Origin of the sequence: Rothia nasimurium (assembly GCF_049068285.1) — a bacterium.
In the GTDB taxonomy this organism is placed as follows: domain Bacteria; phylum Actinomycetota; class Actinomycetes; order Actinomycetales; family Micrococcaceae; genus Rothia; species Rothia nasimurium_I.
Genome location: NZ_JBLKPV010000014.1, coordinates 1 through 57,671, shown reverse-complemented (window position 1 = coordinate 57,671; position 57,671 = coordinate 1). Strand labels below are relative to the sequence as shown.

The 57,671-nt window shown below is 59.3% G+C and carries 45 protein-coding genes and 1 tRNA gene (1 of these 46 running past the window's edge); 15 read left to right on the top strand and 31 right to left on the bottom strand.

The window, feature by feature from the left end:
* Both ACMXX3_RS10975 and ACMXX3_RS10970 read right to left on the bottom strand, forming a co-directional pair.
* Positions 1 to 4,002, bottom strand: part of the annotated coding region (locus tag ACMXX3_RS10975) for a DNA methyltransferase (RefSeq protein WP_421084748.1) (this coding region is incomplete at its 3' end). 36 nt of the annotated region lie to the left of the window's left edge; 4,002 of its 4,038 annotated nt are in view.
* Positions 4,003 to 4,031: 29 nt separating this feature from the next.
* Complete coding sequence (locus ACMXX3_RS10970) at positions 4,032 to 6,956, bottom strand: helicase-related protein (protein ID WP_421084747.1); 2,925 nt, start codon at positions 6,954 to 6,956, stop codon at positions 4,032 to 4,034.
* Between the two features lie 203 nt (positions 6,957 to 7,159).
* Between ACMXX3_RS10970 and ACMXX3_RS10965 the strand changes: the two genes are divergently transcribed.
* The gene (locus tag ACMXX3_RS10965; protein ID WP_421084746.1) at positions 7,160 to 7,801 is read left to right on the top strand and encodes a hypothetical protein; all 642 of its coding nucleotides are present in this window, start codon (positions 7,160 to 7,162) and stop codon (positions 7,799 to 7,801) included.
* Positions 7,802 to 7,858: 57 nt separating this feature from the next.
* Positions 7,859 to 8,989, top strand: a complete 1,131-nt coding sequence (locus tag ACMXX3_RS10960) for a helix-turn-helix transcriptional regulator (protein ID WP_421084745.1) — start codon at positions 7,859 to 7,861, stop codon at positions 8,987 to 8,989.
* A 36-nt stretch (positions 8,990 to 9,025) separates the two neighbouring features.
* On the opposite strand, the gene ACMXX3_RS10955 is transcribed toward ACMXX3_RS10960, so the two are convergent.
* Positions 9,026 to 9,946 carry a sugar-binding transcriptional regulator gene (locus tag ACMXX3_RS10955; protein WP_421084744.1) on the bottom strand — a complete coding sequence of 307 codons (921 nt, stop codon included), beginning with the start codon at positions 9,944 to 9,946 and terminating at the stop codon, positions 9,026 to 9,028.
* A 132-nt stretch (positions 9,947 to 10,078) separates the two neighbouring features.
* On the opposite strand from ACMXX3_RS10955, the gene ACMXX3_RS10950 reads away from it, so the two are divergent.
* The 4 genes from ACMXX3_RS10950 to ACMXX3_RS10935 all read left to right on the top strand — a co-directional run bounded on the left by ACMXX3_RS10950 (position 10,079) and on the right by ACMXX3_RS10935 (position 15,036).
* Complete coding sequence (locus tag ACMXX3_RS10950) at positions 10,079 to 11,845, top strand: FAD-dependent oxidoreductase (RefSeq protein ID WP_421084743.1); 1,767 nt, start codon at positions 10,079 to 10,081, stop codon at positions 11,843 to 11,845.
* Between the two features lie 132 nt (positions 11,846 to 11,977).
* Positions 11,978 to 12,775: an MIP/aquaporin family protein gene (locus ACMXX3_RS10945; RefSeq protein WP_421084749.1), complete on the top strand. Its 798-nt coding sequence runs from the start codon at positions 11,978 to 11,980 to the stop codon at positions 12,773 to 12,775.
* 83 nt (positions 12,776 to 12,858) lie between these two features.
* Positions 12,859 to 14,412 carry a glycerol kinase GlpK gene (gene glpK, locus ACMXX3_RS10940; protein ID WP_421084742.1) on the top strand — a complete coding sequence of 518 codons (1,554 nt, stop codon included), beginning with the start codon at positions 12,859 to 12,861 and terminating at the stop codon, positions 14,410 to 14,412.
* Positions 14,413 to 14,526: 114 nt separating this feature from the next.
* Positions 14,527 to 15,036 (top strand): methylated-DNA--[protein]-cysteine S-methyltransferase, encoded by a 510-nt coding sequence (locus ACMXX3_RS10935; RefSeq protein WP_421084741.1) that lies wholly within the window; start codon positions 14,527 to 14,529, stop codon positions 15,034 to 15,036.
* 87 nt (positions 15,037 to 15,123) lie between these two features.
* Here the strand turns inward: ACMXX3_RS10935 and ACMXX3_RS10930 are convergent, their stop codons facing one another.
* Positions 15,124 to 17,469: an HtaA domain-containing protein gene (locus tag ACMXX3_RS10930; RefSeq protein WP_421084740.1), complete on the bottom strand. Its 2,346-nt coding sequence runs from the start codon at positions 17,467 to 17,469 to the stop codon at positions 15,124 to 15,126.
* 274 nt (positions 17,470 to 17,743) lie between these two features.
* Here ACMXX3_RS10930 and ACMXX3_RS10925 point away from each other — a divergent pair, with 274 nt between their 5' ends.
* The 3 genes from ACMXX3_RS10925 to ACMXX3_RS10915 all read left to right on the top strand — a co-directional run bounded on the left by ACMXX3_RS10925 (position 17,744) and on the right by ACMXX3_RS10915 (position 20,110).
* Positions 17,744 to 18,598, top strand: a complete 855-nt coding sequence (locus ACMXX3_RS10925; protein ID WP_421084739.1) for a VOC family protein — start codon at positions 17,744 to 17,746, stop codon at positions 18,596 to 18,598.
* A gap of 3 nt (positions 18,599 to 18,601) precedes the next feature.
* Positions 18,602 to 19,831, top strand: a complete 1,230-nt coding sequence (locus tag ACMXX3_RS10920) for an Mbeg1-like protein (RefSeq protein ID WP_421084738.1) — start codon at positions 18,602 to 18,604, stop codon at positions 19,829 to 19,831.
* A 135-nt stretch (positions 19,832 to 19,966) separates the two neighbouring features.
* The gene (locus ACMXX3_RS10915; protein ID WP_421084737.1) at positions 19,967 to 20,110 is read left to right on the top strand and encodes a hypothetical protein; all 144 of its coding nucleotides are present in this window, start codon (positions 19,967 to 19,969) and stop codon (positions 20,108 to 20,110) included.
* Between the two features lie 132 nt (positions 20,111 to 20,242).
* Here the strand turns inward: ACMXX3_RS10915 and ACMXX3_RS10910 are convergent, their stop codons facing one another.
* Positions 20,243 to 21,898 (bottom strand): L-lactate permease, encoded by a 1,656-nt coding sequence (locus ACMXX3_RS10910; RefSeq protein WP_421084736.1) that lies wholly within the window; start codon positions 21,896 to 21,898, stop codon positions 20,243 to 20,245.
* Between the two features lie 520 nt (positions 21,899 to 22,418).
* On the opposite strand from ACMXX3_RS10910, the gene ACMXX3_RS10905 reads away from it, so the two are divergent.
* Positions 22,419 to 24,875: an ExeM/NucH family extracellular endonuclease gene (locus tag ACMXX3_RS10905; RefSeq protein ID WP_421084735.1), complete on the top strand. Its 2,457-nt coding sequence runs from the start codon at positions 22,419 to 22,421 to the stop codon at positions 24,873 to 24,875.
* A 76-nt stretch (positions 24,876 to 24,951) separates the two neighbouring features.
* Here ACMXX3_RS10905 and ACMXX3_RS10900 read toward each other — a convergent pair whose 3' ends face one another.
* From ACMXX3_RS10900 to ACMXX3_RS10855, 10 genes are all read right to left on the bottom strand, one after another.
* The gene (locus tag ACMXX3_RS10900) at positions 24,952 to 25,278 is read right to left on the bottom strand and encodes a hypothetical protein (RefSeq protein WP_421084734.1); all 327 of its coding nucleotides are present in this window, start codon (positions 25,276 to 25,278) and stop codon (positions 24,952 to 24,954) included.
* A gap of 357 nt (positions 25,279 to 25,635) precedes the next feature.
* Positions 25,636 to 25,709, bottom strand: a tRNA-Pro gene (locus ACMXX3_RS10895).
* A gap of 247 nt (positions 25,710 to 25,956) precedes the next feature.
* A complete protein-coding gene (der, locus tag ACMXX3_RS10890) occupies positions 25,957 to 27,534 on the bottom strand; it encodes a ribosome biogenesis GTPase Der (RefSeq protein WP_421084733.1) in 1,578 nt (525 codons plus the stop codon).
* A gap of 89 nt (positions 27,535 to 27,623) precedes the next feature.
* Positions 27,624 to 28,295, bottom strand: coding sequence for a (d)CMP kinase (gene cmk / locus ACMXX3_RS10885; RefSeq protein ID WP_421084732.1), 672 nt, complete (start codon positions 28,293 to 28,295; stop codon positions 27,624 to 27,626).
* Between the two features lie 11 nt (positions 28,296 to 28,306).
* A complete protein-coding gene (locus ACMXX3_RS10880) occupies positions 28,307 to 29,455 on the bottom strand; it encodes a prephenate dehydrogenase (RefSeq protein WP_421084731.1) in 1,149 nt (382 codons plus the stop codon).
* Positions 29,455 to 30,519 (bottom strand): pseudouridine synthase, encoded by a 1,065-nt coding sequence (locus ACMXX3_RS10875; protein ID WP_421084730.1) that lies wholly within the window; start codon positions 30,517 to 30,519, stop codon positions 29,455 to 29,457. The genes ACMXX3_RS10880 and ACMXX3_RS10875 overlap by 1 nt, the downstream gene beginning before the upstream one ends.
* A 58-nt stretch (positions 30,520 to 30,577) precedes the next feature.
* On the bottom strand, positions 30,578 to 31,471 hold the full coding sequence (scpB, locus tag ACMXX3_RS10870) for an SMC-Scp complex subunit ScpB (protein ID WP_421084729.1): 894 nt from the start codon (positions 31,469 to 31,471) through the stop codon (positions 30,578 to 30,580).
* The gene (locus tag ACMXX3_RS10865) at positions 31,464 to 32,303 is read right to left on the bottom strand and encodes a segregation and condensation protein A (protein WP_421084728.1); all 840 of its coding nucleotides are present in this window, start codon (positions 32,301 to 32,303) and stop codon (positions 31,464 to 31,466) included. The genes scpB and ACMXX3_RS10865 overlap by 8 nt, the downstream gene beginning before the upstream one ends.
* 153 nt (positions 32,304 to 32,456) lie before the next feature.
* The gene (locus ACMXX3_RS10860; RefSeq protein ID WP_421084727.1) at positions 32,457 to 33,317 is read right to left on the bottom strand and encodes a ParA family protein; all 861 of its coding nucleotides are present in this window, start codon (positions 33,315 to 33,317) and stop codon (positions 32,457 to 32,459) included.
* 118 nt (positions 33,318 to 33,435) lie between these two features.
* Positions 33,436 to 34,464, bottom strand: coding sequence for an alpha/beta hydrolase (locus ACMXX3_RS10855; protein WP_421084726.1), 1,029 nt, complete (start codon positions 34,462 to 34,464; stop codon positions 33,436 to 33,438).
* A 118-nt stretch (positions 34,465 to 34,582) separates the two neighbouring features.
* On the opposite strand from ACMXX3_RS10855, the gene ACMXX3_RS10850 reads away from it, so the two are divergent.
* Positions 34,583 to 35,137 (top strand): TetR/AcrR family transcriptional regulator, encoded by a 555-nt coding sequence (locus ACMXX3_RS10850; RefSeq protein ID WP_421084725.1) that lies wholly within the window; start codon positions 34,583 to 34,585, stop codon positions 35,135 to 35,137.
* Here the strand turns inward: ACMXX3_RS10850 and ACMXX3_RS10845 are convergent.
* The 7 genes from ACMXX3_RS10845 to ACMXX3_RS10815 form a co-directional block, all read right to left on the bottom strand.
* On the bottom strand, positions 35,134 to 35,913 hold the full coding sequence (locus ACMXX3_RS10845) for a strictosidine synthase (protein WP_421084724.1): 780 nt from the start codon (positions 35,911 to 35,913) through the stop codon (positions 35,134 to 35,136). The two genes, ACMXX3_RS10850 and ACMXX3_RS10845, sit on opposite strands and share 4 nt — an antisense overlap.
* A 28-nt stretch (positions 35,914 to 35,941) precedes the next feature.
* Positions 35,942 to 36,796, bottom strand: a complete 855-nt coding sequence (locus ACMXX3_RS10840) for an alpha/beta fold hydrolase (RefSeq protein WP_421084723.1) — start codon at positions 36,794 to 36,796, stop codon at positions 35,942 to 35,944.
* A gap of 183 nt (positions 36,797 to 36,979) precedes the next feature.
* Positions 36,980 to 37,978 carry an NADP-dependent oxidoreductase gene (locus ACMXX3_RS10835; protein WP_421084722.1) on the bottom strand — a complete coding sequence of 333 codons (999 nt, stop codon included), beginning with the start codon at positions 37,976 to 37,978 and terminating at the stop codon, positions 36,980 to 36,982.
* A gap of 40 nt (positions 37,979 to 38,018) precedes the next feature.
* Positions 38,019 to 38,447, bottom strand: a complete 429-nt coding sequence (locus ACMXX3_RS10830; RefSeq protein WP_421084721.1) for an Rrf2 family transcriptional regulator — start codon at positions 38,445 to 38,447, stop codon at positions 38,019 to 38,021.
* A 38-nt stretch (positions 38,448 to 38,485) separates the two neighbouring features.
* Entirely contained in the window at positions 38,486 to 39,691 is a 1,206-nt protein-coding gene (locus ACMXX3_RS10825; protein ID WP_421084720.1) for an NADH:flavin oxidoreductase/NADH oxidase family protein, read from the bottom strand.
* Positions 39,691 to 40,572: an SDR family NAD(P)-dependent oxidoreductase gene (locus ACMXX3_RS10820; protein ID WP_421084719.1), complete on the bottom strand. Its 882-nt coding sequence runs from the start codon at positions 40,570 to 40,572 to the stop codon at positions 39,691 to 39,693. Before ACMXX3_RS10820 ends, ACMXX3_RS10825 begins: the two co-directional genes overlap by 1 nt.
* A gap of 159 nt (positions 40,573 to 40,731) precedes the next feature.
* On the bottom strand, positions 40,732 to 42,642 hold the full coding sequence (locus ACMXX3_RS10815; protein WP_421084718.1) for a propionyl-CoA synthetase: 1,911 nt from the start codon (positions 42,640 to 42,642) through the stop codon (positions 40,732 to 40,734).
* Between the two features lie 252 nt (positions 42,643 to 42,894).
* On the opposite strand from ACMXX3_RS10815, the gene ACMXX3_RS10810 reads away from it, so the two are divergent.
* The 4 genes from ACMXX3_RS10810 (at position 42,895) to ACMXX3_RS10795 (ending at position 47,357) form a co-directional block, all read left to right on the top strand.
* Positions 42,895 to 43,614 carry a GntR family transcriptional regulator gene (locus ACMXX3_RS10810; protein WP_421084717.1) on the top strand — a complete coding sequence of 240 codons (720 nt, stop codon included), beginning with the start codon at positions 42,895 to 42,897 and terminating at the stop codon, positions 43,612 to 43,614.
* A gap of 23 nt (positions 43,615 to 43,637) precedes the next feature.
* Positions 43,638 to 45,155, top strand: coding sequence for an MmgE/PrpD family protein (locus ACMXX3_RS10805; protein ID WP_421084716.1), 1,518 nt, complete (start codon positions 43,638 to 43,640; stop codon positions 45,153 to 45,155).
* Positions 45,155 to 46,066 carry a methylisocitrate lyase gene (gene prpB / locus ACMXX3_RS10800; RefSeq protein WP_421084715.1) on the top strand — a complete coding sequence of 304 codons (912 nt, stop codon included), beginning with the start codon at positions 45,155 to 45,157 and terminating at the stop codon, positions 46,064 to 46,066. The genes ACMXX3_RS10805 and prpB overlap by 1 nt, the downstream gene beginning before the upstream one ends.
* 157 nt (positions 46,067 to 46,223) lie before the next feature.
* Complete coding sequence (locus ACMXX3_RS10795; RefSeq protein WP_421084714.1) at positions 46,224 to 47,357, top strand: bifunctional 2-methylcitrate synthase/citrate synthase; 1,134 nt, start codon at positions 46,224 to 46,226, stop codon at positions 47,355 to 47,357.
* A gap of 217 nt (positions 47,358 to 47,574) precedes the next feature.
* Here the strand turns inward: ACMXX3_RS10795 and ACMXX3_RS10790 are convergent, their stop codons facing one another.
* The 9 genes from ACMXX3_RS10790 to ACMXX3_RS10750 form a co-directional block, all read right to left on the bottom strand.
* Entirely contained in the window at positions 47,575 to 48,537 is a 963-nt protein-coding gene (locus ACMXX3_RS10790) for a site-specific tyrosine recombinase XerD (RefSeq protein ID WP_421084713.1), read from the bottom strand.
* Positions 48,538 to 48,558: 21 nt separating this feature from the next.
* Entirely contained in the window at positions 48,559 to 49,302 is a 744-nt protein-coding gene (locus ACMXX3_RS10785; protein ID WP_421084712.1) for an NUDIX domain-containing protein, read from the bottom strand.
* 124 nt (positions 49,303 to 49,426) lie between these two features.
* The gene (locus ACMXX3_RS10780; protein ID WP_421084711.1) at positions 49,427 to 51,106 is read right to left on the bottom strand and encodes a CTP synthase; all 1,680 of its coding nucleotides are present in this window, start codon (positions 51,104 to 51,106) and stop codon (positions 49,427 to 49,429) included.
* Between the two features lie 184 nt (positions 51,107 to 51,290).
* Positions 51,291 to 52,997 carry a DNA repair protein RecN gene (recN, locus tag ACMXX3_RS10775; RefSeq protein ID WP_421084710.1) on the bottom strand — a complete coding sequence of 569 codons (1,707 nt, stop codon included), beginning with the start codon at positions 52,995 to 52,997 and terminating at the stop codon, positions 51,291 to 51,293.
* A 3-nt stretch (positions 52,998 to 53,000) separates the two neighbouring features.
* Positions 53,001 to 53,999 (bottom strand): NAD kinase, encoded by a 999-nt coding sequence (locus ACMXX3_RS10770; RefSeq protein ID WP_421084709.1) that lies wholly within the window; start codon positions 53,997 to 53,999, stop codon positions 53,001 to 53,003.
* 171 nt (positions 54,000 to 54,170) lie between these two features.
* Entirely contained in the window at positions 54,171 to 54,944 is a 774-nt protein-coding gene (locus tag ACMXX3_RS10765) for a TlyA family RNA methyltransferase (protein WP_421084708.1), read from the bottom strand.
* A gap of 31 nt (positions 54,945 to 54,975) precedes the next feature.
* Positions 54,976 to 55,128 carry a GTPase gene (locus ACMXX3_RS10760; protein ID WP_421084707.1) on the bottom strand — a complete coding sequence of 51 codons (153 nt, stop codon included), beginning with the start codon at positions 55,126 to 55,128 and terminating at the stop codon, positions 54,976 to 54,978.
* Positions 55,121 to 56,110: an HAD-IIA family hydrolase gene (locus ACMXX3_RS10755; protein ID WP_421084706.1), complete on the bottom strand. Its 990-nt coding sequence runs from the start codon at positions 56,108 to 56,110 to the stop codon at positions 55,121 to 55,123. Before ACMXX3_RS10755 ends, ACMXX3_RS10760 begins: the two co-directional genes overlap by 8 nt.
* 5 nt (positions 56,111 to 56,115) lie before the next feature.
* On the bottom strand, positions 56,116 to 57,423 hold the full coding sequence (locus ACMXX3_RS10750; protein WP_421084705.1) for a hypothetical protein: 1,308 nt from the start codon (positions 57,421 to 57,423) through the stop codon (positions 56,116 to 56,118).
* Positions 57,424 to 57,671: the final 248 nt, after the last annotated feature.

Genomic DNA, 57,671 nt, shown 5'->3' with positions numbered 1-57,671 from the left:
GAAGTCTGCGGGGAGGGCTTCAAGGTCAATCTCGGTGTAATCCAAGTTATTCTTCATCGAAGCATTAGGCTGCTTGGCAAAAGGATTGGCCACAGAGAAGAAGGGGCCCTGCAAGATGACATCCGCCCAGGACTCATTGACCTTGGAGCCAGGTTGGAAGAGGTTCCGTTTTCTGTCTGCTGTTTCGTGCCAGCCAGCAGAATACTGCACACCAAGTTCACGCACACGAGGGGCCACCGAAAGTTTCTTCAACACCTCAGAAGATCCCTTGTTAACCGCATAGACCATTCGGGCCTGATCAGCCGGGGTACCCGGCTCATCCAGGATAGAAGCCCAGGTAGCCAGTAGGTTCAGGTCTACGGTGACAATGCGTTCTGGGTGGGGGCGGGTATCCCAATTGTTCTTGTCGTCTTTGAGGGCTGGGACGAAGTCGTAGGTTCCGTGGGCGGTGAGTTTGGTGACGGTGTCGGGGTGGTAGAGGGAAGCTGCCATATCAAACCGGATATCAGTTTGAACTCCGGAGTAGATATGGATTCCAAATGGGTTATGGTGATCAATTTCAAAGAGCTGGAGCTCATTAACGAAGTGCCAGTGTCTTCTTAGCCTGTGATAGGCAGCTGATCGGAGCTGGGCGGCCTTCTTCTCGGTGAAGTGGGATTCGGGGTGGATCAGGGATACCACTCCTCTACCGGAGTTGTTTTGCCAGGTTTTGACCATGAAGGCCCGGTAGAGGTCAGGTTGCAGTCCGTTTAGTAGGGGGTAGGTTGCCTTGTGGGAGAGGAACTCTGAGGTGGCTGCTATACCCGTGGCTGAGTCTGTGAAGAAGCGGGTGTGGGTGGGGTCTTGGCGGGCTTGGTTGACATAAGAGCTCTTATCGGCATTTGTCGCCTTATTGGCCAGCTGCCACCAGGGGTGGTGCTCCGCCATTATAGCGTTCTCATCCCACCGGGGGCGCACCCAGGGCGGGTTACCCACCTGCAAATCAAAACCGCCACGGGCAAATACCGCCGCAAAATCAAGCTCCCAGTGGAAGAAGCCCTGATCCTGAGCGATCTGCTCGCACACTTGCAGCCAGGGGTACCTCTCAAGCACAGCCTCAACTGGCTGGGCCCCGCTCAGCAACAACACCTCGTCCTCGTAGGCATCAAGCTCAGCCCAGTCAGACGGAATCGTCGCAGTAAACCGCTCAGTCTGCCTAGCCTTCTTGCTCAGGGTCGACCCCATCAGCTCACGCAACGCAGCCATCCATTCATCAAAACTCGGGGGCAAAACCTTCACAGTCTTCAGATAACTACCGTCGGCCTGCTGCACCACGTTCAACAAACCGGCGGCGTCATAACCACCCATATCAGGCTTAAGACCAGCCTCAACCTCCACCTTCCGGCGGTAGGCATCAAACTCCTGCTGACTGGCCCTTAGAGTGGTCTCACCGGCGTCCACAGGCCAGAACCACAGGGCACACCAGGCGTCCATGACCCGGCGCAAACGACGGTAGGCCGAACCTGTCTCACCCAGCTTAGCCTCAATAGCCTGACGATGAACCCGGCTCTCATGTGCAACCTCCGGCGCCCCAAAATAATCAATCCGGCGGGAGCTCTCACGCTCAGCAACCCGCATCCGCTGCAGGGTAATACCCCACAGCTCTTCAGCCCGCTCCGACAAATCAACCAGCTGATTATACTCATCCTGCTTGAACAGCTTAGGAAGCTTAGCCACCCAGGACTTCAGAGCCTTCTGCTCATCCAAGGCAAGCTTCGAATCCTTCAGGGCCTTAGACTCCCCCACTGCCGCCCAGCCATTAGAGGGCAACACAAACTGGAAAACCTTACCGGCCGTTGCAGGGTCAGTCACGCTCAAGCCCTGATGCTCATCAATAGCAGCAGCTAAACCGGTGGCCGGAACAGCAGTCGGCTCATGCTCATTCCAGTAGGCTACCTTCGGCAGCTTCTGCTTATTCCTGCGCACCAGCTCCGCCTCAGAATACACAGCCCGACGGGCCCCAATCAGGGAGTTGCCCCGTCGCAGATGCAGGCCAAACCAGGGGGCGTGAAGCCCCGGGTTCATGGTATCCAGCCAAAGAGAAATCTCAGCTAACTCAACGGCTGTTGCGTTAAGGTCAACCCCATACACCTGGTGCAAGGCAATCTGAGCCTTAACCTTCTGGTATTCCTCAGCATACCGGTCAGGTTCAATCGTCTGCCCGGTCTCCTTCTGCTTCCGCTTCAGGTACTCGGTAGCCAGCTGTCGGGTAGCCTCCACGACGAAGGCGCCCGACCCCAGGGCAGGCTCGCACACACTCAACTTCAGCAAGTCGTCCGCCGGAGTCTCATCATCAATCAACTCTTCAAGCGCCTGCGACACCACAAATTTGGTCAGAACTTCAGGGGTGTAGTAGGAGGCACTCTGTTGCCGTTCACGGCCCGCAAGCCGGAAGACAAAAGTACCTGGCTCGTACACCACCCTTTCGGGGAGGCCGGTATCCTCGTTATCCCTCGTCACAAACGACTTCTCAAAACCTGCTTGAATCAGGTCGTCGGCCTTCTCCTGGTTAACCACCCAGGACCCGCCCTCAGCCTTGCCGTCCTTCGCCACCTCATACAGGCGCTCAGTGGCAATAAAACCGGTGTAAGACATCAGGCCCTCATACACCGCACCCAGCTGGTTGATACCCAGGTCAGCATAGGAAATAAAACCACGTTCTTTATTCTTCCCCGCCTTGGTCATCAGCAGGTTAGCAAGAACCTTTTGCAACTCCTCGTTGGACAGCTTAGTCTCATCAATCAGGGCCGTAGCTGCAGGGCTAAACAGGTCAGCCTCAAGCGGCTCAAACCGCAGAAGCGGCTCCTCATTTTCATTCGCAAAGGTATGGTTATAGCCGCGATTGACCTTCGAAAACAGCAAATCCAGCGACTGGTAAAGGTGGGTCCCCTGCTTAGCCTCCGGAGAATGCAGATCAACCAAAATCAGCTCCCGCAAACGGTCCAGGCCATAGCCCTCCTCATAAATCGGATCATGGGCAGGGACCACCTGCATCTCGGGAGAAGCCTCAGCATAAAGCAAGAAGAGAATCCGGTACAGGTAACGCAAGCTCTGACGAGCTAGATCCTGAGCATCCAGGTGCTCAATCTCTGCCCCCCGCCCCTGAGCCCGAAGCCGGGCCACCACGTCGTTGGCCAAAATTTCAATCGACAGACGAATACCCTCACGCAGCTCAGACGAAACACCAACAGTGTGCTTTACAGAGGCCTCCAGGACCCCGTCCCACCAAATATTATGCTGGGCATCAAACGTCAGCTGAGGACGTCCCAAACAGGCAAGCACATGCGCCAACTCGCCCTTAGACTTCTGATCATTTCGCTGCAGGGCAAGGTACAGGTTCACCGCCAGATAACGTCCCTCAGCCCAGCGCTCCTGCTCAGCCAGAAGAACCCAATGGCCAGCCAGCACCAGCACGTACCGTGGCGCATCCTCTGCCCGGAATATAAAAGACAGAGCCGACTGGACGCTCCAGCTCTGGGTCACGTCCCCCGAAGCCTTATGAATAATAACCTCATGGGCCAGCCTAGAAACCTCAGAATCAAGCAGCTGATCCACACCAGTGACAGGGTGGGCCTCCAGCACCAGGGTTTCCCCTTCAGGAGCCACCCAAGCATGCTCAAAACTCACCTTCTGGGCAACTGATTCCACAGTTGCTCTATCCAGCAAAGCCCCACCAAACCCAAGGGCCGAACGAATGTCGGCATACACAGCCGCCATCTCGCTCGGAAGTTGACCTGCACCCACCTGAGTCTCATCAAACTCAACCGCAGACAGCAACCTCTCCAACCTGCCACGGGCAGCTTTAAAACGCGACCAGGAAGACTCACCCCCCTCGTCGTCCTGCTTCCACTGCTTTTCAAGATCGATCACTTGCTTCACAAAGGACTCCTGTTTGGCGTCCGTCCTGAAAAAGTGCTCAGAAATCCAGTCTTCTCCAACCACCAGAGAATCAAAAATAGCCATAACCCTTAACCTTCACCTAACTAGAAAAACTACTCGCCCTGCGGGAAAACCAACAGCAAGGGCCGAATCAAATGCTGCGACGGCTCCAGCTTCTCAGCCAGCTGCCGCTCCTCATCAACCCGGACGCCCTGCAACTTCAAGGCAGCTGACCGGGCAACCCCAGGCAACATCCCCTGGCGATCAGCCCACTGATCAATCCGGCTCTTCCATAAATCCTTCAACCTAGTAGCAGCCTGATCAGCTGAAAGCTTTTGCATCGACTCAAACGTCTCCTGGGCCACGTCAACCGCAACGCCCATCATGCGGGCCAGCTCGTCCTCACCCGGTAGCTCCACCGGGCCGGGATTCATTGACTCAGCAGTCAGACCGATGCCGTCCAGGTAAGCCCGGATATCAAGCACCGGCGAACACATGGCTGAGGAGCCCATAAAGGTAGCCTCATAAAAAGACCGTTGCATAATCTGGCCGTTCTTATTCATATAGGTACCCAGCAGCAACATGGTCGGGGCATCCACATCCGCCCGGACGGCAAGAATCTGCTGGCGGGCCACAGTACTCAGGACGCGGTCGCTCGCCCAATCAAGAACCGGGTGCAGGGGCGACAGGTAATGGGCCTCAGGCCAGGTGCCCGCCACTCCGCTGAACTTAGACTGGGACTTCTCCCCCTCCCGAGCCGCAATCAAAGACTGCTGGCCCCGCTCAGGGGTTGTAGCCAAAACCAGTTTCTCCATCACCTGACGGGCCTGCAGGTAGGTCTGAGGCAGGACTCGCAACCTCTTCCGTAAATCAGCAGGTGGAACCATCTCCAGCTGGGCAGCTGAGGGGAACTCTTCCCATTCAAAACCACCGCGTTCCACAGCATCAGACGGCACAGGAACCATCTCTTCAACCGCATCCCGCAAGAAATCCAGAGACGACTCGTACAGGGAAGCATCAACATAATCCTCAGCCTGTCCTGGTTCGCTCCCACCCGGTTGGGGGGCTTCTTCAGCGTCATCGAGATCGAAACTTGCGAAGAAATCATCGAAGTCGCTACCGCCAGTCAGCCAGGCAGTATTAGCGTCTAGCTCTTGCACCTCAGCAAAAGTTTCAGCCTCAGTCTGCTGATCCTCCAGCACCTTGATAATTTCCTGCTCCTCCCGGTGGGCGCTCCACTGCCCCATCAGAGACGCTGCCGATCCCAAGGCCTCGTGCGCCTCATGTTCACGCTCCATAAGACGCCCCAACACCCGGATATCGCCGCGGAATTTCTCATGGGTCGGGTTCAGCAGAAGGGTCACAATTTCAGGGTGCTCCTTCTGGCCATAACGGTCAATACGGCCGTTCCGCTGCTCAATACGAATCAACGACCACGGAATATCGAAATGAACAAGGTGATGACACTGGGCATGGAGGTTCACGCCCTCAGAAGCGACATCGCCGGTCACTAACACCCGAACAGGAGAGTTCTTCATCTTAAAACTCTCAATCACATTCTGCTGGGTCTGGTCATCCAAACCGCCATGCAGAACGTCCACCTGCTCAGGCTTCAATTTCAGGGCCTTTTGGAGCTCCGACTTAAGCCAGCCTAAGGTGGCAACACGCTCAGAGAAGATAACAACCCGAGTAGCGGACTTAGAACTGATTCCAATCTCTTTCAGGTACCCAACCAGAGCCTCAAGCTTTGACGACCCCTCGTCCTCAGCTCGTTCAGCCAGTCCCTGCAAACGACGAATAGCGGCCAGTTCCCGGCCCTTCTGGCTATCCTCAGGTACGACATCAACCCCAGCAGCGAGGGTATTTGCCCGGTTCCTCAAACTCTCCTTAAAAGCCGCATTCGACGACAAAAACGCCTTTGCCAAAGTCCAGGCAGATAAGCGGTCTTTTGCCACAGGTTCCCGGCCGTCGCCCGGATGCAACCACACCTCAGCTAGCTCCTCAGCAATCGCGTTCTCAGCCGCAGATGCCTGCACCAGCCGATTCACCGGCTCCTTTCGGGTCTTCCAGTCATTACCTACATACTGGGCAACCTCCGGTGAATTACGGTGCCGCCTAATCACCAAACGATCCAAGGCCTCCGGCTGCACCTTCCCCTGAGCGTCAACTGCTGTCGGATCCAACAGACGAATCAGCTCAGCAAACGACTCCGCCCTACCGTTATGCGGCGTAGCCGAGGCCAAAATCAAAGCGTCAGTGTTAGGGGCCAGGACACGAGCCAATTGATTGTTTTGCGTACCAGCGTTCGTCAGATTGTGGGATTCGTCAATCACTACCGCATCCCACTGGACCTTTCGCAGATGATTCAGGTACTTCTGGCTCTTTAAGGTATCCAGAGAAACAATAGCCCGCTTAATCACCGAGAAGGGGTTCTTTGTTGAAGGAACTTCCTGCCGTATGCGCTGAATACCAACTGAATCAAGCCGTACTAGGGGCAGGGCAAATCTGGTCCAAAGCTCATGCTGGAACTGTTCCAATACGTGAGCAGGGGCAACGACCAAAATCCGTTCACCCCGCCCACGCCTGATGAGCTCACTCAAAATCATGCCGATTTCCAGCGTCTTACCCAGCCCAACCGCATCCGCCAGCAGAATTCGGGGACGGATATTGTGGGGGTCAAGTGCCTTACGTACCGCAGCCTTCTGATAGGGCAAAGCATCCAGCATCATCTGGTCGGCCATAACCGGTTCCCCACAGGGCAAGGGCACCTGGGTTTTTCTCAGGGTCGCTTCCAGCCAGAGACGTGACCTCTTATAACGGGAGGAATCGTCAGCCACCACCTTGGTCAGGCGGGGATCCTCAACCTCAATTGTGTCAATCTCAGGATCATCAATGAAGGTTGCTTCTGTATCCCGCACCAGCTCAGACAAACCAATAACATGCACAAGCCGCTGGTCTCCTCGTGATGAAACCTGGGTAACAAGCCAGCTTTCGTCACGGACACGAACCAGGGAACCAGGAGCAATCTGCTGAACCATGAACAACTCTCTTACATAGTGACTTACCAAACTTAATTCTAGAGGTAGCCCCCAACAGAACCGACCAGGCCAGGGCAGGCGCGTCCTCCCTACATCGGAGTTACCTGCCCTAAACTACACGTGCTCAGTAGTTGCCAGGTTTTCATAACAATAAGCACAATCTGCCAGGTTGTATGATAAATCTAGACGAAAGGAGCATTCACGTGACCACACCAAAACCTGGCCCGTTTATTGGAGCTTCTGGGGCTGTGTATCACTATTCCAAAACTGCAGATTATAAAAAGGCAGCACAATCACGTTGCTGCAGACCACTTTCTGATGCTTTTTTAGAATGGCACACCTATTGGCACCTTGCACATGAAGGGGTTACAGAATTAGTTTTGTGGCTTAAGGCCCTTCCAACCATCGCGCAAGAAAGGGTACTTGGGCAGCTTGAAGCTTTATACGACGACGCAGCGGCTGGCCGCCTTGATCCAAAAGACCCAGGAGAGCCTATCAAAGCAATAGACCAGGGGCATGATTTCTACGAGTTACGACAAGTATTCAACGATTTTGGTACAGCCACAAAGTTATTCCGGCAATATCATGCTGAACCATCAATAGGCGATGTGGATAACTTACTTGTTACCAGCCACGTACATTTCAAACAGATAGATAACCTAACAGCCAAAGAGATTGCCCGCCTGCAGACTCAGCATATTCAACAGGCAGTAACACGGTTTTCATTGGGACAGTCTTCCCACTGGGGCCTCAAAATAGTTGAAAAGAAACCTCTTAATTCTCTTCACCCTCTTGATCTCATAGAACAACTCGTCTTTGACTCAGATTCACCAGGCGTCAAATAAATATGAAACCAACCACTTAATACAACCAATTGGTTGTATGACTGTTAGGATACCTATATGGCACGTATGACTACTCAGCGTAGGAAGCGCCAGCTTACTCCCTCTCGTCAACGGGCGAACTATCTTGCTCGACAAGAACGAGATTTCGTTGCTAGCCTCATCAGCCTCCGCAAAGAAGCTGGGCTGACGCAACAGGATGTTGCAGATAAGCTGGGCGTATCCCAACAAGCGATTTCCAAATTTGAGTCTATGGACTCAAGCCCGACACTCTCCACCGCTCTGTCATACGCCCACGCGGTACAGGCTCTCGTCCACTTCGAAGTCACTCTCGATGAAGGACGTTTCCAAGAATATGGTGAAGACTGGATTACGGTTGAAGTAAAAAGCGCCCCTTCTTCAGAACCAGAAGCTGAAGCAGGCAAAGAATTCGTGGATGTAACACCGGAGCACTTCATCACTCCCCAAGAAGCTGAAGCTTTTGCGGGCATTCTGAAAAGTGACGTAGCTCTTGCGGCACGCAAGCAATCCCCTACTGACGGATTTACCGAACAACAACAGCGGTGGATTCATAGCGTTATGGATAAGGCACTGAGCCAGGTCGATACCTTACCCACTTTCAATGCAGACTCTTTGCGCACTATTGCAGCTGAGATTCCTGCATATACAGCTAACCCCCAGGGATTTGTGGATCTACCAGATTTATTACGCCAGGCCGGGGTCTGCCTTATCTACTCCGATTTCTTACCAGGCACAAAAATGAGCGGGGTAAGCTTCCAGATCAGTGAAACCCCCGTCATTGGGCTTTCAGGGCATGGCCAGAGGCTCGATAAAGTTCTCTTCACGCTCATGCACGAGATTAGCCATATCCTCAATGGCGATATCTCTGCTGAAGCGCCAGCTATCTTGCACGGTGAAGAATCATCGGCTGAACTTATTGAGCATCTAGAACAAGCAGCGGACAAGCTTGCTGTAGAACTAATCTTCGGCAATTGCACGATACCTACGCCGGCAAACCCTCGTAAGGCAAACTACGCTTGGGCTAAAAAAGAAGCTGAAGCACTCAATGTGAATTACATTGTCCTTGTAGGCTATTTGCAAAAGCAAGGGATACTTAACTGGAGTCAGCTCTCCAGCAATCCTCCGAAAGTAATTGATTATATGGAGCAGTGGGGCGAGAAATTCTCCTAGCCGCTAGCCATTATCTACCAGGTGCTGAATCGATCCTTACAAAAGCCTCTCCGCCAGGTCTGCCTCTACCACCAGGTCGGTGATTGCGCCGGTGGCTAGGGCGGCCCGCAGGGCAACTGCGCGGTGGCGGCCAGCAGCCGCGCACACCCGTCGTCCTATCTTCACCAGCTCAGCCGGGGTGGGACCGGTGGCCCGCTGGTTGACCGCCAAATCAGCCCAGGTGCCGTCCTCCCGAATCATGACGGTACACAAATCCCCCACAATCCCCTCAGTCTGTAGCTGCCGCATCTGCTCACCATCAAAATAGCCACCGCTATAGACATGAGATTTCAGCTCACCACCAAAAGCACCCACACCAAAGAGGGCGACATCAACCTGCCGCTGCACCGCCAGCACACCGCGGACAGCCCGCTCCCGCCACATAGCAGCCTTAGTATCGGCAAAATCAAAAAAGGCAGGCACCGGAAAATGAACCATCTGAGCCCCGTAGGCAGCTGACACCTGCCCCAAAATCGCACCCGAATAGGGAATGCCCGTATGCACCGCATTGCCCGCCCCGTTGAGCTGAACCACCGTGACACCGGTCAAAGGACGTTTGGGGAGGAACTGGGCAACCTCGGTGACCGTAGAACCCCAGGCAACCCCCAGAGTAGTGCCGGGCACCATCAGAGAATCCACCAGGTTCGCTGTAGCTATTGCCACCCGGCGCATCCGGGCCTGCTCAGTTGCATGACCGGGGGCCCTCACGACCGTAGCCCTCACCCGGTACATGTCAGAAAGACGTTTTTCAAGGGGGTCGGAGCGGTAGGCGCGTTCATGAATTTGAATAGTTACAACCCCGGTTTCACGAGCCGTTTTGAGCAGGCGGGATACCGTTGGCCGAGACACCCCCAAGCGGCTGGCAATGGCAGCCATGGTTTGATGCTCCCCGTAGTAAAGGTGGGCTGCTTCAACCACCTGATTCTGACTTTTGTTCACCATTTCTCCATCATAGATGAAAGTTCGTTCACCCAGCTGGCCTAACCTACACCCAGTGGTTGAAATAGTGTCAAAGACAATAACAGGCACCCCGTCGCAAGGAAGATCCCCATGACTGCCACCTTCACCACCCAGTCCCACCTCTCAGCAGAAACCCGCACCCAGGCCCTAGCCGCCATGACCGACGAAGCGGGCGTAGACGTCCTCATCATCGGCGGCGGCGTAACCGGCGCAGGTATTGCCCTGGACGCCGCCACCCGCGGCCTGCGCACCGCCATCGTTGAGGCAGGCGACTGGGCAGCGGGCACCAGCGCCTGGTCCTCCAAGCTCGTCCACGGCGGCCTGCGCTACCTCTACAACCTCGACTTCAAGCTGGTAGCCGAAGCCCTCAAGGAACGCGGCCTGCTCCTTGAGCGCACCGCCCCCCACCTGGTCAAGGCCCAGCCCTTCCTCTGGCCCCTCAAGATGCCCGTTATCGAACGCGCCTACTCAGCTGTGGGTATCGGTATGTACGACACCATGGCCTTCGCCGGGGCAGGCGGCCACCGCACCGTCCCCGCCCAGCGCCACTTCACCAAGGAAGGCACCAAAAAGGTCTTCCCCGGTATCAAGGACTCCGCCTTCACCGGCGCTATCCAGTTCTACGATGCCCGCGTAGATGACGCCCGCCTGGTCATTGACATCGTTCGCACCGCCGCAGGCTACGGGGCCCTGGCAGCTTCTCGCACCCAGGTCACCGCCATTAACAAGGACGCCGCCGGGCGGGTTACCGGCGCCCAGATTGTCGACCTGGAGACCGGCGACGAGAAGACCGTCAAGGCCACCCACATCATCAACGCCACCGGCGTGTGGACCGAAGAATCAGAGTCCATGGCAACCTCAGACCACGGCCTCAAAGTCTTGGCCTCCAAGGGCGTGCACATCACCGTGCCCCGCGACCGTATCAAGGCCACCAGCGGTATCTTTACCAAGACCGAAAAGTCCGTCCTCTTCATCATCCCCTGGCAGCGCTACTGGATTATCGGCACCACCGACACCCCCTACACCGAGGACCGCGAGCGCCCCGTCGCCACCAAGGCAGATATCCGCTATGTGCTCGACCAGGCTAATAAGTTGATTGCCGATGAGCTGACCGAGGCCGATATTATTAGCTCCTACGCTGGTCTGCGTCCCCTGCTGCAGCCGGTCGCTAAGAAGGGCGAGAACGCCGCCTCCACCAAGGTCTCCCGTGAGCACACCGTCATGGAGATCGCCCCGGGCATGAGCGCTATTGCCGGTGGTAAGCTGACCACCTACCGGGTTATGGCCGAGGACGCCGTGGACTTCGCCTTAGGTGCCCGCGCCAAGAATCTGCCTTCTGTTACCGAGAACATCAAGCTGGTCGGGGCCGAAGGTTTTGAGGCTTTAGCTGCCCGGGCCGATGCGCTGGCTGCTGAGAACGGTTGGGATACTGCCCGCGTGGAGCACCTGCTGGAGCGCTACGGCGCTGAGCTGGCCGATGTGATCTCCCTGATTCAGGAAGACCCCGCCCTGGGTACCCCCCTGACCCAGGCCCCCCAGTTCCTGCGGGCCGATGTGGTCATGGCGGTGCGGGCCGAAGGTGCCCTGCACCTGGAGGACGTACTGGTGCGCCGCGTCCGCCTGGACCTTGAGGCTACCGACCGCGGCCTGTCAGCTGCCGACGAAATCCTTGAGATTATGGCCGCTGAACTTGGCTGGGACGAAGCCACCGTAGCCCGCGAAAAGGCGATTTACGCCGAGCGGGTTGAGGCTATCGCCGCAGCACAGACCCATACCGAGGACGCGGACGCCGCCGCTGAGGTTCTGGGGGCAACCCACGTCGCCCCCCGCCGTCCTGTCATCACCGCTAACCACTAAATTTCCGGCCCGGGCTTAGCCCGGTACCGTGGGGGCAGGTATCGACTGCCCCCACCCCACACATTTTTGTCACCCACCCCTATAGTCACACCTCTGATTTATCAGTGGTATTTATAAGAAAAGAGGTCAATGATGAGCTCACTCCTGGTAGCTAGCACTGACGTTGTGCTTCAGGCCAGTGCCCTCACCACTGCCGAAGGAAACGCCACCGTTCTGGGGGCCTTCGTATCCGAGGTCATCGGCACAGCCATTCTGATCCTGCTCGGCGCAGGTGTCTGCGCCGCAGTGACCCTGCCCAAGTCAGCGGCAAAAAACACCGACTGGCTCACCATCGCCTTCGGCTGGGGCTTCGCGGTTTTCGCAGCTGTCTACATGTCTGCCCCCTCTGGCGCCCACCTCAACCCCGCCGTCACCCTGGGTCTGCTGGTGGCCGGTAACGATTTTGCCCCCGGAATTGCACCCGGTATCGGTAACTTCTTCGTCTACGTCGCAGCCCAGATGATCGGTGCCTTCCTCGGCGCCTGGGGTGCCTACCTGGTCTACAAGAAGCACTTTGACGAGGCAGAGCCCGGAACCACCAAGGGTATCTTCTCCACCGGCCCCGCTATTCGCTCCTACGGTTGGAACACCCTAACCGAGGCCTTCGGCGCTTTCGTTCTGGTGGGCTTCGTCCTGGCCTCCGGCAGCACCCCCTCGGGTCTTGGCCCCCTGGCTGTTGCCTTCATCGTGGTAGCTATCGGCCTCTCCCTGGGTACCCCCACCGGCTACGCTATCAACCCCGCCCGCGATCTGGCTCCCCGTATCGCCCACGCCCTCATGCCCATCAAGGGCAAGGGTTCTTCCGACTGGGCCTACGCCTGGGTTCCCGTTGTCGGCCCCCTCATCGGTGCAGCAGCAGCTGCCCTCCTCGTCCCGGCCCTGCTGGGCTAAGCCGAACACCGGCGTCCGCCCCCCTACACTAAAAACAACCCTCCCCGCACCGACGACGGTGCATACCCGAAAAGAGAAAAACCATGTCACAGCTCCCCGAGCGCAAGAAGTACGTCCTGTCCATCGACCAGGGCACCACCAGCTCCCGCGCCATCCTCTTCACCAAGACCGGTGAAATCAAGAGCGTCGGCCAGCACGAACACGAGCAGATTTTCCCCAAGGCCGGCTGGGTTGAGCACGACCCCATGGAAATCTGGGAGAACGTGCGTAAGTCCGTGGGTGAAGCCCTCACCAAGGCCGAGGTCAACCACCACGAAATCGCTGCCGTTGGCATTACCAACCAGCGTGAAACCGCCGTTGTCTGGGATAAGAACACCGGTAAGCCCGTCTACAACGCGATCGTCTGGCAGGACACCCGCACCCAGAAAATCTGTGATGAACTAGCTGGCGAGGACGGCCCCGGTAAGTACCACGACATCGTCGGCCTCAACCTGGCCACCTACTTCTCAGGCCCCAAGGTCAAGTGGATTCTGGACAACGTCGAAGGTGCCCGCGAAAAGGCAGAAGCAGGCGATTTGCTCTTCGGCAACACCGACACCTGGGTGCTCTGGAACCTGACCGGCGGCGTTGAAGGCGGCGTCCACGTCACCGACGTCACCAACGCTTCTCGCACCCTGCTGATGAACATCAAGACCCTGCAGTGGGACGAATCAATTGCCGCTGACATGGGGATCCCCATGAGCATGCTGCCCGAAATCAAGTCCTCCTCCGAAATCTACGGTTACGGCCGCTCCAAGGGCCTGCTCAACGGCACCCCCATTGCCGGTATCCTGGGCGACCAGCAGGCAGCCACCTTCGGCCAGGCCTGCTTCGAAAAGGGCATGGCCAAGAACACCTACGGCACCGGTAACTTCATGCTCATGAACACCGGTAACGAGCCCGTCATTTCAGAAAACGGTCTGCTCACCACCGTGGCCTACAAGCTGGGCGACGCCGATCCCGTCTATGCCCTCGAAGGCTCTGTCGCCGTCTCCGGCTCCCTGATCCAGTGGCTGCGCGACAACCTCAAGATGATTGACAACGCCGCCGAATCAGAAGAACTGGCCACCAGCGTTGAAAACTCCGGCGGCTGCTACGTCGTCCCGGCCTTCTCCGGCCTCTTCGCCCCCCACTGGCGCTCAGACGCCCGCGGCGTCATCGTTGGTCTGACCCGCTACGTCAACCGCGCCCACATCGTCCGCGCAGCCCTTGAAGCAACCGCCTTCCAGACCCGCGAAGTTCTAGACGCCATGAATGCCGACGCCGAAGCAGCAGGCACCAAGGTCTCCCTGGAAGAACTGCGCGTCGATGGCGGTATGACCGCCAACGAGTTCCTCATGCAGTTCCAGGCCGACCTGCTGGGTGTACCCGTCATCCGCCCCAAGGTCATTGAAACCACTGCCCTGGGTGCCGCCTACGCCGCCGGTATCGCCGTCGGCTTCTGGGAGGGCGAGCAGGACGTCATCGACAACTGGGCCGAGGACAAGCGCTGGGAGCCTGCCATGGACAAGGACGAAGTCGAGCGCCAGTACCGTCTGTGGAAGAAGGCCGTCTCTAAGACCCTGGACTGGGTCGATGAAGACGTCGAGCAGGACTAACCCCTAGCCTCCTTCTATTACTGGCTACTGAACCGCTTGATTGGCCCTCTCTTCACTTTGGGGTGAAGGGAGGGCCTTTCTTGTCACCAACTGCCGATGAGATAGGCTTGTGACATGACCTACCACGCCCACACCACAACCCCTTTGGGGGAGATGATTTTAGCTTCGGACGGCACCTCCCTCACCGGCGCCTGGTTTCTCGGCCAGGCCCACGCCCCGAAGACTGAAGTGCTGGGCCACCGGGTTGAGATCAGCGACTGCGATGTTCTGACGGACGCAGCAGCCCAACTCCTTGAATATTTTGAGGGGAGCCGCCAGGAATTTGAGGTGCCACTCAAGCCTGACGGCACTGATTTTCAGCTGGCCGTGTGGGAAGCCCTCCTGGATATTCCCTACGGATACACCACCACCTACGGGGCGATCTCAAAGATTGTGGGCCCAGGTGCCCCCGCCCAGGCTGTTGGCCAGGCCGTAGGCCACAATAAACTGTCAATTTTCATTCCCTGTCACAGGGTTCTTTCTGCAGATGGGAAACTTACTGGTTACGCCGGTGGGCTGGAGCGCAAGCAATTCCTGCTCACCCTTGAAGCCCCCAGTGCTGCCGAGGAAGGCCGCCTCTTCTAACGGTCTTGAATAGGCCAGGACGACCCCGCCCCGCTTACCAATCTCACGGTTGGTTAGCGGGGCGGGGCCGTTCTTGGGAGTTAGAGTTTACTTGCGGTTCAGACCGATGCGCTGGGCTGCAACCATTGCAAGTCCAGAAGCCAGCAGGCCAAAAGCTGCGAAGCTATTGACGACGATGTCTTTAGCAAGACCAGTTGCGGCAAGATTTTGGGAAGGGCCGCCATAGGTTTTATGTGTATTCATAGTTGAAACTGTATCGGTTGAAGGTGAAGGCTTGATGAAAGGCGTCTGAAGATTTCCGGTGTTTTCTTCATTCTTCGGAGCCGTTAGATCAGGGGCTGCCCCCTCAGGGCTGACTACATCGGCCTTGATGAGGGTATCAGTCTTGTGGACGTCGGTGGCAGCTTGATCGGTTGGTTCAGCGGTTGGTTCGGGTGCGGTCTCTGGTGTTACCTCCTGGGTAGGTTCGGGAGTGGGCTCGGGAGTGGGCTCCGGTGTCGGCTCAGGAGTAGGTTCCGGAGTAGGTTCCGGAGTGGGCTCGGGAGTCGGCTCGGGAGTGGGCTCAGGTGTCGGCTCAGGCGTGGGCTCAGGCGTGGGCTCAGGTGTCGGCTCAGGTGTCGGCTCAGGCGTGGGCTCAGGTGTCGGCTCAGGCGTGGGCTCAGGTGTCGGCTCAGGCGTGGGCTCAGGTGTCGGCTCAGGCGTGGGCTCAGGGGTCGGCTCAGGCGTGGGCTCAGGGGTCGGCTCGGGGGTAGGAGCCGGAGTCGGCTCAGGAGTAGGTTCAGGCGTGGGCTCAGGAGTCGGCTCAGGAGTCGGCTCAGGAGTCGGCTCAGGAGTAGGTTCAGGGGTCGGCTCGGGAGTAGGTTCAGGAGTAGGCTCAAGTGCTGCTTCAGCGGCGTCCTCTTCGGCATCCCGGGCCAGCAGGTCTTCTAGTTTCTCAGGGTTTGTCTCGTTGACTTCACCCCAGGCGGGGTCAGCAACGTCAGTCCGGCTGATACCAGAGAGGCAGCTCCAATCCTCAAAGGAGTTGTACTGCAATTTCAAGCTCAGCAAATCTGAGTTATCCGCCCACACCGCAAGAGCACAGGGGTCAGAGATAAAGTTATTGCGCAAATCAACCCGCTGAATCTTTTCAATTTCAGGGAGAGTCTGGACCCCGGTCAGCCGGTTATGGCGGAGGGAGATGTCAATGAGGTAGGGGGTATTTTTGAAGCTCACCCAGCTCAGGTCAGCCACCCTATTGTTATCGGCCTGGACAGTCTTGACCCGATAAGGCAGGCCGGTGAGGTGGGTGAGGCGATTGTTGTTGACCTTGACGACGGTAAGTTCTTCGAGGCCAGCTAAGGGTTCAAGGCTGCGAATCTTGTTGTTTTCAGCAGTAAGGCTACCTAGGGAAGGAACCTGGGCCAGGGGGGTGAGGTCTTTTACCTGGTTGTGGGAGACGTCGATACTATGCAGCTTGGTCAGGCCAGCCAAGGGGCTGAGGTCGCTGACCGCCTGGTAAGGAATACGCAGCCAGCTGAGGTTGCGGGCGTGCTCAAGGCCGGTGAGGTCAGTAATTTTTTCGTCAGCTGGAGTGCTGTATCCAATGCAGGGCAGGGTCTGGATCTGCTGCAGAACCTTATTGACAATTGCGGTATCTTCGGGAATTCCCAAGGTGGTGAAGATGCACTTGCGCAGGGCCGGATCAGGCACGTTGACTTCGAAGACCGCTTCGTCAGGATCAGTGAGGGGCGGGCGGAAGAAGGGGTCCTCATAGAGGTCGGGGAAAATCTTCCAGAAGATAGGCAGGGGACGGTCAGCTGCGGTTGGATCACCCCCGGCTAGCTCGAAGGTAGCAAGGATAGGCGCTCCCTTATCCCCCTTATAGAAACCGACGATTCGTTCTGACAGCTCGGCAATCACGGGTGCGTGCGAGTAGACCAGCAGGGTGTTACCGCGGATTTCCCAGGTGAGGTCGGGCAGGTCGGCAATGGCTTCCTGGGTTGCCTGGGCCGGCCCGGTGCCTGCCATAGTGTTGGCGGTGGTTGCATCGACAAGCAGCTGCTTGTTGGCGAAGTCAATGGTGGGGTTTTTGAAGTGGACGTCAAGGTAGCCGTTGTATTTGCTCCAGTGGACGTGGCCGGTGAAGTGCAGTTTGCCGGGGTTGGCCGGGTCGAAGGTTTGGCCGGGGGCCGCCTGCCATTCGAGGTCCTTGGTACCGGGAAGTATGCGGTTTCCTTCGAGGTGGGTTTCAGCGCCTGGCCCGAGATAGCTGCGCCAGCTGTTGACGTAGTTCCAGTTAGCTGAGCCTTCGACGAGGCTAACGGGCTGGTTTGCTTCTGCAGGTGAGGACGCAGCCGGTGCGGCTTCAAGGGCCTGGTCGGGGGTTGCGTAGGCAATGGTGGGGGCTGCCGCTGCTGAGCCGACGATGAGGGCAGCTGCAAGAGCTGTCACGGTGTGGGGTGTTTTCAACTCGATCATCCTTGATGGTGTTGGAAATAAAGGCGATGTGTGGCCTAGTCAAACTTATTTATTAGTATTACCTAAGTTTGAGCTTTGTGTACCCATTTATCATAGTGAGGCCCACCAGCTCAATCGAGAATATTAACCGATTAAGACATACTTTTTTAACTTATTTGCTATTTTTAGCCCGGATTGCCGTCACCCTACAGGCACCCACTCCCCTAGCCGCCCCCGCGTCCTACCCCCACCTGGCAGAATAGGAAGTATGACTTCCACCTTCACTCCCTCAGCCACCCCGGCCGCCTGCGTTTGGATCGACGCTGATGCCCAGGAGGCCACCGACTACTACAGCCAGGCCCTTCCCTTCACCACCGCGTCCCCCAACCCCATGCTTTCAACCCTCAGCATCGACGGAACCAGCCTCTTTCTGCTGACGGCAGGCAACACCTATGCGCCCAATCCGTCAATCTCCGGTTTCCTCCGCTTCTCAGCCGACAGGTTTGGCAGCCAGGACCAGGCCGAAGAAGCCCTGCGGCGCGCCTACCAGGCTGTGGGAGAAGGCGGGGATCTCATGCCCCTTCAGGCCTACCCCTTTGCCCCACTTTTTGCCTGGGTACGCGACCGCTACGGCTTCACCTGGCAGCTCATGCTCGAAGAAACCCCCAGCGGCCTCCCCTTCTTCACCCCATGCTTCATGTTCGGCAATATCGCCCACGGCCACTGCGAAAAAGCCACCGACACCTGGATGAACCTTCTGGGCGGCGAGCGCCTGAGCCTGACCCGCCATGGGGAGGGCTCCTACCTAGAACCTGAAGCCGTCCAGCTCACCACTTTCACCCTGGGTGACGGGGTGTTCTCTGCGATTGATGCCGGCATCTTCCACGATTTCACCTTCTCCCCCGGGGTCTCTATCGTCCTCTTCTACCAGGACCAGGCGGGCATTGACGGGGCCTGGAAGGTTTTATCCCAAGTTCCGGACGCCGAGCGGTGCGGCTGGTGTGTGGATTCCTACGGGGTGTCCTGGCAGGTTCTCCCCCAGAATATTGGGGAGCTCATGGCTGATCCTGCGTCCCTCAAGGCCCTCCTCGAGATGGGCAAGATTGATCTGGCCCAGCTCTAAGTTATGAATCTCATGACCTATGCCCAGCGGTGTCTGGCTGATTCCATCAGCGATAGGCCGCTGACCCCGGTCGATTTCTGTCTCTTAAATGAGCTGGCCTATCTCCCCTTGGATACCCTAGCTGACCACCATTCGGGTTTTCTCCACGGCATTGGGGTGGGCCAGCTGGCCCAGGAGTTTATGACCGATAGCAGCTTGCGGTCTAACTGGTTTTTAGCCACCGGCCAGCGCCTCCAGCTCCTGAAGCTGGTGGCAGCTTCCCAACGGTTTTCTGGGCTTCGTTTTTATCACTATGCGGCCCGGCAGGACGCTGCAGAGCAGGTGCAGTTTGCGGCTTTGACCCTGGTTATTCCGGGGGTTCACCGTCAGGTGATCTTCCGGGGGACGGATGACACTCTCATCGGGTGGAAGGAAGATTTCCATCTGGCAGCCAGCCAGGATATCCCGGCCCAGGCTTTGGCGGTGGAGTACCTCAGCCGGGTTCTTGTAGCCGGTAGTGAAGAACCGGTGATTGTCACGGGCCATTCTAAAGGCGGGCATTTGGCGGTTCATGCAGCCAGCCTGCAAAGCAGAGGCGGCCAAGAGGCCATTGATCAGGTATGGGCATTTGATGCACCGGGGTTTGTCCAGCGCTTCGTAGAGCACCCTGGCTACCGGCGAATACTGGGCAAGGTCCAGGAGGTAATTCCGGCCGATAGTATCGTAGGCCGCCTGATGTTTAAGGCCAGCCAGCCGCTGGTGGTTGCCAGTGGGGCTTTTGGTTTGATGCAGCACTCTATCTTTGTGTGGCGGTGCTCGGCTGATGGGCAGTTCACGGTGGCAGAGCACCCAACAGCAGCCAGTGACCGGGTGGAGCAGGTGACCCGTGATTGGTTGGATCGTCATTCTCCCGAAGAGATCCAACAGGTAGTTGATATCTGTTTTGCCCTAGCTATGGACGAGGGCTACACCAGCCTTCTTGAGATTACCCAGAATGTGGTGCCTTTTGTACAGCGGATGAAAACCAAGTCTGCCGAGCTAGATCCTGATTCTTACGCTCTGGCTCAGGAGTGTTTGGAGGATTATTTGGCCTTGTGGAGGCAGGTTCGGAGCGAGCAGAAATCTACCGCTGAGACGTCCCGGCTCGTCCAGTTTGAGGCAGGTTTGCGGGCGTCCTTTGTGAACCGTTTCGGCTCAAAGCGGGCTGGGCAGAGGACGGACGAGGCCCCGGCCACCGAGGACGACGAGGCGTAGGCCCACGGGGTGAGCTGCTCCTTTGGTGAAGGCAACCACTTCATTTGTGTGACCCCCAGCGGTGGCAATACCAACCTAACGATTCGTTTCGATGAAAACGGCTCAATAGTCCAAAACACCACGAAGGAGAGCACTGTGGTCACAGATGTTGCCCCTCTCCCTACCGGATACTCCATCAATACAGCAACAGCCTCCTGCCTCAACGACGGCACCTACCTGGTCTGTTCCAACGGAACGACCACCTTCCGCTTTAACGCCACCGAATTCACGGAATTGTAGAGTCCCGCTCCCCACCCCGGGAAGAAATGAACGCCCGCCCCACTCGTCCTTGCCAGAAGCAGGGAGGTGGGGCGGGCGTCCTTTATGCATTCAGTGCCTAGTGGGGCTTAGCGCCTAGTGGGGCTTAGCGTCTTAGGCGGGCATCACCAGCGAGAGGACGTAAACCCAAACGCAGAGAATCACCAGCAGGGCCAAGGAGAACTTAATAGCGGCGTTGGTAATCTTGGATTCCTGACCGCTCATGTTAACCGACGCGGCGGCAATGGCGATGGACTGGGGAGAAACAACCTTTGCCATCACACCACCGGCGGTGTTAGCTGCTACCAGCAGGCCGGAGTTGGCGCCAATCTGGCTTGCGGTGGTGGCCTGAAGGCCGGCAAAGAGGGTGTTGTTGTTGACCACTGAGCCGGTCACGAAGACACCAATCCAGCCGATGATGGGCGAGAAGAGCGGGAAGATTGAACCCACTGCCGCCAGGGCCAGGGCCAGGGCAGAAGACATGCCACCGAAGTTCATGACGTTTGCGACGGCCATGACCAGGCAGATGAGCAGGATCGGCTGCCAGAGCTGCTTCCAAGCGCCACCCAGTTCTTCAAAGGCAGCTGCCCAGGAGATATTGGAGATTGCAATGGTGATGAGAGCTGCGAAGAGGATCGCGGTGCCTGATGCGCCAAAGAGGGTCCAGTTCCAAACGGCCTTCATGGCAGTTTCTTCAGCAACGATGGGGGCGACCTGGGCGATCTGGCCGTGCAGGGCAGGCATCTGGACCGGAATGGTGGTGAAGTTCAGGACGCCAGCAGCTGAGGTTTCAGTAGCAGGCTTGACCAGGTTCTTGATGACGGGGGTTGACCACAGCAGGATCATGATCGACAGGACGATGAAGGGGCTCCATGCCTTGACTACGCTTGCAAAGGTGAAGCCGGAGGGGCTACTACCGAGTTCTTCGAGGCTGGGGGCGCCGGGCTCACGGTAGATGTAGGAGGGCTGCCACTTCATCATGATGACTGCCAGCAGAATCAGACCGATCAGGTAGGGAATAATATCGACGAGTTCAGGGCCGATGGCCAGCAGGACGCCTGCCTGGGCAGCTGATACGACAAGGCCGAGGACGAGGGCAACAAGGCCGGTCTGCTTGAGGCCGCGCAAACCGTCGAGCATGACAACGAGCAGCAGGGGAACAAAAATAGTGATGATTTGCAGGACCCATACCATCATGCCGTTGAGTTCAGCAGCCGGAACACCGGAGACGGTTGCGCCGGTGATGACGGGGATACCGATAGCGCCGTAGGCGCCGGACGCGACGTTTGATACCAGGGCCACGAGACAGGCCTTGATGGGGTCGAAGCCTAGGGTAACGAGCAGGGCGGCACAGATAGCGATGGGGATACCGAAGCCTGCAGCGCCTTCAAGGAAGCCACCGAAGCAGAAGGCGATGAGCAGTACCTGGATGCGCTGGTCAGCGGAGACTGCTGAGACGGAGCCTCGAATGACGTCGAAGTTACCGGCGCGGACGGTGATGCGGTAGAGCCAGACGGCCATGAGGACGATCCAGCCGATGGGCCACATGCCGGAGAGGAAGCCGTATCCGATCGCTGAGATCGAGGAGGCGAAGGGCATGCCGAAGACAAGGACGGCGAGGCCGACAGCCGCTGCGAGTGCGACGAGGGCGGCGTGGAGTCCCTTCATTTTGAGGACGGTGAGCCCGAGGAGGAAGACGAGGATCGGCACGGCTGCCACGAGGGCTGAGAGTGCCTGGTTGTTCAGTGGGTCGTAGACCTGCTGCCACATAGGATTAGTTTTCCTTCACTGCGGGCTGTTATCCCGCGCTTGTGTTTATGTGCTTTTAGCACTTCGTTCTCTTCTAAAATACCACTGATTCACACACAAAACACAGGAAAACCAACACAGGGCCTGTTCAGCGCTTTTGGTCTTTTCTCCCTGAAGTCAGACAAGCCTGCCCACCATCCAACCCCGGATCACAAAAACCAGTATTTATGCAAGTCACAAGAGGTTTTTTAAACCCTAGATCTGGGCTTCACTCCCCTTATTTCACCCCTTACCTTAAGGCCGTGTACTTGCTTACACTCCCAGACAACAGTAAGACTGCCCCCTACCGGCCCACCCCACAAACCCCACAGAACCCACACAACACGAGCAGCGACGTCCCCACCTTCATTTCACCAACCATTCAGACACCCCCCTCCGGCCCCACCCACCCTTACGTTTTTTTCATACAATTAAGCCTAGTGGGGTCTTAGACCTCCCCACTGCACACCTTGGAAGCCTTGCTCACCATCGAAGGAATATCATGCACGGTAACAGGAAATTCCGCCTGGCACGCCCAGCCGCTGCCCTCCTCACCTCAGTCGTTACTGCTACGACCTGCTTCGCCCTTCCGCCAGCCACAGCCACTGACCATATCCCCATCTCCAGTATCCAGGGCCCTGGCCCGCGTAGCCCCCTGGAGGATCAGACAGTCACCACCCGCGGCGTAGTCACCGCCGTCTACCCCGAAGGTGGGCTGAAGGGCTACTTCATTCAAACCCCAGGCACCGGCGGAGACCGTAGCCTCAGCCGTACATCCGATGGACTGTTCATCTACTCCCCGGCAACCGTTGCTTCGGTTTCAGTCGGCGACTACGTTGAAGTTACAGGTAAGGTCAGCGAGTATTTCGACCAGACTCAGCTGACCGTGTCCACAGCAGATAGTCTCACAGTTCTCGCAGTGCCCTTCACTCCCGTTACACCCGTCCAAGGGGCCCTCCCCGAGAACCCTCATGTAAGGGAATCTCTGGAAGGCATGCTGCTACAGCCAACCGGTGACATCACCGTAACTGACAGCTACAACACCAATAGGTATGGAGAAATAGGTCTGGTCAACGGAACAACCCCTCTGCGCACAGCCACAGATGTTGTTGCACCCGGCCCTGAAGCCTACGCCTACGAAGCTGCAAACGCACAGAAAGTTATACTTCTCGATGACGGTGCCACCATTGATTACACCCGGGCAGGCACCGGAGTCCCCGTCCCCTACCTGGACCTAAACACACCCCTCCGGGTGGGTGCTAAGGCAGAATTTACCCAGCCCCTCATTCTTTCCTACTCCTATAACGCGTGGCGGCTCCAACCTACTAGCCCGGTCACAGGCAACACAGACCCCGCCCAGGTTCCACTTTCCCTTACCCACACCCGTCCAGCTCCTGTTCAGCTGACCAGCAAGCACAGCATCTCCAGCTTCAACGTACTGAATTACTTCACCACCCTGGGTGATTCTGTCACCGGTTGCAAGTTCTACACCGACCGGGACAAAAACCCCATTACCGTCTCTGGTGGTTGTTCAGTGCGAGGCGCTGCAACCCTTGCCAGCTTTGAACGCCAGGAAGCCAAGATTGTTGAAGCGATCAACAAAATCGACACTTCTGTACTCTCCCTTGAAGAAATCGAAAACCCAGCCGCAACTATCCAGGGCGACCGTGACGGTGCCCTCAAAAACCTAGTCACTGCGCTCAACAGGGCAGCCGGTTACACCAAGTGGGAGTACGTCCCCTCCCCCAAGGACCTCCCGGCCAACGAAGACGTTATCCGCACAGCCTTTATTTACCAGCCGACAGAAGTTGCACCAGTGGGTGATTCTGCCATCCTCGACGACCCCGCCTTTTCAAACGCCCGTCAGCCTCTAGCCCAAGCCTTTGCCCCGGCATCCGCTGGCCCCGTCAAAAATACCGATGTCTTTGTTGCAGTGGTCAATCACTTCAAATCTAAGGGGTCAGGTTCCGGAGAGGACGCTGACCAGGGCGACGGCCAGGGAGCTTCAAACGCTTCACGAGTGGCCCAGGCTAAAGCCTTAGTCATGTTTGCTGAAGAACAAAGCCAAGCTCATAGCACTGACAAAATCATGTTGCTTGGTGACTTCAATGCTTACACCAAAGAAGACCCTATGAAGGTTCTGACTGATGCAGGCTACACCAATATTGGCGAGAAATTTAACGCTGGTCAGACTTATCTTTTCGGTGGCCGCACTGGCTCGCTTGACCATATTTTGGCTTCCCCTGCTTTGACGGAAAAGGTCGAGTCAGCAACCGTCTGGAATATCAACTCTGTTGAATCTATTGCCCACGAATACAGCCGGTATAACTACAACATCACCAACTTCTACACGCCCTCTGAGTTCCGGTCATCAGACCACGATCCACTTCTAGTCGGTTTGAACATTGCCCCTGCCCCATTTGAGTTCAAGGACGTTCCTAAGTCAGACCCCTTCTACCATGAGATTACCTGGCTGGCAGACCGTGGTATTGCAACCGGATGGGAAGATGGAACCTTCCGCCCCCTGAACTCCGTAGAACGTGGCGCCATGGCTGCCTTTTTCTACCGTCTAGCAGGGAAGCCCCAGTTCACAGCTCCGGACCAGCCTTCCTTCAAAGACGTCCCTGTCTCTCACCCGTTCTACCTAGAAATCGAATGGATGAAATCTCGTGGCATCACCAAGGGCTGGGCAGACGGTACCTTCCGCCCCGAATCTTTTGTGACTCGTGATGCGATGGCTGCCTTCTTCTACCGTTATGCTGGATCCCCCTATTATGTGGCCCCTGTGACTAGCCAGTTTGCAGATCTTGAGCCAACCAGCATGTTCTATCAAGAAATTATGTGGTTACGCTCTCGCGGCATCACCACAGGGTGGCCGGACCAGACCTACCGTCCCTTAGATCCGGTCAAGCGCGATGCCATGGCAGCTTTTATCTACCGTTTTGAGAATCATCGGTAAACAGACCACCCAATCTACATCAGATTGATGAACGTGAGCCGGTTCCGCGCTATGGTGGGGCCGGCTCTTGGTCTATCTAGAGGCTTACGGTGTACCTGCGGGCGGGGGTCTCCGCCAGATCAGCCAGGGTCCTCTCGAGGCTCGTTACACGGATACCCGGGCTAAAGACAGTGGTGTCAGTGGGCAGGTGCAGTTCCCCGTGGTGGACGGTAAAACCCTGGGCCCGGGTGCGGTGGAAAGAATACACATGCAGAGTCTCCGGCAGGTTCCTGTAGGGCAAACCGTGTATGAGGGCCGCTGTATCGTGCGAAAAGATGATGTCAGGGGTGGACGCTGCCTGGGCGACGACACGGGCCAGATACTGCTCCTCAGCGGTCAGGCAATCCCAGTCTTTTCGGTGCATATAAGATCCCCGAACCACCCTAATATACAGTCCCCTCCCTAGGGCACCCGTGAGCTGGTGAACGCTAGAGTACCGGCGGGCTAGAGCGTGGTAGGACAGGAGCTTGCCTCTGAGTTCTTCAAGTTGAGTCATGGTTCTCAGATTAGAACGAGATACCTCATGAGCCCAGGCCGACGCTCACCTGTGGATACCCCTCCACCCCCACTTTCACTGCATTCACAAGGGAAAATTGGTGACAAGCGTCCGCACCGACCCCTGAATTGGTGAACCGGCACCGACTATGACGGGTATATGAAGGTCCCCAAGCGCACGAAAAAGCTCTGTTCACTAGTTATCTAGTGAACAGAGCTTACTCTGTCGGGTTGACAGGATTTGAACCTGCGACCCCTTGACCCCCAGTCAAGTGCGCTACCAAGCTGCGCCACAACCCGATTGTCTCTCGTGAACTTTCCGTTCTCTCGAGCACTCGTATAACTATACGCACCTCTTGAGGCGAGTGCAAATCGAAAAACCCTCTTTTTACCCCTTTTTCACAGAGGTTTAGGTCACATTCTTTTGGTGCCTTGATTTTTCAAGGGTTTTCGCGTCCCCACCGGCACATGAAGACAGAAAAAAGCCGGTGGGTTAGGCCCGAAGACCTCCCCCACCGACCGTTTTGCATAACTGAGTTAGCTCAGGTTAGCGGCGTCCGCCCTTACCTGACTTACCGCTTTGACGCTCACCGAGGCTGCGGCGCTCACGCACGCGCATGGTGATGTCAATCGGGGTGCCGGTGAAGTCGAAGGTTTCACGCAGACGGCGGGCAATGAAGCGGCGGTAGCCGGGGTCCAGGAAGCCGGTGGTGAAGAGGACGAACTTGGGCGGACGGGAGGACACCTGGGTGCCGAAGAGGATACGGGGCTGCTTACCGCCACGCAGGGGGTGGGGGTGGGCTGCCACGATTTCACCCAGGAAGGCGTTGAGGCGGCCGGTGGGAATACGGGAGTCCCAGGATTCCAGGGAGTGTTCCAGGGCGGGAACCAGTTTGTCCTTGTGCCAGCCGGTCTTGGCTGAGATGTTGACGCGCGGTGCCCACTTCACATGGGCAAGGTCGCGCTCGATTTCGCGTTCGAGCATTTCGCGGCGGTCTTCATCCAGGGTGTCCCACTTGTTGAAGGCCAGCACCATGGCGCGTCCGGAGTCAACGGCCATCTGCACAATTCGGACGTCCTGCTCGCTCAGGGGCTCAGAAACATCCAGCAGAACAACAGCCACCTCGGCGCGTTCAATGGCGGTCTGGGTGCGCAAGGAGGCGTAGAAGTCAGCGCCCTTGGCCATGTGCTGGCGGCGGCGGATACCTGCGGTATCGACGAAACGCCAGGGGCGGCCGCCCAGTTCAACGATTTCGTCCACGGGGTCGCGGGTGGTGCCAGCCAGGTCGTTGACCACGGCACGTTCTTCCCCGGCCAGCTTATTGAGCAGGGAGGACTTGCCGACGTTGGGGCGGCCGATCAGGGCGATACGGCGGGGGCCGCCCAGGGCCTCAGGCTCGGCGTACTGGGAGTGTTCGGGGAGCACTTCCAGCATGGCGTCCAGCATGTCGGCCAGGCCGCGGCCGTGAACGCCGGAGACGGGGTGGGGCTGGCCCATGCCGAGTGACCAGAGGGCGTGAATCTCAGTTTCCTGGTGCTCGGTATCAACCTTGTTGGCCACCAGCAGGATCGGCTTGTCGACTCGGCGCAGCATTCGCACAATGGCTTCGTCGGTGGCCGTGATACCGACCATGGCGTCAACGACGAGCAGGACGACGTCCGCGTGGGCAACAGCGATTTCTGCCTGGGCAGCAACCTGGGCGTCAATGCCCTTAGCGTCGGCTTCCCATCCGCCGGTATCAACCAGGGTGAAGTCCTTGCCGTTGTGTTCAGCCTTGTAGGAGACGCGGTCGCGGGTGACACCGGGCTTGTCTTCAACGACAGCTTCACGGCGGCCAAGGATTCGGTTGATGATGGTGGACTTACCGACGTTGGGACGGCCAACGATAGCAACAACCGGGTCAGCTTCCTGGTTCTCGTCCTCGTCGATGTCGAAGCCCCAGGAGCCCAACAGGGCGCGGTCTTCTTCGTCCAGGTCGTAGTCTTCAAGGCCAGCCAGCAGGGCTTCTGCCCGCTGGTTGGCGGTTTCGTCGTCAATTTCGGCCAGGCGGTCCGATACGTCATCGTCGCCGCCGCCGAGGAACTTGACCTCGTAGTCGTCGTGGGGGGTGAGTTCGTCGCTCATGCGATTCCTCCTGTGGTGCGGGCCCGGCGGGTGCCGGGGTTTGGTCTTAAGTCTAATGAATGGGGCGGACGCGGGCGCCCCGGCCAGGGTTAGCGGGCTAGTTGGGCTTTCACGGCCTCAATCACGGCGTCGATGGTCTCTTCAAAGTTGAGGTCTGAGGAATCAACCAGGGCTACGCCCTCGGCTGCTTCGGTGAAGCTGGTGACCTTGGAGTCCTTGGCGTCGCGGGCAGATACCTGGGCGGCAAGCTGCTCGGAATTCTGGGTGCCGCCCAGCTGCAGGCCGCGGCGGGCCAGGCGGACTTCTTCGCTGGCGGTGAGCAGGACGCGGGCGTCGGCATCGGGGGCAACGACGGTGGTGATGTCGCGGCCTTCTGCCACCATGCCGGTCTTGGCGCGGGCGATGAAGTCCCGCTGCAGGTCAATGAGGATCTGGCGGACGTCCAGGTTGGAGGCAACGGCTGAGACTGCCTCAGAGATACGGGGCTCGCGGATAGCATCGCGCACGTCCACTCCCCCAACCTCGATGACCTCTTCATCAGGGCTGGTGCCCTGCACATAGGGGAAGCTGCGGGCGGCAGCGACCAGGGCTTCCGCGTCGGAGGTGTCCACCTGAGTATCAAGGCAGTACCAGGTCAGGGCGCGGTACATGGCACCGGTGTCCAGGTATTCGAGGCCGAAGTGGCGGGCCACGGCCTTAGAGACCGAGGACTTACCAGAACCTGAAGGGCCGTCAATAGCGATTACAAGCTTGTCAGACATGGTTTTCTTCCTTACTTGACGACCTTCCAGCCGCGGCTGGTGAGGTCTTCGATGAGTTTTTCGTGTTCGTTAGGGTTGACCGACAGCTCAGCCATACCCACCTGGGCGCCGGGTGAATGTTCGAGGCGCAGGTCTTCCAGGTTGACTCCGAGTTCCCCGATTTCAGCCAGCAGGCGGGCCAGGGTGCCGGGGGTATCGTCCACCAGCACGGTGAGCTGGGCAAAAGCCGACGGGGAGCCGCCGTGTTTACCGGGGATGCGGGCAACGCCGGAGTTTCCCTCGCTCATCAGCTGGGCGATATCGAGTCGGGCCCCGTTGGCGGTGGGAGCTTCCAGGGTGCTGATCAGGCGTTCGAGATCCTCCCTCACCCCGTAGAGGGTCTGAACCACAGGTTCGGCGTTGGCTGAAAGAATCTGTACCCACAGGCCAGGGTCGGAGGCTGCGATCCGGGTAGTGTCGCGCAAGCCCTGCCCGGCCAGCCCCAGGGCGTAGAGGGGGGTGTCCTGCAGGCGGGAGGCCAGCAGGGAACTCATGACCTGGGGAACATGCGAAATCAGGGCAACGGTGCGGTCGTGCTCGTCCACATCCATATGGGTAATGGTTGAGCCCAGCTCGGTGGCCAGCTGTTGGGCAACCTTGACCAGCTCAGGACGCACCGTCTCGTGTTCACAGAGCACCCAGGGGCGGGCTGAAAACAGCTCCCCGCGGGCGGCAACAGGCCCGGACTTTTCCCGCCCGGCCATGGGGTGGGTGCCCAGGTAACGGCTCACGTCAGCCCCAGAGGCCCGAATCTGCTCAAGAATCCCCGACTTCACCGAGGCAATGTCAATAACAAAGGACGCCGGATAGTCGGCCAGCGCCCGCACCACCAGGTCGGCGGTGACGTCCGGGGGCGCGGCGACGACGACCAGCTGGGGGGCAAGATCCAGCTGGGCGGGGGCGTCCTGCCCCTCCTTACCCTGCCATTCGCGGACCAAAGCCCGCAGGGAGGTGCCAGCACCGATATCTTCGGCAACGGCTTCGGTGGTGGGTGAAATATCGCTGATGTAGACGGTGTACCCGGCGTACCGCAGGCCCAGGCCAATGGAAGCGCCCAGCAGACCCGCCCCGATCACCAGGACGGGGCCGTGCAGGTGGGAATCAAAAGTGGGGGCTGTCATTACATCCCTACCGAAGCCAGCAGCTTACCGATTTCGACCTTGGAGAGGTTGCGGACGGTGCCCTGCTTTTGGGAGCCAATGTGGATGGGGCCCATCTCAACGCGGACCAGCTTCTCCACCGGGTAGCCGACATGCTCGAACATGCGGCGAATAATGCGGTTCTTACCGGAGTGGATAGTGACCTCAACCAGGACGTGGCCGGGGGTGGAGTCCACCAGCTTGAACTCGTCAACGCGGGTGACGCCGTCCTCAAGCCGCAGGCCCTTCTTCATGGCTGCACCGATGCCGGGTTCCATGGGGCCAGGGACCTGCACCAGGTAGGTCTTGGGTACCTCGTAGGAGGGGTGGGTCAGGCGGTTGGCTAGTTCGCCGTCGTTGGTCAGCAGCAGCAGGCCTTCGGTTTCGACGTCCAAGCGGCCGACGTGGAAGACACGTTCGGTCATGGAGGAGCGCAGGAAGTTGGAGATATTGGGGCGGCCGTCGGGGTCGTCCATGGCTGAGACAACGCCAGCAGGCTTGTTCAGCACCATGTAGACCAGCTTGTCGTTGGTCTGGATGGTCATGCCGTCGACCTGGATGCTTACCTTATCGGGGTTGACGCGCACGCCCAGTTCGGTCACGAGGACGTCGTTGACGGTGACGCGGCCTTCTTCAATCATCTCTTCGCAGACGCGACGGGAGGCCACGCCTGCGGAGGCCATGACCTTTTGCAGGCGGACGCCCTCGTGGTCGTAGAAGGGGTAGTGGTCAACCGGTGCGTTCTTGGGTCGGCGGGGACGGTGGGGGCCAAAGTTCTTGGTGCCGCGGTTAGCCGGGCGGAACTCACCCATTTCCTTGGCAAAGGGCTGGCCGGAGCGGAACTTGGGGCCCTTGCCGGTGCCTGCCTTACGGGGGCCGCCGGGGGTACCGGGCTTTGCGCCCTTGTTGCCCTTGAAGCCGCCCTTACCGGCAGCTCCCTTGCCTGCGCCGGCAAAGCCCTTGCCGCCGCGGGAGGCGCCTGCCTTGCCAGAGCCAGGGCGGCCACCGCGTCCTGCATTACCTCGTGAGTTATTTCCGTATGCCATGTCTTTTCCTCTTCTTCTGTGGTCTGTGGGGGCGCGGGTGCGCCCCAGTGGTGTCTATTTAGTCTGTTGTGATGTCTAGGACGGCCCCGCTACTCACCTCTGCCGGTTCTGGCAGGTAGGGGGCCAGGGCGGGAAGTTCGTCCAGGGAGTTGAGCCCAAGTTTTTCCAGCAGGGTATCGGTGGTGATGTACTGGGTGGCGCCTTTTTCGTCGGGCACGGTTTCGGTTATCAGCCCGCGCTGGAGCAGGTTGCGTACCGCCGCGTCCACCGATACCCCGCGTACCTGGGCGATGTAGGCCCGGGTGGCCGGTTGCTGGTAGGCAATGACGGCCAGGGTTTCAAGGGCTGCCCGGGTGAGTTTGACGGTTTGGGCTCCCACCACGAAGCGGCCCACCCAGGGGGAGAAATCTTCCCTGGCGTAAAGCCGCCAGCCACCTGCTACCTGGCGGAGTTCAAAGCCCCGGGGCTCGTGGGTTCCGCTGGCGTCGTCATAGCCCGTGTAGTCGCGGACGAGTTCGTCCAGGGCTGTTTCAATCGCCCTCTCTGACACGATCAGGGCGGCTGCAAATTCGCGGACGCTCACCGGAACATCAGCAACCGCTAGGATCGCCTCAATTGCGGCTTTCACACCACCTGGCTGGAGTTCTACTCGGGTAAGGTCTGCGGACGAGGCCGCCACCACCGGCTTCTGGGAAGAAGCCTTGGGACGGGCCGGGGCAGCTGGCCTGGCTCCTGGTGTTTCAGGGGTAGGGGCGACTGCAGCCTCTGACTCGGGGGCGGTTTCCGAAGGGAGCTCGGTTCCTTCTGCCTGAGCAGAATCGGGGCTGGCCTCGGGTTCAGGGGCTTGATCGGACTCAGCTAGCTCGGGGGTTTCTGTTTCCTCTGGTTCGGCTCCCCAGGAACCTGCCAGCAGGATTTTCAGGTCGTCGTCACTGTAGTCGGGGTTAGACATGGGCGGCCTCCTCCGGGGGTTCAGGGCGGGTCAGGGTCAGGGTGATGGGGCCAAGGGTTACCTCTTGGCTGACATTGATGAGGCCTTCCTTGTAGAGTTCCAGCACTGCCAGGAAGCGAACTGCTATAACCTCCCGGTTGGCAGCTCTCTGACAGATATCGTCAAAGGTCAGGGGCCCTGGCGCCTGGCTGAGGCGGCTGAGAATTTCAGCTTCTTCCACAGCGATAGTGGTGGCCGGGTGGTAGATGTGGCCGGTATCAATGGTTTCAGGCTCGGGGGTAAGGTCGGGGGCCTGGTCAAGCCGCAGGGCCTGGGCAGCAATCTGGGCAAAGGCTTGGGGGGTGAGGTCAAAGACCAGTTCGGGCAAGACCTTGGCAAAGGCCGGTTCCAGGGCGACGGTGCGGGCAAAGCGCTGCGATTCGGCTGCGAATTTCTCAGCCAGGACAGCGGTCACCTCCCGGTAGGCCCGGTATTGGAGTAGGCGGGCAAAGAGGAGGTCGCGGGCTTCGAGTAGGTCGGGGTTGGCCTGGATTACTTTTTCGCCGCGCGGTAGCAGGCGGGCGGTTTTAAGTTCGATGAGGGTTGCGGCGGTAACGAGGAATTCGCTGGCTGTGTTGAGGGCAATTTCCTGCCCCCGGGGGTGGTCGGTGTCAAAGGCACCCCTGATGTAGGTGAGAAATTCGTCGGTGACTTCTGCCAGGGCAATATCGGTGATGTCGAGTTTTCGACGGGAAATAAGGGTAAGGAGGAGGTCGAAGGGACCTTCGAAGTTGCTCAGGGTGAGCGTAAAAGGCGCGGGGGCGCTCTGAGTAAGTGTGTTCGGTACCGTCACGGCAGCGAGTCTCCTGTTGGTCTTTGATCCAGGATTTGGCGGCTTACTGTCTGCCGCTGGTTTGTCTCTAGTAACCATTGTGCCTGCCTGCCCTTGGCTTCTTCAAGGGCAGGCAGGCAAAAGTAGCCTAAAGCTTAGGCGGGTTAGGTGGGTTTAGGGGGCGCCGCCGCGGGAGATCAGTTCTCGGGCCAGCTGGCGGTAGGCCTCAGCACCGGGGTGGTTAGAGGCGTAGGAGAGGATGGGCTCAGCCGATACGGAGGCGTCCGGGAACTTGACGGTGCGCTTGATGACGGTGTCAAAGACCTTGTCGCCAAAGGCGTCGATAATGCGGGCCAGCACTTCCTTGGAGTGCAGGGTGCGGGTGTCGAACATGGTGGCTAGGACGCCGTCGATTTCGAGCTTGGGGTTCAGGCGGTCCTGGACCTTTTCGATAGAGTCCACTAGCAGGGCTACCGCGCGCAGGGCAAAGAACTCACAGATCAGGGGGATAATGACGCCGTGGCTGGCGGTCAAGGCGTTGACGGTCAGCAGGCCCAGGGAGGGCTGGCAGTCGATCAGGATCACGTCGTAGTCGTTCTCAACTGCCCGAAGGGCGCTGGCAAGGACCTGTTCGCGGGCCACCTCGTTGACTAACTGCACTTCGGCGGCGGAGAGGTCGATGTTGGCAGGGAGCAGGTCGATGTTGTCGAATTCGGTGTCCTGAATGACCTCGCGGATATCGACCTTGCGGTCCATCATGACGTTGTAGATGGTCAGGTCGAGTTCGTGGGGGTTGACGCCGAAGCCTGCAGAGAGGGCACCTTGGGGGTCGAAGTCCACAAGCAGGACGCGGCGGCCGGCTTCTGCGAGCGCAGCCCCGAGGTTGATGGTTGAGGTGGTTTTTCCGACGCCGCCCTTTTGGTTGACCATGGAGATAATGCGGGCGGGCCCGTGGGTGGAGAGGGGCTTCGGGTCGGGGTAGGTTCGCAGGGGGCGGCCGGTGGGGCCAAGCTGCTCAGCGCCGGTTTCAGTCACTGTGTTCTCACCTTTGGTTGGGTTCTAAGACTTTTACCTACCAGTTTAGCCGGTGGGCGCAAGCTGGGCTTTCGCCTGGGCATAAGTCTTGAGGGCCAGATTTTTCAAGCCCCCTCCTTTAGCGGATAAATTCTATGACGCGGTCAAAGGCTGCCTGGGAGGCTCCGCTGGTGTCATATTTTAGGTTGCCCATGTAACCGTGCATGGTGAGCCCGTAGGTTTCTTCATCGGTGTGGAAGTAGGTCGCTTCTCCCCCGGCCTGGTTGAGGGCCTCTGCGAAGGCTCTCATGTCGGCGGGAAAGCCATCGTTGGTACCTGCCAGAGTGATGGATTTGGGGGTGTCCTGGGTCAGGTAGGGAATGGGGTTGTAGAGGCGGGTTTTGTCTGATTCTGGCAGGAAGATTGAGGTCTGCAGGTAGTTACCGATCAGCACCCGGGTTGCGATGTTCATGGTCTCTGGGACGATGGGGGCGTCATCGATGATGGCTGAGTGAACCTGGTCGGGGGTCAGCAGGGGTTCTTGGGTGAATTCGAAGAGGTTGGCGTAGGCGGGGTTTGAGATGGCGGTGATGTATTGGCTCACCATGATAGCTCCGGCTGATGATCCAAAGAAGCGCACCTGGTCCATGGAGATATTCAGTTCCTCAGCATGGGTGATGAGGTAGTTGATAGCCTCGTTCATCTGAAGTACCGGCCCTGGAAAGTAGCTGGCCGGGGTCAGGGCATAGTTGACGGCAACCAGGTTGTAGCCCTGCAGGACGAACTGTTCCAGCAGGTAGTTTGCGTCGTCATTGACGGCCAGGGGGTCGCCGATTGCCTTATCGCCAGCGAAAAATCCTCCACCGTGGAAGTAGACGATAGTGGGGGTCTGCTCATCGGCACCGGGTGCGTAGCGGATATCGAGAAAGCCCTTCGCAAATGAGTCGGTGTAGCGGATGTCGTTGACGTACTCAATGCCGTTGTCCAGGGTGTGGCTGGTGGTTTCCGCTGCAGCCTGGGTGGGGTTGATCTCAGCCCCCTGGTAGGTGGCAGCCTGGATTCCCTTAACAACGATTGAGGGGGCAAAGGCAACGGCGGTGGCAAGGGCAAGGACGCCGGCCAGGACGATGCCGAGCAGGGTAAGAAGGATTTTGGGCAGACGCTTCATGAATGGCTTTCCGGTGATTTGAATATGTTTCTTGGATAGTTCACCATGGTGCCAAGAGTGATACAAGTGTCTCACCGGTTTTGAGCCTGAAATAAGACAAAGAAGCAGGAAGTGTCTCGTGCCCCCTACCCCAGCCCCTTCACCCCAGAATTTTGTAGCCCAAAGAATCACCGAAGCCCTGGTTGACCTTTTAGGCACCCAGCCCTTAGAGGAGGTAACTATCAGTGCCCTCTGCACCCATGCCCAGGTGGGGCGGGCGTCCTTTTACCGCCATTTTGACTCCAAGGAACAGGTGCTAACCCAGGCAGCTACCCGACTCATTCAACAGTGGGCCCACCAGCTAGAGAACGATCCCTCAGCCCACCCAGCTATGGTTTTTGAGAGCCTCTTTCAGCATTTTTACGACTACCAGCCCTTTTACTCCGTGCTTTACCAGCAAGGGATGGCTTCGACCGTCCTTGAAACCATCAAACTCAAACTTGATTTGACCGATGATCTGCCCAACGACGCCGCCTACCCCAAGGCTTTTTTCGCCCACGGTCTTTTTGGCTTTATCGATGAATGGCTCAGGCGCGGGGCTAAAGAATCGCCCCGCGCCCTCAATCAGCTTTTTGCATCAAGCGCCCAGTCCAGCCTTGCAGGGCTGACTACTCTTTACCAGAATCCCGCCTAGGCAGGTAGCCTACGGCCGTCCTGCACAAAAACCTTCGTGTCTTCAATGGCAAAGGCGTGAATAGCGCTAACCACACCGTCGATGGAGATATTGAGCGCGGGAGCTACCTGCTGGTAGAAGTTGGCTCTAGCCTCTTCGCTGTCAAAACCGATGACCATCAGGCCCTGGTAGCGGTCTGCCTTGGGATTATCGTGGGCAACGTTGGGGGTATCCCAGGTTTTCTTGTGCCAGGGCAAGAAGGTTTCGGTGCGCAGTTCGCTGATTCCTGCCTGGGCGAGCACAGAGGGAGCGAGTCTCTGATGCATGAAGTCCTTGAATGCCCTCCCCTTTGCCCCCTGGGCCCGGCGGAAGAAAACCACATCGCGCAGCCGGGTGCTGGAGCTGGCTACCGGAGTGCTGTACCAGCGTGTTGACCCGGGTAGACCAATGTACATGAGGGTGCGGCGAAAGACGTTCACTTCATCTTTGAAAGCCAGGGCGGTTTGCTCGCGCCCGGCGGTCGCTGCCAGGGTGCTTTGGAAGGTCACATCGGCGATGCCGTTGATGCGCCGGTCTTCCCGCACGGCGGTTTCCAGCCCCGGTCGACCGGGCCAGAAGCTATGATCGGTTTCGCTGATGTGGAGCTGGCGGTATTCCTTGAGGCCCTTGGAGGCGGCAATAATTTGGGCGTGGCCACCTGCCCAGTAGGCCTTACCCTCTGGCACGGTCATGCCCTGGCGGATCCACAGGAGAATTGAGGACGAAAATTCCTTGGTAAAGGTGGGTTTTTGTGTCATGGTCAGTCCCTTTTAGTTCTGAGTGGTCTTAGTTTTCATCGGCAAGGAAGTCAACGACCTTGGGGCCGAATTCCTGGTGGTACTGGAAGACGCCACCGTGGCCTGAGTTTTCATAGATGACGAGCTCGCTGCCGGGGATGCGGTGGTGGAGTTCGTAGGAGTTTTCGGTGGGTACCATGCGGTCCACATCGCCGTTGGCGATCAGGGTGGGCATGGTGATGAAGGAGGCCAGGGGGGCCTTGGGCATCTTGCCCCAGCGGTAGATGGCAGCCAGCTGGGTGAGGAAGCCCGGGAAGCTCATGGGCTTGTCTTTGTCGAGGGTGCGGCCATTGATGGAAGTGAGGAATTCACGGGCTGCTGCTCCGCCTTCTGCATCGTGGTTGAAGAAGAGGTAGCGCTTGGGGTCTACGCGGGCTATTTGGGCTCGGGCGATATCGGCGAAGGTTACTCCCACGACCTGGGAGATGCCTGCGCCGCCGCGTCCACCGGTGCCGGTGAGGACCAGTTTTTCGACCAGTTCGGGGCGCTGCTCCACTACTTCCTGGGCGACAAAGCCACCCAGGGAGAAGCTAAAGAGCTTGATGCGCTTCAGACCGAGGGCGTCGATGAAGGCCAGGGCGGTGGTGGCCATGCCCTTGATGCTGTGGGGCACTCGGCCGGTTGAACCGCCCACTCCCTGGTTGTCGAAGGCGATGACGCGGTGGTGGGCACCGATCTGGTCTACCAGGCGGGGGTCCCAGTTTTCCAGGGTGGCAGCTAGGTGGACAAAGAGGACGACAGGGGTAGCTTCACTTTCGACCTGACCGAACTCGCGGTAGGCGTAGGTGGTGCCGTTGGCGGCGGTAATGTGCTGGGTGGTGGCGCTCTGGTAGGGGACGGTCATGGCAATCCTTTTTTGTATTTGTTCTTGATACAATTACAGACTACAGGGCATTTTCACCCCACACCAGCCCGGAGCCTATGTTTCCCATCACCTGCCAAGAGAGCACAAGGACGCCGCCACCCCACTCCCCTACCGCCAGGCAGGGAAGGAGGCGACGGCGTCCTTAATTTTTAGCGTCTTTGGCTACATCTCAACCACGATTTTGCCGGGGCCACCCTTACCGCTTGCCAGCAGCTTCAGAGCCTCCTCCAAGCGGTCAAAGGGCAGAGCCTGGGCTACCAGGGGCTTAATGGCTCCTGACTCCAGGGCAGGAGTGTAGTCCACCAGCTGGCTGGCCTCTGCCCGCATAAAGAGGAACTTGTAGTCAATGCCCAGCTTCTTGGCCGCAGCTCGCTCCTTGCGGCTGAGGAACCACATCACCGGCTTCAGGGCCTTCTTGCCCAGCTGCACCGCAAAATCAGTATCGGGGTTGCCGACAACGGTTACCAGGGTGCCGCCGGGGGCCAGTACCTTCATGGACCGGGTTGTCTCGCCCTTGCCCAGGGTATCGAGCACGATATCGTAGCCCGAGATCAGCTCTTCATAGTTCTGGGTGCGGTAGTCGATTACCACATCAGCGCCAAGGCTCTTCGCCAGTTCAACATTCTTGGTGCTGACGGTGGTTGCTACGGTTGCACCCAGGTGCTTGGCAACCTGCACAGCGATGGAGCCCAGGCCACCGGTGCCACCCTGAATGAAGACCTTATCGCCGGGCTTGATGGGGGCTTTTTCGGTAAAGGCCTGAATGGCGGTCAGAAGCACCAGGGGCAGGCCGGCGGCCTCAGTGTAGCTGAGCCCGGCAGGCAGGGGGGCCACCTGGGTTGCATCTACTGCCACCTGTTCGGCAAAGCCACCGATGGCATCGATGGGCAGGCGGGTAAAGACCTTGTCCCCCACCGAGAAGGCGGTGACGCCGCTACCGACGGCCAGGACGTCCCCGGCAACCTCCTGCCCCAGAACCAGGGGAAGCTTGTAGGGCAGCAGCTGCTTGAAGTCGCCGCGGGCAATCATGTCATCGAGGGGGTTCAGACCTGCAGCGCGCACCTGGATCAGCACCTGACCGGGGCCAGCAACCGGGGCAGGAAGGTCAGCCCAGGCGGTGGTGCCGCCGTCTTTATAGGAGGTGAGGGTAAAGGCTTTCATGCGATTTCTCTTTCTGTGAGGGCTAGTTTGTGGGTTAGAGCTATTGCGCTGGATGCTGGGCGAGGTAGGAGGCCCGGATATCTTCGATAACCGTATCGAGGGTGATTGCCTCCAACTGCTGGGCCAGGGCCTGCTCGGCCTGGGCCGCAATGGGTTCGAGCACCGCGTTGATATGGCCGCCGACGGGGCATTCTGGGTTTGCATTCTGGTGGACATCGATGTGGATGTTGGGGTTGACGGCCCGGTAGATATCCAGCAGGGTCATGGTGTTTTTTGGCTTGCCCAGCTGGTAGTCGAAACTGCCGGGCAGGCGTTCAAGCAGGTCAGCGTTTTTGAGCAGGGAGATAATTTTGCGAATATAGCTAGCATTGGTCCCGACGCTGACTGCGATCTTTTCTGAGGTGAGTTTGTCCTCGGTTTCAGAAAGCATGACCAGGGTGTGGATGGCTACTGAGAATTTGGTGTCCATTATTGGATCCTTCGAGCAGGTAAGAGGGGTGGGCTAGCTTAGATTCGGCGGGGACGCAGGGCTGAGCGGCTGTGGTGGGCAAGGGTAGTCAGCAGAAAGGGCAGGACGTTGGTTGAGCCGGTTGGCTCCTTCCCTCGGCCTAGGCGTCGCATTTGCCCCTCATAGTAGCTGATGCTCAGCAGGAACTGGAAGGCTCGGTCAAGTCTTGCGCTGCCGGTACTGACCCGGGGAGTCTGCCAGGCTTGAACCTGCCCGCGGCGGATCTCAGTGGGTAGTTCAGGGTTGAGGGCCAGGGGCCGGGCAAGACCAATCATACTCACCCCGTCCACCAGGGCCTCTTCCATTGCCTTTACTGAGCGGAAGCCGCCGGTAGAGATAATGGGCACGGAAGTCTGTTGGGCCAGGGCCTTGGCATAGGTCAGCAGCTCAGTACCCTCACCACCGAAGACGGGGGTTGAGTAGTTGCCGCCGGAGATTTCGATAAAGTCAGCCCCGGCCTCCTGCATGAGGGCAACAAGCCGCTGGCAATCCTCAAAACTGAAGCCGGCTTCTGAGAAATCGGTGGCGTTGAGTTTGAGGCCGACGATAAAGTCTTTCCCCACTGCCTGCCGGATCCCATCATAAATTTCCCGCAAGAAGCGGGTGCGGTTCTCGAAGGAACCCCCGTAGGCGTCAGTACGCTGGTTATCAGCCGGTGACAGGAACTGGTTAATTAGGTAGCCGTGGGCGGCATGGATTTCCACTCCGCTAAAACCAGCCTGCTGGGCAAGCTGGGCTGCAAGGACGAATGCCTCGATGGTTTCTTTGATCTCAGCCAGAGTCATAGCCCGCGGCGGAGCAAAACCGGTTGCCAGCTCACCTTCTAAGGGTTGGGCGCTGGGGGCGATGGGCTGGTACCCGCTACCCTTAGGCATCTGCTTACCTGGGTGGTTCAGCTGCACTAGAGCCAGGGTTCCCTGGCCGGTGGCAGCAGTTGCCCAGGCCCTAAAGGATTCACGGTCACTCTTGGCATCGAGCACGATGTTGCCGGGTTCACCCAGGTAGCGCCGGTCTACCATAACGTTGCCGGTAATGAGGGTGCCTGCCCCACCGGCAGCCCAGCGGGCGTAGAGGCGGATATGCTCGGGGCTTGGGTTGTGGTCGGACTTAGCCAAAGCTTCGCTCATGGCCGCCTTGACGATGCGGTTTTTAGCCTGCTGGCCCGAGCTGAAGGTGATACTTGAAAAGAGAGGGGACTGGGTCATTATTGTCCTGACGTGGCGCGGTAGCTGTGGAGTACGGTGTCGCAGTATTCGAGCAGGCGGTCAGCTGCTGCCTGGCTGTAGCCGTGGGCAGATACCCGGGCCTTTTTCTTGCGGTCGAAGTAGGAACCACTGATACCTGCTACCTGGCTGGACTGGGCCAGGTAGTAACCGGTTTCCGCCCCTTCCTGGGGGCTGATTGCAACCCTGTCCATGAAGTGACCAAACAGTCGAGTCATGGGATTCTTGCGGTCTGCCGAGCCGCCAATATTGGTTTTAACCAAACCCGGGTGGTAGGCATTGACCGTCAGGCGGGCGCCTCGGCCAGCGTACTCTCGGGCCAGGGCCCGGGTTAGCCAGATGGAGTAGAGCTTGGAGTTGTTGTAGGCCCGCCAGGGGCTAAAAGAGGTAACGAATCCGAAGTCCAGCTTCTGGGCCCCTCGCGCAAAGTGATGCATGAGGGATGAGGTGTTGATAATCCGCCCCCGGCCAGATTCTTCGAGCAAGCCTTCAAGTTCCCGGGTTAGCAGGTAGGGGGCAAGGACGGAGAGCATGAAGGTCAGCTCAACATTGTGTTCGTTGGCCTGTCGCTGCTTCTTGCCTGCAAAGACACCGGCATTATTGATGAGCACATCGAGCTTGTCGTGCGTCTGCTGCACCTCTCGGGCCAGGGTGTAAACCCCGTCCAGGGTTGAAAGATCAGCAAGGTAGCCTTCAACCGCTCCAGTAGTCGATGCCTGCTTTACCAGTTCCAGGGTACGAGCTAATTTCTCTGAGCTGCGGCCGTGGACCAGGACGCGGTGACCGTCGGCTGCTAATTTGAGGGCTAGTTCTTGGCCGATGCCACCTGTTGAACCAGTAATGAGTATGGTGCGGGGCTTCAAGGATTTCCTTTTGTATTTGTTATTGATACAAAAACAATACTAGCCTGTACTGCACCCACCTTCCACCCAATCAACCATGAAGTCACCCACACAGCAAGAAGCTGCCCACCCCTCCCCTTTCAGGAAGGAGGTGGGCAGCCCCCAGTGAACTACGATTCTCTAGCCCTTGAGCACCTTGGCAATATCATCCAGCACGCTCATGTCCTCAATGGTGGAGGGAACGGTGTACTGTTCCCCGTCAGCAATCTGACGCATGGTCTTGCGCAGGATTTTGCCGGAGCGGGTCTTGGGCAGGGCCTCCACGATCTTGACGTCCTTAAAGTCAGCCACAGCCCCGATATCATTGCGCACGTTAGCAATCAGCTCAGCAGCCAGCTGCTCTTCGGTAATATCTGCCCCGGCCTTGAGCACCACATACCCGGCAGGGCGCTGGCCCTTGAGCTGGTCAGCGATACCGATGACGGCACATTCTGCAACGGCCGGGTGGGCTGCCAGCACCTGCTCCATAGCCCCGGTGGAGAGGCGGTGGCCGGAGACGTTAATGACGTCATCGGTCCGCCCCATCACAAAGACGTAGCCGTCCTCATCGATGTAGCCAGAGTCGCCGGTGGTGTAGTAGCCGGGGAAGGCGTCCAGGTAGGAGGAGATGTAGCGGTCATCATTCCCCCAGAGGGTGGGCAGGGTGCCCGGGGGCATGGGTAGCTTAATAGCAAGGTTGCCTTCTTCACCGGGGCCGACGGGCTCACCGAAGGGGTCGAGCACCTGCAGGTTGTAGCCGGGTGAGGGCACAGAGGGGGAACCGGGCTTCAGCGGCAGGGCTTCTAGACCGCGGGGGTTAGCGGCAATGGCCCAGCCGGTTTCGGTCTGCCACCAGTTATCAATGACGGGCACACCCAGCTTTTCAGTGGCCCAGTGGTAGGTTTCGGGGTCAAGACGTTCCCCGGCCACGAAGAGTAGTTGCAGGGAGGAAATATCGTAGTTACCCAGCAGCTCTGCCTCGGGGTCAGCCTTGCGGATGGCCCGCAGGGCGGTGGGGGCGGTAAAGAGGGACTTGGCGCCAGATTCTTGGATGACGCGCCAGAAGGCACCGGCGTCCGGGGTTCCCACGGGCTTGCCCTCGTAGAGCACGGTGGTTGCCCCTGCCAGCAGGGGGCCGTAGACGATGTAGGAATGGCCCACCACCCAGCCAACATCCGAGGCGCACCACATCACCTCACCGGGGCCCACGTTGTAGATGTTTTTCATGGTCCAGGTCAGCGCTACCGCATGGCCGCCGTTATCGCGCACGACACCCTTGGGTGAGCCGGTGGTGCCGGAGGTGTAGAGAATGTAAAGGGGGTCGGTTGCCTTAACCTCAACCGGGGCATGGGGTTGAGCAGCCGCCACCGACTGCCCCCAGTCCAGCCAGGTCACACCGGTGGAGCCTGCTTCAGCCCGGGCAACCGCATCGGCCACAGAATTCTCAAAACCATCACGTTCGAAAACAAATACCGTTGACGGCTTAGTCTGAGAGAGCTCAATGGCTTTTTCAACCGCTGGGATGTATTCAATGCGGCGCTTAGGTTCCACACCACCGGAGGCGGTCAGGACGACAGTGGGCGAGCAGTCGTTGATACGGCTAGCTAGCTCGTTGGGGGCAAAGCCACCAAAGACAACCGAGTGGACTGCCCCCAGGCGGGCCACCGCCAGCATAGCCATGGCAGCTTGGGGAATCATAGGCATGTAGATGAGGACGCGGTCACCCTTTTCAACACCTGCGGACGCCAGCGCCCCAGCTATTTTTTCGACCTCGCCTTTGAGCTCTGAGTAGGTGATATTTTGCCGGGTACCCAGCATCGCTGAGTCATAGGTGATGGCGGTGCGGTCTCCGTGGCCGGCTTCCACATGGCGGTCAACTGCGTTGTAGCAGGTATTGAGGGTGCCGTCGGGAAACCAGCGGTAGAGGGGCGCGGCCCCACTGTCGAGGGCGCGAGTGGGCTCAGTAGACCAGGTGATCTCCTTGGCCTGGTCCAGCCAGAACTCTTCCTGATGTTCGATACTGCGGGTGTAGGTGTCAGCGTATGTTGCCATGTGGGATGCTCCTTACGGACGCTGGAGTGGGGTTGGGGTGGAGGGAGTAGCTTTTAAGCTAGTGCCACAGGTCACCTAGGGCAAGTGTTTGTATACATAAATTTGAAATACCCCTGAAAATGACGCAATATTTCAGGAAAGTTCCGTAAATTTTTCTATCTGTGTATACAAAACTGATGTGTCTGCTTTAGAGTGATACCAACCCCATCTTTGGTGGGGTGAATCACATGGCAGATCTGAGAGGAGAGTCTGATGAGAGCTGGCGAGTTGGCTTATCAAAGCCTGCGCAGCGACATCATGGAGGGTATGCTCGCCCCCGGGTCTGTTATTGCTGAAGTTGAACAGTCAGAGCGTTTAGGGGTCTCCCGCACCCCGGTCAGGGAGGCTATCTCCCGGCTGCTTGCCGAGGGCCTGGCCGAACCTGCCCCGGGCCGGGGCGTCATTGTCGCCCCCATTTCCCTAGCCAACGTCTACTCCCTCTTTGAGCTCCGCACAGCCCTCGACAGCACAGCTGCTGCCCTGGCTGCCCGCAGAGGAAACTCCAGGATCTTCAGTGAGTTAGCGCAAGCCTTCGAGGCGGCCTCCTTAGACCTTCACGGGGGCACAGCCAAACTCGCTGAGTACTACGCCCTGGTCGATGAACTCGATAGTGCCATCGACAGGGCAGCAGATAACCGCTACCTCCACCAGGCACAAACGTCCTTACGCACCCAACTGACGCGCATCCGCAAGCTATCCAAGGCTAACCCCATCAGGCTTGCCCAAGCTGCAGAAGAGCATGCCCAGATTGCCCGCTGCATCGCCTCCGGCGACCCCCAGCTGGCAGAAGCGGCCACCCGACTTCACCTGGCCAATGCCCTCTATGCCATCGAAGAAGCTGCAGCCTCCCAGAGCCAGCACAGCATCTTCGAGCACCCCGAAGTTTCCCCGTCCTCAACCCCGATTGCCGAGGCGAGCGCAGACGCCCGCTAAGCACCACCCTGAAAGGAATACCCGTGACCAAGCTCCACTCCGTTCGTGTTTACCGTTCTGAGGAAAACCTGCCCCGCGAGGAGCAGCTTGCCTACAAGCTGGCTCAGGTAGCAACTGACCCCGTTGAGGTTCTACCCGAGGTCGAAGAAATGGTCATCAACCGCATTATTGATAATGCCTCTGTTGCTATTGCTTCCCTCAACCGCGGCCCTATCATCTCAGCCCGCGACCAGGCTCTTACCCACGCGGCCTCCCCCAACGGTAAGGGTGCCGCTATCTTCGGTGTTTCAGCCAACACTAAGGTCTCCCCCGAGTGGGCTGCCTGGGCTAACGGCGTGGCGGTGCGCGAGCTGGACTACCACGACACTTTCCTGGCCGCTGAGTACTCCCACCCTGGCGATAATATCCCCCCGATTCTGGCTGTAGCCCAGCATGTGGGCTCCACCGGCCGTGACCTGATTCGCGGTATTGCCACCGGCTACGAGGTCCAGGTTGACCTGGTCAAGGCTATCTGCCTGCACAAGCACAAGATTGACCACGTTGCCCACATCGGCCCGTCCGCTTCCGCCGGTATCGGAACCCTGCTGGGTCTGGACACCGAAACGATCTTCCAGGCCATCGGCCAGGGCCTGCACACCACCACCGCCACCCGCCAGTCCCGCAAGGGTGAAATCTCCACCTGGAAGGCCCATGCCCCTGCCTTCGCCGGCAAGATGGCTGTTGAAGCAGTTGACCGCGCCATGCGCGGCCAGACCTCCCCCGTGCCGATTTACGAGGGTGAGGACGGCGTCATCGCCTGGATGCTGGACGGCCCCGACGCCCACTACGAAGTTCCCCTGCCCGAGCCCGGCGAGCCCAAGCGCGCTATCCTCGATACCTACACCAAGGAACACTCCGCTGAGTACCAGGCCCAGGCCTGGATTGACCTGGCCCGCAAGCTGCACCGGGAGCACCCCGAGTTCGCCAACCCCGAGAACATCGAGTCGATTGTTCTACACACCTCCCACCACACCCACTACGTCATCGGCTCAGGCGCCAACGACCCCCAGAAGTACGATCCCACCGCTACCCGCGAGACCCTGGATCACTCCATCCCCTACATCTTCACTGTCATGCTGCAGGACGGCGAGTGGGACCACGTCGGCTCCTACGCCCCCGAGCGTGCCCAGCGCGAAGACACCGTAGCCCTCTGGCACAAGGTCACCACCGCCGAGGACGCCGAATGGACCCGCCGCTACCACTCCAACGATCCGGCCGAAAAAGCCTTCGGTGGCCGCGTTGAAATCAAGCTGGCCAACGGCGAAACCTTCAGCGAAGAAATCGCCGTAGCAGATGCTCACCCGCTCGGTGCCCGTCCTTTCGCCCGCGAAGACTACATCGGCAAGTTCCGCAAGCTGGCCGAAGGCAAGGTCTCCGAAGAAGAGCAGAACCGCTTCATTGAGGCAGCTGAGAACCTGGCTAACCTGGGTGCAGGTGAGCTGGATGCCCTCAACATCACCGCCTCTATCGACCTGGAAACCGGCAAGAAGGGTATTTTCTAATGCTGTACGCTTCAAAAACCGCTGCCGAAAAGCGCAAGGACCTGCGCGATATGCTGGCCAGCGACCAGATTCGCCAGTTCCCCGGCACCTATACTCCCATCTCAGCCCGTCTGATCGAGGAAAAGGGCTTTGACGGTATCTACATCTCGGGTGCGGTGCTGGCTAACGAGCTGGGTTTTCCGGACGTCGGGCTCACCACCCTCTCTGAGGTTGCCCAGCGGGCCGGGCAGATTGCCCGCATCACTAACCTGCCCGCTATCGTGGATGCTGATACCGGCTTCGGTGAGCCCATGAACGTGGCCCGCACTATCCAGGAATTCGAAGAGTACGGCCTAGCTGGCTGCCACATTGAGGACCAGTTCAATCCCAAGCGTTGCGGCCACCTGGACAACAAGAACATGGTTGACCTTGAAACCGCAACCAAGCGCATCAAGGCCGCAGCTGAGGCCCGCCGGGACGAGAACTTCCTGATTATGGCCCGCACCGATCTGCGGGGCACCTCATCACTTGACGAGACCATCAACCGTATTAAGGCCCTGGTCGATGCCGGTGCAGATGCTATCTTCCCCGAGGCCATGAAGAACTTGGACGAGTTCAAGGCAGTCTGCGATGCCGTGGACGTTCCCGTCCTGGCTAACATGACCGAGTTCGGCAAGAGCGAGCTCTACACCAAGGAGCAGCTGGCTGAGGCTGGTATTTCAATGATTATCTACCCGGTCACCCTGCTCCGCTCCTCCCTGGGGGCTATGGAACGCGTCCTGGAAACCATCGAGCGAGACGGCACCCAGGAGGCCTTTGTGGACCAGATGTTCACCCGCTCCCGCCTCTACGACCTGGTTGACTACGAGGCTTACAACCAGTTCGATACCGGCATCTTCAACTTCGAAGTCCCCGGTAAGTTCGAGGCCTAAGAGTTATTCCTAGGTAAGGACGGCCGCCGCCCGGCTCTCACCCCACCGGCGGCCGTCCTTACCCCACCGCCTCTCACCGCTTGAACCACACCCCACTTTTTATACCCCTATCGTTTCGGGTGCGTCCCTGCACCCGCGTGTTGAGGAGAGACCCACCATGACTGACACCGACGTCAAGAAGGGCCTAGCCGGCGTTGTTGCCGACTACACCGCAATTTCTAAGGTCAATGCTGAGACCAACTCCCTGCTCTACCGGGGTTACCCCGTGCAGCAGCTGGCAGAGGTTCCCTTCGAGAAGGTAGCCCTCTTGCTCTGGAACGGGGAGCTACCCACCGACGCTGAGCTTGAAGAATTCTCCGCTTTCGAGCGCTCCCACCGGGCCCTGCCCGAGGCGCTTAAGGCTGTCATTGACGCCCTGCCCACCGACTGCCACCCTATGGACGTTTGCCGCACCGCAACCTCCTTCCTGGGCGCAGCTGACCCCAAGAGCGAAGACCTCTCCCCCGAGACCGAGCTGCTCAAGGCCAAGGAACTCTTCGCGGTAATGCCTGCTGTGGTCTGCTACGACCAGCGCCGCCGCCGGGGCCAGGACATCATCGCCCCCCGTGAAGACCTGGACTACTGTGATAATTTCCTCTACATGGCCTTCGGTGAGGTCCCGGCCCCCGAGGTTAAGACCGCTTTCAACGTCTCCATGGTCATGTACGCCGAGCACTCCTTCAACGCTTCAACCTTTACCGCCCGCGTCATTACATCCTCCCTCTCCGACCTGCACTCAGCCGTCACCGGTGCTATCGGAGCGCTCAAGGGTCCCCTCCACGGTGGAGCTAACGAGGCTGTGCAGCACACCTTCGATGAGATTGGCGTCATTGAGGGCGAGTCCCAGGCGGACGCCAAGGCCCGGGCTAAGGCCTGGATGGAAGCTGCCCTGGCTGAGAAGAAGAAGATTATGGGCTTTGGCCACCGGGTCTACAAGAACGGTGACTCCCGTGTGCCCACCATGCAAAAGTCCTTCTTTGACATGGTCGAATACTACGGCCGCCAGGACATCATCGGCCTCTACCAGGGTCTTGCTGAAGCCATGGACGAGGCTAAAGGAATCAAGCCCAACCTTGACTACCCGGCTGGCCCCACCTACCACCTGATGGGCTTCGATACCCCCACCTTCACCCCCATCTTCGTGGCCTCCCGTATTACCGGCTGGACAGCCCACATCCTGGAGCAGCGGGCAGCTAATTCCCTGATTCGCCCGCTCTCTGCCTACAACGGCGTGGACGAACGCCACCTCTAAACCTGCCCTCTAGGCACACGGTTCGCTCGCACCCATAGAGGCACTTACCCTGTTATCACAGGTGAGTTAGCCATACTCAGAGAGCCCGGTCATCTCCTTGACGATGACCGGGCTCTCTACCTTCTGTGCAGAAGAAGCGATAGACCAGAGTGAAAGAACCAGACCCTTTACCGGCGGGCAGGTAGGTGCAGCATGCCCTGGCCCCTTACCTGGCCCCTTACCTGGCCCTGGGATGGCTTGCAGCAAAGACTTCCCGCAGGGTATCTGCGGTGACCTTGGTATAGACCTGGGTGGTGGTCACCGAGGCATGGCCCAGCAGCTCCTGGACGACCCGGATATCTGCCCCGCCTTCCAGCAGGTGGGTGGCAAAAGAGTGCCGGAGAGTGTGAGGGGATATTTCTGCCCGGATTGCGGCCCGTTCGGCATGGGTTTTGAGAATCAGATAGGCGCCCTGGCGGGTAATTCTTCCGCCTCTGGCGTTGAGGAAGAGGGCCGGGGTGCCTTTCCCCTTGGCGGCCAGGGCAGGACGGCCCCGCACCAGGTAGTCCTCAATGGCGCGGGCGGCGTAGGAGCCCACGGGCACCACCCTTTCCTTGCTCCCTTTACCAAAGAGCCGGGCAACAGCTGGCAGGGTGGGGGCTGCATCGTCCTTTTCGATGATGATGTCGTCAAGGTCAACGGTGATCGCTTCGCTGATTCGGGCCCCGGTGGAGTAGAGGAATTCAAGCAGGGCCCGGTCCCGGAGACCTGCCGGGGTGCTGATGTCTGGGCTTTCCAGGAGCCGGGTGATGTCAGCCAGGGGCACGGCCTTGGGCAGGCGAGCAGCCGGGGTGGGGGGACGTACGGTTGCGGCTGGGTCGGTCGGGGTGGTTCCTTCGGTGTACCAGAACCTGTGGGCCCCGCGTACTGCACTGATGATCCGGGCGATGGAGCGCTGGGATAGGGGTTTGCCGTCCTGAGGGTCCGGCTCAGCGCAGGAGGTTGCAAAGTCCCTGACGTGTTTCTTACTGATGGCAGGCGGGTTGATGACCCCCTGGCTGGCCAGGTAGGTTGTGTAGCGGTTAAGGTCCCGGCGGTAGGAGACCTGGGTGTTTTCTGCCAGGCCCCGTTCAATGGCCAGGTGGTTGAGGTAGGCCTCGACGGCCCCCTGGAGGGGGGTCAGCTTTTCAGTCTCTGGCATTGGGCCTGCTGGAACTGCCACTTAGAGCCCTTCGGCGGGGCGGATTTCCCCCCGGTAGTCGGGGTTGCGGAGTTCTGGGTGGGCGGTGAAGGGAGCGTCGGCCGGGTAGAGGGTGGAAAAGTTTCGGCGGACGGCAGCATCGGCGGCGAGGATCGCGTTGGTGGAAGCGGCGTTGTGGATACGGCCGGTGAGCACTGCCTGGACTGCTTCTTCTAGGGGGACCCAGCGGAGCACGATTTCAGCTTCTTCGTGGACACGCTCTTCCCTCTGTTCGGCGGGGATTTGACTGAGATTCCGGGCTAGGTAGATCCGGCAGGTCTCTCCCATGCCGCCGGGTGAGTTGTAGAACTCCATGAGGGTATCCCACTGGCCTGCTTGGAGGTCGGTTTCTTCTGCTAGTTCTCGGGCGGCAGCCTGCTGGGGAGGTTCGCCGTCAATATCGAGGAGGCCGGCCGGTATTTCCCAGAGGTTGGCCCGGACGGGGTGGCGGTACTGGTTGATGAGCAGCACCTCGTTCTTGTCGTTGAGAGCGAGGACGGCCACGGCCCCGGGGTGCAGAAGGAAGTCCCGTTCGAAGGGTTCGGCCCCTTCTTCGAGGGCGATTCCTTCCCGGATGACGTCCCAGACGTAGCCTTCAAAGCGGGTGCTCCGGCTGGTGATGTAGCGGGGGTTGACGATATCTGCGATGGACTCTTGGGTTGCCGCGAGCGCCGGGGCGTTGAGACGGGGCTTTTGACCGATGTCGTATGAGAGGTCCTGTTGCATGGTCTTCCTTTTGGCTGAGTGACTGTATCTTCACTCTACCCTTTGGGGCTGCCCCTGGGTTTATTTTTACCGGTGGTGGTCAAAGGGGGGCCGGTTTCCCGGCCCCCTGGTGGGTGAGTGTGTTTTAGCCCTTGCGGTTTTCGAGGGCTGCCCGAATCAGCCCTGCGAAGAGGGGGTGGGGGCGGGTGGGGCGGGAGCGGTATTCGGGGTGGGCCTGGGTGGCGATATAGTAGGGGTGCTCGCTCACCGGCAGTTCAACGAACTCAACCAGGGAAGAGTCGGGGGAGGTGCCTGAGATAACCAACCCGGCTTCTTCCAGCTGCTGGCGGTAGTCGTTGTTGACCTCGTAGCGGTGGCGGTGGCGTTCTGCTACCTCGGTTGCCCCGTAGACGCTTTCAGCCAGGGAACCGGCAGCCAGGGTGGCCGGGTAGAGGCCCAGGCGCATGGTGCCGCCCAGGTCGCCTGCGCCGTCCACGAAGGCCTTTTGCTCTTCGATGGTGGCGATCAGCGGGGAGGCGGTGTCGGGGTCGAACTCGGTAGAGGAGGCGTCCTTGATGCCGAGGACGTTGCGGGCGTATTCGAGCACCATGGACTGCAACCCTAAGCAAATACCCAGGGTGGGGATCTTGTTCTCGCGGGCGTGGCGCAGGGCCCCGATCTTGCCGTCGAGACCGCGGATTCCGAAGCCACCGGGCACCAGTACGGCGTCCATGCCGCGCAGCTGGTGGGCGGCGTCCTCAGGGCTGGCGCAGAGGTCAGCTGCGACCCACTTGACATTGACCTTTGCCTGGTTGGCGAAGCCACCTGCCCGCAGGGCCTCGGTGACAGACAGGTAGGCGTCGGGCAGGTCAATGTATTTACCCACCAGGGCGACATTGACTTCGGTCTTGGGGGTATGGACGGCAGCCAGCAGCTTATCCCAGGCGGTGAAGTCTACCTCGGCTGCGTCGAGACCCAGGTAGTCCAGGATGTAGGAATCCAGGTTCTGGCGGTGCAGGGTCTTGGGAATGTCGTAAATACTGGGGGCGTCGGCGCAGGAAATCACGGCTTCAGGTTCGACGTCGCAGGCGTGCCCGATCTTGATCTTGTGGGATTCGGGCACCTCCCGTTCACAGCGCAGGATCAGGCCGTCGGGAATAATTCCCAGGCCGCGCAGGGCGGCGACGGAGTGCTGGGTGGGCTTGGTCTTGAGTTCACCGGACGGTCCGATGAAGGGCACCAGGGAAACGTGAAGGAAGAAGACGTTGCGGCGGCCGATATCCCGGCGCACCTGGCGGGCAGCTTCTAGGAAGGGCAGGGATTCGATGTCGCCCACGGTGCCACCGATTTCGGTGATGATGATGTCGGGGGCGTTCTCGCCCTCTGCGGGCAGGCGCATCCGGCGTTTGATTTCATCGGTGATGTGGGGAATGACCTGCACGGTGTCTCCCAGGTATTCTCCGCGGCGTTCCTTGGCAATCACGTGGGAGTAGACCTGGCCGGTGGTCACGTTCGCTGCCTGGGAGAGGTTCTCGTCCAAAAAGCGTTCGTAGTGGCCGATGTCGAGGTCGGTTTCTGCACCGTCGTCGGTGACAAAGACTTCACCATGTTGGAAGGGGTTCATGGTGCCCGGGTCGACATTGAGATAAGGGTCGAGCTTCTGCATGGTCACAGAAAGACCACGAGAGCGAAGAAGCCGGCCAAGAGATGAGGCTGAGAGGCCCTTACCGAGAGAAGAAGCTACACCGCCGGTGACGAAGATCTGGCGGGTGATTTTACCGTTGTTTGATGTTTTTGTATCTACCACGGAATTCCAGCCTATCACCCCTTCTGTTTCACGCGTGTAAACAGTGGGAAGGTCCCGGCAGGCTGCGCGGACGCTACCGGTTAGCTACTAGCGTCCCTCTCCTCCCAGCGGAAAACTAGGAATAATCTGTCACCTCACTTCCAGGTAAAACAGGCCTGCCCCCACCCCTGAAAGGGACGGGGGCAGGAGGGCTTGCGCCAGGTCAGATTTGCCCGGCGTCTGCCAACAGTTCGCGGGCGTGTTCCTGGGCCGCAGCTGATTGGTCGTGCCCTGAAATCATACGGGCTAGTTCGACAACCCGCTCTTCGGCAGATAGTACCTGGACCCGGGAGAGGGAGCCGTCGTCGTTTTTCCTGACCAGGATGTGCTGGTCAGCGAAAGCGGCAACCTGCGGCAGGTGGGTAACAACCAAAACTTGCACATTTTTGGCCAGCATTGCTAGGCGGCGGCCAATTTCGATGGCAGCCTTACCGCCGACACCGGAATCCACTTCGTCGAAAATGAAGGTGGGCACCGGGTCAACTTCTGAGAGCACCACTTCAAGGGCCAGCATGACGCGGGAGAGCTCGCCGCCGGAAGCCCCCTTACCGAGGGGACGGGGCACTGCCTGGGCGTGGGAGGCCAGCATGAAGGTCACTGAGTCCTTGCCGAAGCGGTGGAACTTTTCGGTTTCTTCCACCTCTACCACCAAGGAGGCATTGGGCATTGCCAGGGCAGAGAGTTCGTCGCTAACTGCTGCTGCCAGCTTACGGGCAGCCTTTTCTCGTAAGGCTGTGAGCTCCGCAGCCTGCTCCCCCAGGGTTTCGCGCAGCTGGCGCAGTTCAGCTTCCAGGGCCTCCTGGCGGGCAGGATCGTCCGAGAGACTTCCGAGCCGGGCCCGGGATTCGTCGGCCCAGGCCAGCACCTCGGCGATATCTGCCCCGTACTTGCGGGTCAGGGTTTTGAGCTGGGAGCGGCGGTGTTCAACCTCAGCTAACCTTTCCGGCCCTTCGGTGTCCAGGCCAGAGGTGTAGGCTGAGATTTCTTCGGCGATGTCGGTGACTGTAATGAGAGCCTCGTTAAGGCGGCCGGCCAGGGCGCCCAGGTCGGCGTCGTCGGCTGCTTCGGCTGCCAGGGCGGTGCGGGCAGCATCCAGCAGTCCTAGGACGTTAGGCTCATCGGCGTCCCCGTATTCACTTCCGGAGAGGGCCGTTGACGCGGTGGTGGCCGCCAGGCGTAGGGATTCGACGTTGGCCAGCTTCTGGCTTTCTGCCCTCAGGGCTTCTTCTTCGCCCTCCACCGGGTTGACCGCATCGATTTCGGCCAGGGCCCCCTGCAGGGTTTGGGCTTCGAGGGCCCGGGCCCGGGTGTTTTCCCGGACGTCCCGCAGTTCTCCGGCGGCCTGCTTGTAGCGCTCATAGTTGGTGGTGTAGGCGGCCAGGAGTTTTTCGAGTTTCTTCCCGGCATAAGAATCTAGGGCATGACGCTGGGCAGCTGCGTCCTTGAGGCGGAGCTGGTCTGACTGGCCGTGGACGGCAACGAGAGTATGCCCGATCTCGGCCAGGGTACCGATGGGGGCTGATACCCCGCCGACGTGGGCCCGGGACCGGCCGTTGGCTGAGACAGTTCGGGCCAGTAGGAGCTCAGCAGAACCGCCGTCCAGTTCCTCGACGGAGCCGCCTGCGTCCTCAGCCAGGTCTAGGGCCCGGTGCCCGTGGGGCAGGCGGATCACAGCTTCGGCCAGGGCATTTTTTGCCCCGTTTCGCACGGAGCTTGCATCTGATCGAGCGCCCAAGAGCATACCCAGGGCGGTCACGACCATGGTTTTGCCAGCCCCGGTTTCGCCGGTGAGCACCGAAAAGCCAGGTTCAAGGGGCAGACGGGCATCGGTGATAACCCCGAGGTCGCGCAGGTGGATTTCTTCAATCACGGTTTAGTCTTTCTTACCTTCGTCAGTGCCAAGGACGGGCAGGGCGGTGGTGGCCGGGCCAGTGGTGTAGGGCCCCCTCCACCCGGCTGTCGGCAACTCAAATTTCTTGACCAGGCGTTCGGAGAAGGGGGCCGGGTGCATCCGGGCCAGGCGCACCGGTTTGGAGGATCGGGTCACTTCGACACGGGCCCCGGGGGGAAGGTCGCGGGTTCGGCGGCCGTCGCACCAGAGGACGCCTTCAGCCCCGTTGGTTGAGACCAGTTCAACGGCCATCATGGAGTCCGGGGCAGTGACGAGGGGCCGGGCAAAGAGGGCATGGGCGGAAAGGGGCACCAGGAGCATAGCTTCAACGCTGGGCCAAACGACGGGCCCGCCCCCGGAGAAGGCGTAGGCGGTTGAGCCGGTGGGGGTTGCCAGGACGACCCCGTCACAGCCGAAGGAGGACAGGGGGCGGCGGTCAACCTCGATGACGACCTCTATCATTTTTTCCCGGTTGCCCTTCTCAACGCTGGCCTCGTTCAGGGCCCAGGTATCGAGGATTTTCTGCCCGTCAGCCCAGACCTTGACGTCAATAGCCATGCGCTCTTCAACCGTGTAGTCGCCTGACACAATGCGCTCTACAGTTTCGGCAAGGTCGAATTCTTCGGCCTCAGCCAGGAAGCCCACATGGCCCAGGTTCACGCCGACGAGGGGGATTTGGGTGTGACGGATCATCTCAGCTGCCCGCAGAATCGAGCCGTCTCCACCGAGCACGACCCCGAGCTCAATGTCTTTGAGGGCAACGCTTTCGTGGGCCACAGCAACGGGGACGGGGTTGTCCCAGCGTTCGGTGAGCGCTTCGAGATCTGCCCGGTTCATGACGGGAACTAGCCCGGCCTGATACAGCTGGGTGCAGGCTGCGCGGGCAGCATCGCGGGCTTCGACTCGGCCGGTGTGGGCGAATACCAGTATCTTGCGGTCCCCGGGGTCAGCGGGGGCGGCAGGTGCTTGAGAATCCTTCACCCTTTTAGGCTAGCTGATGTTTCCGTCTTCCAGGTCAGTTTCAGCTCCCCAACACACCCTTTTTTCGAATATTTATTCGATTGCTGGTGGGTGGGGCTGGGCTCTCCTGCTCGGCCCTCCCCTACCGGTATTGGGATATCTGGGTGAGGACGTCCGGGGCAGGTCGGTTCCCTACCCCCGGTGCTCTGAGCGGCCGCTACCTTCAGCGGATTGGGCAGGCTTTCGGCACCAGAGGAAGAACTCTAGGTTACCGTCCTGGCCGGGCAGGGGGCTTTCTTTCTCCCCCATTACTATCAGGCCAACCTCCTGGGCTGCCTGCTTCACGCCCTGTACTGCTTCAGCCCGGGCCAGCGGGTCGGTCACGACCCCGCCCTTCCCGATCTTGGCTGGGCCCACTTCAAACTGGGGTTTGACCATTAGGAGGAGGTCCCCTCCGGGGGCTGTGGCCTCGGCCAGGGGCTGGACAACCTTGGTCAGGGAGATAAAGCTGAGATCAGAGACGGTCAGCTCCACCTGCCCGCCGATGTCGTCCGGGCTCATATGGCGGACGTTCATACCCTCGTAAACATCCACGGACGGGTGGTGGCGGATCTCATCCACCAGTTGGTCGTGCCCGACGTCAACCGCAGCGACCCGACGGGCCCCCCGGCGCAGCAGGACGTCGGTAAAGCCCCCGGTGGAGGCCCCGGCATCCAGGCAGACCTTCCCGGTAATTGAAATCTCGGGGAAGGCGTCCAGGGCGCCGGCTAGCTTGTGCCCGGCCCGGCTCACATACTCGGTCAGGTCGCTTCGGCGTACCCGCACCCTATCGCCCTCCCGTAGCTTCTGGGCTGGCTTGGTGGTGGGCTTTCCGTTGACGCTGATATGGCCGCCCTCAACCATCTTTGCGGCCAGGGTGCGGGAGCGGGCAATGTTGGCATGTACCAGGTACTGGTCCAGTCTCATGGTCTTTCCTCTCCCGCAGTCCCCGCGCGGTTTAGTCGAGTTCTTTTTTCAGGTCGTCGGCGATTTTCTTCAAACGGTCAATCCGCTCGGTGGGCTCCAGGGCCAGGGCTGCGGTGAGGGCAGCTTCAAACTCCGGATCCAGCTCTTCCGGTGTTTCCTTAGGTGAGGCCTCTTCTTTAGCCACGCTGGATTCTTTCGGGGAGGGTCGGCTCGGCGATGTCGGGGTGGGCGGCCCACCAGGCGGCGCAGGCTACCCGCCAGCTATCGACGTCCTTACCCTGGCCGCTGATGGTCAGTTCTGATCCCTGGGCAGTGGCGGTCCAGCCGGCGCCGGACGCGGTGAACCCGCTGGTAGTAGCTTCACAGCTGATCTCGGGGTAGGTCTCGAAGAAGCCACTCAGGTCAGTGAGCAGGTAGGTGGGGCGTTCCAGAGGAATCGCTGCCAAAATACTCTCGAAAGTTTCCACCCCGGTCATCACCACGGCTGTTGCCATGCCTGCCCGGTTGCCGCCCTGGATATCGGTATCCAGGCGGTCACCGACCACAACGGGACTGCTAGCTCCCAGTTTTTGGGCGGCGGTCACGAAAATGGGGGATTCGGGTTTTCCAGCAACCAGGGGGGTGCGTCCAGTTGCGGTGGCGACGGCTCCGACAAGGGTTCCGTTGCCGGGGGCGATACCCCGTTCTTTGGGGATGGTGAAGTCGGTGTTGGAGGCCACCCAGAGCACCTTCTCATCTGCCAGGGTATAGGCGGCTTCGGCCAGGTCTTCCCACAGGATCTTGGGGTTGAAGCCCTGTACCACGGCTACCGGCTCGTCAGCTTGGCTGGCAACCGGGACTAAGCCAACGGCGCGGACGCAGTCAGCCAGGGCCTGGGCACCGGTCACCAGGACCCTCGATCCGGGGGAAAGCTGCTCTGCCAAGAGCTCTGCCGCTGCCTGGGCTGAGCTGATGACGTGGTCAGCGTCCGTCTTCACGCCAAGTTCAACCAGGTGGTCAGCAACCGCCTGGACGCTCCGGGAGGCGTTATTGGTAACGAAGGCCACCGGAACGCCAAGGCTCTGGGCCTTGTTGAGGGCCTCGGGGGCTCCGGGGATAGCGTGGGGGCCAGCGTAGACGACCCCGTCGAGGTCAGAAAGAATCGCATCGTGCTGGGTGAGCAGCATGGGTTCTAGGCCTCCTCGGTGTTTTCAGGGGAAGTTTCTTCAGGCGCCAGTTCAAAGAGGGCTTCTTCTTCGGCCTGGTCATCACTCACAGTGGTTTCTGCCGATGGGGTGGTCTCTTCTGCAACCTCGAAGAGGGCTCCGTCGTCAGAGCCGGTTTCTTCCGCGTTGGCTACCTGATCTGCGTCGGCAGTTTCAGGTTCGGGCTGGTCTTGGGCGGTGTCAGCTGAGGCTTCTGCAGCTTCAAGGTCGACGGAGGGTTCTTCGGGTTCAAGCAGCTCCTGCTCGGTGAAGATGTCAAAAATTTCAGGTTCGACGAAGTCACCCTGGCCGAGGGCTGCTTCGGTCATGAGGGCTAGACGGGCCCAGCGGTTGGCTTCCTTGATCTGACCGTCCTGGTGTAGGAGCTCAGCGTAGGTGTTGAAGAGGCGGGGTGAGTAGTCGTAGCCGCGCTTGGGGTTGAGCTCAGGGATTTCGAGGGCCTTGAGGGCCTTTTTGAGCTCACCCTGGTCCTGGTAGATACCCGAGACGACGATCGCTACCTCTGATCGGACGCCTGCGGGGACGTCCTCACCACGGGCTTCTTCTGCAAGGGTGAGAGCCTTTTCGATACGGCCGAGGGCGCGTTCACAGTCGACGAGCAGGGCCAGGTGGTCGTTAGAGCCTGAGATACGACGGTGGGTGCGCAGTTCTCGGAGGGCTAGTTCGAAGTTTTCAGCGGCGTAGGCTGCAATGCCGACGACTTCGCGGACGACGCCGATTCGGCCTGCCCGCTTGGAGGCGGCGATGGCGTGTTCAAGGGCGAAGTCGGGGTCGATATCGAGGTAGCGGCCCACCATGACCAGGTGTTTGGCTACGGTGTCGGCGTTCTGGGCTTCTAGCTGGCGCAGGGCACGGAGGGTCCAGTTTTCCAGTTCCTTGCCGGTGACGTCGGTATCGATATCAGGTGCATTCTTGGAGGGGCGGTAGTCACCGCTGGGGTTCTGGTTTTCCTTGAAGCGCTGGTCTTTGCGCTCCCCCTGGTAGTTAGCCTTGGTACGGTCACGGTCGAAGTTCTTGCGGGGGCCGCGATCGCCAAACTTCTTGTCGCCGAACTTGCCAGAGCCCTTGCGGTCATCGAAGCGTTTGCCGCCACCGCGGTTCTTGTCAAAGGGCTTCTTCTTGTCGCTGTAGGGGCGGTCGCCGTCGCGCTTTGTGTAGCTGCTTTCGGTGCGGTCTGACCGGTCGCTTCGGTAGGGTCGTGAGGAGTTACGGTCGTTGTTCTTCTTGTAGCCACCGCGGTTTTTATCTGAGTGGTTACGTGAGTATTCAGCCAAGTGAGCTCCTCTATGGTGTTTATGGTGGGGGTAGGGCCCTTCTCTGCCCTGTTTTTTCGCTAGGTTCTAGTCTATCTGGCTTGGGGTAGCTTGCGTAGGGGCTGCTTGGTCTTCCCGGTGCGTTTTCAGGCACACAGTTCTTTGATTGCTAGCTATTGACTCCTGCAGGAATCCAGGAAAGCTGCGTTTTCAGGTAAGCAGTTCTTTTAGGCACGGGTTTTGGTTGCTATTGCCTTGCGTTTCTGCCG

Coding starts and splice junctions, on each gene's coding strand:
- ACMXX3_RS10855 (WP_421084726.1), bottom strand. CDS start 34,464: ATGAAGCGTCTGCCCAAAATCCTTCTTACCCTGCTCGGCATCGTCCTG.
- ACMXX3_RS10840 (WP_421084723.1), bottom strand. CDS start 36,796: ATGACCGTCCCCTACCAGAGCGCCACCACCCAGCACATTACCGCCGCC.
- ACMXX3_RS10910 (WP_421084736.1), bottom strand. CDS start 21,898: ATGTGGCAGCAGGTCTACGACCCACTGAACAACCAGGCACTCTCAGCC.
- ACMXX3_RS10790 (WP_421084713.1), bottom strand. CDS start 48,537: ATGCCAGAGACTGAAAAGCTGACCCCCCTCCAGGGGGCCGTCGAGGCC.
- ACMXX3_RS10920 (WP_421084738.1), top strand. CDS start 18,602: ATGAATCTCATGACCTATGCCCAGCGGTGTCTGGCTGATTCCATCAGC.
- ACMXX3_RS10810 (WP_421084717.1), top strand. CDS start 42,895: ATGAGAGCTGGCGAGTTGGCTTATCAAAGCCTGCGCAGCGACATCATG.
- glpK (WP_421084742.1), top strand. CDS start 12,859: ATGTCACAGCTCCCCGAGCGCAAGAAGTACGTCCTGTCCATCGACCAG.
- ACMXX3_RS10755 (WP_421084706.1), bottom strand. CDS start 56,110: ATGCTGCTCACCCAGCACGATGCGATTCTTTCTGACCTCGACGGGGTC.
- prpB (WP_421084715.1), top strand. CDS start 45,155: ATGCTGTACGCTTCAAAAACCGCTGCCGAAAAGCGCAAGGACCTGCGC.
- ACMXX3_RS10900 (WP_421084734.1), bottom strand. CDS start 25,278: ATGCACCGAAAAGACTGGGATTGCCTGACCGCTGAGGAGCAGTATCTG.
- ACMXX3_RS10795 (WP_421084714.1), top strand. CDS start 46,224: ATGACTGACACCGACGTCAAGAAGGGCCTAGCCGGCGTTGTTGCCGAC.
- scpB (WP_421084729.1), bottom strand. CDS start 31,471: ATGTCTAACCCCGACTACAGTGACGACGACCTGAAAATCCTGCTGGCA.
- ACMXX3_RS10845 (WP_421084724.1), bottom strand. CDS start 35,913: ATGACACAAAAACCCACCTTTACCAAGGAATTTTCGTCCTCAATTCTC.
- ACMXX3_RS10970 (WP_421084747.1), bottom strand. CDS start 6,956: ATGGTTCAGCAGATTGCTCCTGGTTCCCTGGTTCGTGTCCGTGACGAA.
- ACMXX3_RS10815 (WP_421084718.1), bottom strand. CDS start 42,642: ATGGCAACATACGCTGACACCTACACCCGCAGTATCGAACATCAGGAA.
- ACMXX3_RS10950 (WP_421084743.1), top strand. CDS start 10,079: ATGACTGCCACCTTCACCACCCAGTCCCACCTCTCAGCAGAAACCCGC.
- ACMXX3_RS10960 (WP_421084745.1), top strand. CDS start 7,859: ATGGCACGTATGACTACTCAGCGTAGGAAGCGCCAGCTTACTCCCTCT.
- ACMXX3_RS10875 (WP_421084730.1), bottom strand. CDS start 30,519: ATGGCATACGGAAATAACTCACGAGGTAATGCAGGACGCGGTGGCCGC.
- ACMXX3_RS10945 (WP_421084749.1), top strand. CDS start 11,978: ATGAGCTCACTCCTGGTAGCTAGCACTGACGTTGTGCTTCAGGCCAGT.
- ACMXX3_RS10935 (WP_421084741.1), top strand. CDS start 14,527: ATGACCTACCACGCCCACACCACAACCCCTTTGGGGGAGATGATTTTA.
- cmk (WP_421084732.1), bottom strand. CDS start 28,295: ATGTCTGACAAGCTTGTAATCGCTATTGACGGCCCTTCAGGTTCTGGT.
- ACMXX3_RS10835 (WP_421084722.1), bottom strand. CDS start 37,978: ATGAAAGCCTTTACCCTCACCTCCTATAAAGACGGCGGCACCACCGCC.
- ACMXX3_RS10880 (WP_421084731.1), bottom strand. CDS start 29,455: ATGACAGCCCCCACTTTTGATTCCCACCTGCACGGCCCCGTCCTGGTG.
- ACMXX3_RS10830 (WP_421084721.1), bottom strand. CDS start 38,447: ATGGACACCAAATTCTCAGTAGCCATCCACACCCTGGTCATGCTTTCT.
- ACMXX3_RS10825 (WP_421084720.1), bottom strand. CDS start 39,691: ATGACCCAGTCCCCTCTCTTTTCAAGTATCACCTTCAGCTCGGGCCAG.
- ACMXX3_RS10785 (WP_421084712.1), bottom strand. CDS start 49,302: ATGCAACAGGACCTCTCATACGACATCGGTCAAAAGCCCCGTCTCAAC.
- ACMXX3_RS10765 (WP_421084708.1), bottom strand. CDS start 54,944: ATGAGACTGGACCAGTACCTGGTACATGCCAACATTGCCCGCTCCCGC.
- ACMXX3_RS10925 (WP_421084739.1), top strand. CDS start 17,744: ATGACTTCCACCTTCACTCCCTCAGCCACCCCGGCCGCCTGCGTTTGG.
- der (WP_421084733.1), bottom strand. CDS start 27,534: ATGAGCGACGAACTCACCCCCCACGACGACTACGAGGTCAAGTTCCTC.
- ACMXX3_RS10905 (WP_421084735.1), top strand. CDS start 22,419: ATGCACGGTAACAGGAAATTCCGCCTGGCACGCCCAGCCGCTGCCCTC.